Genomic DNA, 56,689 nt, shown 5'->3' with positions numbered 1-56,689 from the left:
TGAAGGCAATACGGAAGATTACGAATATATCCGCTCCGTCGTCGACGAAGGAGCCGCACTGCTCGGCGTGCCCGTGTATGTCGTGCTCGGCAACCATGACCACCGCGCCCCGTTCCGCGAAGGCTTCCTACATGAAGAGCCATCCGAGCAAGCTTACTATTACAGCCATAACATTCAAGGACTGCGCCTGATCGGCCTGAACTCCCAGGTTGCCGGCCAGCATCACGGCATGATCGACGAGGAGCAGCTGCAATGGTTGCGCGATGAGCTGAGCGTTCCTGCCGAGAAAGGCACGATCGTGGCGCTCCACCATCCGCTGCTTGAGATCAACGGCATGCCGAGCGAGCATGTGCTCTCCAACCGCGAGGCGCTGGGCGACGTACTTCAAGGCACGGATGTCGTCGGCATCGTCGCCGGCCATGTCCACATGCACAATGTCGGTACCTATAAAGGCATCTGCAGCGTAGCGGCAACGGGAACGGCATTCGGTGGCGCATTGGCTGATGAAGAGCATTACAGCATGGTGGATGTGTGCAGCTACAACGTTGTTTCCGTGCTATCCGAAGGCGTAACCGTACAGACCGTCGTTATGCCAGGCTTGCAAGAAGAGTATGTACGCTTCCCTGTTGCGCTTCTCGCCGCACAGCATTAAGCCAATCCAAACCATTAGGAGCTGCTATCATGACCAACGAATTAATGCCTAGCTGCCTGCTGCCGCTTGCAGGCGCGCATAACTTCCGGGATATGGGTGGCCTCAGAACGACTGACGGCCGTACGGTGAAGCAAGGGCTGCTGTTCCGCGCCGCCGAACTGACCGGCTTGACGCCTGAGGACCATGCCCTCCTGGCCGCTATCGACTTCAAGCATGTGTTCGACTACCGGAACCGCGCCGAGGCCGAGCAGAAGCCCGACCCGCAGATCGGACAAGCGACGAACACGCGGATTCCCGCCAATGAAGCCGCGGAGAATCAACCGAGCTTGGATCTGGAACAACTGTTCAAGCAAGGCCTGCACAAACATTTGTCTTCCAATATGCTGCATGAGCTATACGCGAATCTGCCGGTGGGCAACGCCTCCTATCGGAAGCTGATGGAACTCTTGGCTGTGCCGGAGTCGAATCTACCGCTCGTGCAACACTGCGCAGGCGGACGCGACAGGACCGGCGTCGGCAGCATGCTGATCCTGCTGACCTTGGGCGTTCCATACGAGACGGTGATGGAAGATTATCTCCTCTCCAACGTGACGCTCGAGCGCTATCACCGGCAAATGTTCGATATGGCCGCGAAGTATGTGAGCGCGGAGGATCTGAAGGCGATGGAAGACGCGATGCGGCTGCAAGAGTTGTATCTGGACGCTTCGCACAACAGCATTCTGAGCCGTTACGGCACCTTCGAGCAGTACCTGTTAGAAGAATTCGGCATCGATGAAGCGACAAGAAGGCGAATCCAAGACTACTGTCTGGAATAATCGATAATCCATAATATGGTGGGGGTATTTGTCCATGAAACGGTTCGTAAAAGGCACAGTCACGCTGCTATCTCTGAGTACTGTCGTATGGCTCAGCGGTTGCGGCGCGGCGGCCAATTCTTCCTCGGCTTCTGCTGAGCTCGGCACGCTGGATCCGGCGAATCCGACCAAGATCACCTTCTATACGTACAGCCTTGCCTATCCGACGATGAAGCCGGGCATGGAGCAGCTGATCAAGGAATTCAACGACACGGTCGGCAAGGAAAAAGGCGTTATCGTAGAAGGCATAGCGGATACGACGATGCAGCAATACAAAGCGGATATCTCGGCAGGCAAGGAGGTCGATGTCGTCCAGCACACGTTCAGTACGCTCGACAGCTCGCGCCTTAGCCTTGGCTTCCAAGCCTACGAGGATGTTTTCCCGCAGGAGGAGCTGGATGAGCATCTGAAAGGCATCTCGCCGAATGCGCTCGAGCTTGGCAAGATCGACGGCAAGATGTACGGACTCGCTTTCACCTTCAGCACCCCGATCGTCTTCATCAATGGCAAGCTGTTCGAGGAGGCCGGACTCGATCCGGAGAATCCGCCGAAGACATGGGATGAGATTAAGGAAGCATCGCTTGCGATCAAAGAGAAGACCGGCAAAGACGGTTTCGGCCTGGCGCCGAACAACGGCTGGATTACCGAGGGCCTCATCCTAAGCAACGGCGGCGAGGTGCTCGCGAAGGACCGTTCCAAGGTCAACTTTGCCAATGAGGCGGGTATCGAAGCGATCAGCATGTGGAAGGACCTTTACCACAATGGCGCCTCCGCAGCCGGCACCGATACGGAACTGAGCGAACAATTCATGGCGGGTAATCTCGGCATGTACGTCTCCTCGACCTCCCTGCACAGCGGGGTCAAGCAAGCTTCCGAAGCCGGCGGATGGAAGCTGTACGGCGCAGGGTTGCCGCAATTCGGCGACAAGCCGTCCGTTCCGGTCAACTCGGGCAGCGTATTGGCCGTCCGTCCGGACAGTCCGGAGAAGAATGCCGCGGTATGGGAATTCATCAAGTTCGTGACCGGGGACCGCGGGTATACGATCATTACGTCGCAGATCGGGTATCTCCCGCTTCGCACGGCGCTTGCCGATGATCCGAACGGCCTGAAGGATTTCGTCGAACAGAATCCGCTGTACAAAATCAACCTCGAGCAGCTGTCGCGCATTCAGCCGGTTGCGATCTGGCCCGGCGACAATGCTACGGAGATCTTCACCGTCTTCTATGATGCGATCGTCAAAGCGGTCAGCTCGGACGAGGACGCAGCCACCGTGCTGAAACAGGCCGAAGACGAAATCAACGGCATGATCCAGTAACGACCGGGCGCCTAAGCCCGTCTTCGATCAGGAAGGAATGGCTATGAGTAAAACAATCGAGAACCTGTATGCTCCCCCCTTAGCGGGGAAGAGCGAACCCCTTCGGCAGCCTTGGCATCAATCCAAGCTGTGGCGGCGCCTCAAGCCTTACCTATATTTGCTGCCGGCAGTCGCCTTGCTGGGAATCTGGATGTACAGACCGCTGCTCTATACGTTCTATCTGGCGTTCCACAAGTGGAGCATGGTGCCCGGGACGGCCAAAGTGTTCGTCGGCTTCGATAACTTCTCGCGGCTCTTGCAGAACAAGAGCTTCGTGGAGGCGATCGGCAATACGGTATTTTATACGGTGGGACTGCTGCCCTTCTCTATCGTGATCCCGCTCATTCTCGCCGTCGTAACCGACAAGATGAACGACCGCATGAAGAACTTCTACCGCGCGCTATTCTTCATACCGATGATTCTGGCGCCGGTATCAGTCAGCGCGATCTGGCGTTGGCTGTTCCATCCGTCCAACGGCGTCGTCAACCACCTGCTGCTGAAGCTCGGCCTCATCGAGGAGCAGATCGCCTTCTTCTCCGATGCAAGTTGGGCGAGATGGATCATCCTGTTCATCACCGGGTGGAAAATGATCGGCTTCAGCACCATCATGTTCGCCGCCGCGCTGACGAGCATCAACCGGGAATATTACGAGGCCGCGTCCATCGACGGCGCAAGCAGCTTCCGGCAATTCCTGAACGTGACGGTGCCGCTCATGTCGCCGATGATTCTGTTCATGCTGACGATGAGCATCCTGTTCTCCAGCCAATGGACGTTCGCGTATATCGATATTCTCACCACCGGCGGTCCTTACGGGTCCTCCACCAATATCTACTACGAGATGTACCGGTTCGCCTTCTCGAACCTGAACGTTGGCGTCAGCTCAGCCGCTGCCATGCTGTTCTTCCTGGCGTTCGGCGTCATCGCGCTCGCGCTGAATGCGGTATCGCGCAAATTTGCCTTCTATGACAACTAAGCTTCGAAGGAGATTCCTAAGCCATGACGAAACGCTTCTCGATCGCAAGCGTCTTCCGGCACGGGGCGCTCGTACTGATGTGCGTCCTTGCGATCGTCCCGCTGTACTGGATGGCGATTTCCTCGCTCAAGAACGAATCGGAAATTTTCACGTCCAGCATCATTCCGCTCAAGCCGACGCTTGGCAACTATACATATGCGTTCACGCAAATGCCGATCGTCCGCATGATCGTCAATTCCTTCGGCATCTCGATCATGATGACGATGCTGCAGCTGACGACCAGCCTGCTCGCCGCCTATGCGCTTGTCCGCTGGCGCTTCCGCGGGAAGGCGCTCATCTTCTCGCTGCTCAGCGTCACCTGGCTTATTCCGTTCCAGGCGATCATGATCCCGAACTATGTGCTCATTAACGACATGGGGCTGAACGAAACGTGGCTCGGCATCGTGCTGCCCTTCTGCGTCTCGACGTTCGCGATTCTGTCGCTGTACCAGTCGTTCCAATCGTTCCCCGGCGTGCTGATCGAAGCGGCCTGCATCGACGGGCTCAGCGACTGGGGCATCCTGACGCGCCTCATCCTGCCGAACACGCGCTCGACGGTCGCTTCGCTCGGCATCATCCAGTTCATCAACGCCTGGAATGAATACCTGTGGCCGATGCTCGTCACGAAGAAGATGGAGAATGCGCCGATTCAGATCGGGCTCAAGCTGTTCGTGAACTCCGACTCCAACATGTGGGGCTCGCTGATGGCGGCCACGACCGTCTCTTGCCTGCCGATCCTGCTCATCTATCTGGTGCTGCGCCGGCAGATCGTGGACTCGTTCATCCGATTCGGGATTAAGTAACGCCGCGTTGTCCGAACAAAGAGCCAAAGCCGTTTAGAAGAGACGAAGAGGTCTGTTCTAAGCGGCTTTGGCTATTAAAACAACAGAATCGGCGTATGGCGATGCCGATCGGGTACTCGCCCGTCGATAGCGTGTAGCCAAAAGACTCCTGCCCATTCCGGACAGGAGTCTTTTGCGATTGTTTTATTATTGCGCCGAACCGAGCTGTATCCACGCTTGCTGGATCTCTTCGACGGCTTGGTCCTTCGTCTTCGTCTGACCGATGTAGGCTTGCATAATCTCGCCGAACTTCTGGTGGAACGTATCGAGCGAGTAGTTGACGGAGAGATCGCCGGATTGCTCCGTCTTCAGGATCTCATCCATTTGCTTCGGCATATCGAGTTCCGGCAGCGGCGCATCCTTGATCGGCGGGATAACCTTCGCCACCGTGGAGAACCAGTTCTTGCCGTAGTCGGACGTGTACAGCCAATTGAAGAATTCGATCGTTTCCTTCGCGACAGCCGAATCCTTGTTAATGCGCAGCGCTTGGTCGGCGCCGGTAATAATCTGCGCTTGTTCGGCCTTGTCGCTCACCGGATAGCCCATGATGCCAAGCTCGAAGTCCGGCGCGATTTTCTTGATCGCTTCCTCGTCCCATGCGCCTTTGCCCGTCAAGATTGCGGCTTTGCCGGCGGCAAAATCGCTCACTTGAGCATTGCTGTCGCGCTCGAGCGGCTTAGTCGTGCCATGCGCCACGGTCGTGTCGATGAAGCTGAAGAAGTTATCGTATAACGCCGGATGATCCTTGAACGTCGTCTCGCCGGCGATGAACGCCTTCACGAGATCTTGCGCGCTCTGTCCCGCATCTTGCGCTGCCGCGTCTACGAAATGTTGGAAGATATGCTTCCATACCCACCATTCCTTGTACGCGTTCGCAAACGGCGTAACGCCTTTCGCTTCAAGCTTCGCGATCGCATCCTCCAGCTCGGCGGTCGTCTTCGGCGCTGCCGTAATGCCTGCGTCGGCGAACAACTTCTTGTTATAGATCAAGGTGAACAGATTGCCCTTCACCGGCAACCCAAGCACTTTGCCGTCGCTCGAAGACATATTCGAACGCACGGCATCCGTCATCGCGGCTGCGAGCGGTTCGTTCGTCAGATCCGCGCTGTATTCGGCGAACGTATCGATATCGCCGCCTGCCGTCGTCTGGAACACGTCCGGCGTGCTGCCGGCCGCGATTTTGGACTTGAGCACCGTGTTATAGTCGGATTGCATAATCTCGAGGTTAATCGTCACGTTCGGCTTAACCTTCTTGTACTCTTCGATATAAGCGTTGAACGCTTGCGTATATTCCGGCGAAGCGGTAAACATATTGATCGTAACCGGCTTGGACGCGTCTGCCTCGCCGTTTGCCGTTCCGGCATTGGCGTTCGCGTTCGCTCCTCCTGCGTTGTTATTGCCGCCGCAAGCGGACAACAGTGCTGCCGTCATGACCATGCTCATGGACAGCGCCATCATTTTTTTCTTCATGTCTTGAGCCCCCTGCTTTCGTAGTCGGTTGAGCTTACGATGCTTATTGTAATGAAAGCGGCGGGCAAAACGAATGCACATAAGTGAAGTGTTAAGGGTAAAAAAGTGTCCTCCGCAAATGAGCCTTCTGTTAGACCGAGGCCGGATTGGTTCTGAACTCGGAAGGCGACAGACCGTAATAATTGCGGAACGCCTTGCTGAAATAGTTCTTGTCCTTATAGCCCAGCATCTCCGATATCTCCTGGATCTTGAGGTTCGGATCCAGGAGCAGCTCCTTCGCCTTGTCCATGCGCACCTTCTGCATATATTCATGAATGCCGACGCCATACTGCTGCTTGAATAGCTTCATAAGGTACTCGCGGCTCAAGTAATATTTCTCGGTGAACATCGTAATCTTGATGTCTTCGAAGTAATAGCGGTCGATATAATCCCGAATGTCCGAGATATGAAAAGGCCGGTTGCCGGCTGCGCCCTGACGGATCAGCTCGCTGTACTGCTCCAGAATGCGGTGCATCGCGGCTTCGAATTGCGGGAAATCCGCGAAGTCCGGTCCTTGTCCGCTCTCGCCGCCGCTTGCGCCCGCCGCAGGCAGTTGATCGGCCGCAGTGCCGCGTTCCACGGCAAGGTCGCTCAGCAGCATCTGCAGCTCGCGCAGACGCAAGTCCGCTTCCGCCAGACTGACATAATCCGATTGCTTCATGTGGCTTAGATAATCCGCAAGGACGCCCTTCGCCTGTTGGACATTGCCCGCTTCGAGCGCCCCGCCGATCATCGCAATCCGGCTGCCGAGCGCCGTGCTGCGCATTTCCTTCCCGGCGGCGGCTGCTGCCGTACCAGACTCCAGCAAGTTGTGTCGGTTAAGTGCAGCCATCGCTTCCTCATACGAATCCGCAAGCTCCATCAGTTCCGATCTTGGCGCTCCGATACCGCTCACCGTCTGCATGCCGAACAGATCGGCTAACGTAGATACGGCTTTCTTCACCAGTATTGCCGCGCTGAACGCCAAGTCCTCCGCATACCCATCCGTCGTCGAATAGACGACGAGCATCTCCCGGGCCCGCTTCGGATCGGCGAAGCTGAACGCTTGCAGCCGCTCGCCGGATACGTCGCTCAGCACATTGGCGACGGCGAATTGCAGCAATGTACTTTCCTTACTGAACCGCCTTGCACATACCGCATTAAAATTCATCACCCGCAGCACCGCGGTCAAATAATGGCCCGTACTCTTGTCTCCGTTAACGAGCGGCAGGAACGCCTCATTCGACTGTTTCTTGAAGCTCCGGTCGAAGATCGTCAGGTAGATCTTCTCCTTCAGCTTCGGCAGCGACATGTTAAGCGCAATATTGCGGTTAATCAGCTCGCTCTTGCTCTTGCGCTTGGCTTCGAGCACATCGACCGCCTTACGAAGCGCCTGATTGAGCTCCTTACGGTTAACCGGTTTGAGCAAATAATCGACAACCTTCGAGCGGATCGCCTGATGCGTGAATTCAAAATCGTTGTAGCCGCTGATTACGATCGTCATCAAGTCCGGGTATTCTTCTTCCACGACGCGCAGGAACTCGACGCCGTTCATCTCCGGCATCTTCATGTCGACCATAACGAGATCCGGCTTATATTGCTCCAGCATCCGGAGCGCCTGCTTGCCATCGGCCGCCTCCAGAATATTAGTCACGCCCAGCTCTTGCCAGTTCCCCAGTATGCGGATCGCCTCCCGGACCGGCTCCTCATCATCAATAATCAATACCGTCACCATGCTGTCATCCTCCTCGCGGCAAAGTCATCGTCAATCGCGCTCCGCGTTCCTTGGCTTCAATCGTCAAATTGGCCGTGTCCCCATATAGCAGCTTCAGACGCGTGTGCAAATTATGCAGTCCGATGCTGTCGGTCTCCCGTTCGTCCCATCCGGCTGCCAATTGGCGCTGCACTTCCGCTAGCCTTGCCGGGGTAAGGCCAGGACCGTCATCCTCCACGACGATGACCGCCTGCTCATCTTCCGCCCGCGCTTGAATCAGCACGGTTACGGGGCTAGACACCCGCTCGACGCCATGCTTAATCGCGTTCTCCACCAGCGTCTGCAGCGACAGCTTCGGAATCCGCAGGTCATGCAGCATGCCGTCCCACTCGGTAACCACATGCAGCCGGCTGCCGAACCGCGCCTTTTGCAGCGCCAGATATCGCTCGATATGCTGCAGCTCCTCGTGGGCTTGGACGATATCTTTGCCGCTGATGCAATAGCGCAGCGTCAAGGCCAGCGCATCCACCATGTCCGCGACGTCGTCCGTTCCCGCCTTCAACGCTTTGGTCGAGATCGCCTGCAGCGCATTGTACAGAAAATGCGGGTTAATCTCCGCCTCCAGCGCTTTGAGCATCGCATTCTTCTCGACCAGCTTCATCTTGTACCGCTCGTTGATGAGCTCGTTCGTCCGTACCACCATGTGATTGAACCTTCTCGTCAAATAAGCGATCTCGTCGCGCCCTTTGACCGGGGCGGCGGCATCGAAAGTTCCTTCGCTGAACCTGCGCATCTGGACCGATAGCCGGCCCAGCGGCATCGTGATCGCATTGGCGGTAAGCGCGACTAGGATTACGGCAATGACGAGGAACAGCACGCCGATCAGGTAACTCACGTTCCGCGTCTTCGTCGCCGCTTCATAGATTTCGCGGTACGGGATCGGCTTCACGAGCGACCAGCCTTCCACCTGACCGGCATTATGGACGACCATATACCGCTCATCCTCCATGTCCCAGTTGAATTGCGCCTCCACGTTGCTCGTCAGCTGCGTCGTTAACTCTGCATCGGCCGCATCGGCGTAGAACGGTAGATCATCCGCGTAAAACAACTTATGTGACGGATCCAGCAGCAGCACATGCTCGCCTTCGGTTAGCGGCACGTCCTTCATCATCGCCTCCATCGACTTCGGGTTGAAATAAAAGGACAGCACGGCTTGCGGCTCCCGGGTCGCAATGGAACGCAGCACCTTATGGAATGCCATGGATACATGCTCGGTGTTCACCGCATACCCGGTTTCCTCGCCGGCTGTCAGGAACGACTGGTACGCTCGGTTCTGCTTGCTCTGCATCATCTGCTTGTACCAGTTCAGCCCCGTAATCTCCGCGTCCGTTCCCGTTCGGCTTGAGATCGTGTACGCTTCGCGATAGATCGTATAATACCTGTCCTCATTCACGAGATAGAAGTAGATGGCTTCCAGATCGCTGCGCGAGAAGAACAGATCGCGGAGATAATTCTCGAGATACTGGCGAGAAGCGTAGTCCTCGGCTTCATTCTTGATCGCATGCATGATTTCGTCATAGCGCAGCTGCGGCTGGGACAGCACTTCGATCCCGGCCAGGTAGCCTTCGATATTTTTGTTCACGAGATACAGATTGTTCGTCGTGCTCTTGATGCTGCTCTCGACGGATTCCCGCTGCGTCATCTGATACGAGATAATCGTCAGCGATCCGACGACGAGCACGATGATCGTCGTGAACAGCAGAATCAGCTTATTGACCAACCTGCGCGTCGCCCGGTCGGCAATGGCCGCGAAGCCTTTTCGGATGCGTGCCATGATCATATGCTAACGGCCTCCTTTTCTCCCTTGTGCACAGTTCACCTTTTTACCCTTAACTGTCCTCATTCGTCCATTCTGGGCAAGCGGCCCGACAATTTATAATCCATTATATCGAAAACCATCCCGTTGCAAAGTCATAATACAAAGAGGTGCTCAATGCGCAGATTAGGTAGAAAATGGGGCGATAAGTTCGAATTCGGCTTCTTCACCCTTCCGGTGCTCCTTTGTGTAGCCGTTGCTTTCTACATCCCGTTCGTCATGACGATCCGTTATTCGCTCACCAAGTGGAACGGAATATCCAAACATCCGACATTCGTGGGGCTCGACAACTTCAAGCAAATTTTCCTCCATGACGCGAACTTCGCCGCCTCGGCCTGGTTCACGCTCAAGTACGCGGTGCTGTATATCATTCTCGTGAATGTGCTCGCGATTCTGCTTGCGCTCGTGCTTGATATGAAGCTGAAGTCGACCGCCTGGCTGAGGGCCGCCTTCTTCACGCCTTACATCTTGAGCTTGGTCATCGTCGGTTTCATCTGGAAATTCATCTTCATGCAAGGCTTCGAATCGCTCGGCGCCAGCACCGGCTGGAGCGTCTTCGGCCTTAGCTGGCTCGGCGAGCCCGGGCTTGCCTTCGTCTCGGTGCTTGGGGTCTCGATCTGGCAATCGGTCGGCTTCTACATGGTCATCTACATTGCCGGCTTGCAGTCGGTGCCGGAGGATCTGAAGGAAGCCGCCGTCATGGACGGAGCCGGTCCGTTCCGCCGGTTCTTCAGCATCACGCTGCCGCTGCTCGCGCCGTCGATTACGATCTCGGTGTTCATGGCGCTCACGAACTCCATCAAGGTGTTCGACGTCATCCTGTCGCTCACCGGCGGAGGTCCGGGCGGCACAACGTACAGCGTCGCCTATGACATCTACCGCGACACGTTCCAGAATAACCTATACGGCTACGGTACGGCCAAAGCGCTCATCCTGTTCGTAGCGGTGCTGCTGATCACCATCGTACAGCTTACGATTTTCAAACGCAGGGAGGTTGAGGCATAATGAAGCCGAATAAAGCTGGTCGTCTAGTACTCGAAGTCTTCATGGTCCTCCTGTCGGTCGTCTTTGTCTACCCGCTCTTGCTGACCATCTTCAACTCGTTCAAAAGCTTCCAGGAGGTCATGACCGACGTTATCGCGCTGCCGTCGAAGCTGTCGTTCACCAACTATTCGTACGTGTGGGATTTCATCGATTATCCCCGTCTGTTCTTGAATAACGCGATCATTACGGTGCTCGGCCTGGCCGGAATCGTCCTGGTCTCGTCCATCGCCGCGTACAAGCTCGGTCGGACGAAGACGCGAGCGAGCTCCTTCATCTACATGCTGCTCATCATGCCGATGCTCATCCCGTTCCAATCCATCATGCTCACCGTGCTGCAACTGGCGAAGGATCTGCATCTGTCCGAGAGCACCTGGGGGCTCGGCATCTTGTACTGGGGCTTCGGCGCCCCGCTGGCCGTCTTCATCTATCATGGGTTCGTCAAAGGCATTCCGCTGGAAATCGACGAGAGCGCCAAGATCGACGGCGCCTCCGGCTTCCGCCTGTTCTTCACTGTCATCTTCCCGCTGCTGAAGTCCGTGACGACGACGATTATTATCATCGACGTCATGTGGATCTGGAACGACTTCCTGCTGCCGCTCCTGATGGTGAACGGTTCGCCTTCGACGAAGACGCTGACGCTGGCTGCGTATACGTTCGTCGGCCAATATACGTCGGATTGGCAATATGCGATGACCGCGATGGTCATGGCCGTCCTGCCTTCGATCATCGTCTTCATCCTGCTGCAGAAGTATATCGTGAAAGGCGTCGTTGCCGGAGCGGTGAAAGGCTGATCTTTGATCGGTACCTTAAATAACGTGACCACATGGAAAGAGGCGTCCCAAATGTCATCATAGATGACGGTCGGGACGCCTCTTTTTCTTTGAAAAGGTGTGGTGACAGTTACCAATCCACTACGCATTCGAATATTCTTCCAACCGCTGTTGTTCGGGGAACTATCTCTATCTTACAATTCCGGCCGCTTCGAAGAGTTCGTGCTCCGGCTTCATCAGCTTGGTGCCATTGTTCGATACCAGGTAGATTTCTTGATCGCCCTCATACAGTATCTTAACCTCTAGCTTGCCAAGCTCGATGATGCTTGTATGTGCACGAGGCTCTTTAGCCTCTTCCCAATCAATGGCGCTATTAATGAGAGAGACAAGAACAGCTATGCGGCTTTGTTCCGTAATCGGGTTACAGTCCTCTAAATCCGTAGCGTAGGAAACGCAGACTTGGGAAGGAGCCTCCTGAATCCAAGTGGAAGCCGTATTGATCGGGTGTTTGTCGTAAGTGACCTCCGTTCGATCCTCTAGTGTGTTATAGGAAGCCCAGATCCATAACTCCCGGTCGAATCCATCTTTGCGCCAACGAGACATGAAACCTCCCGGTTCATTGATTGATCCCGCCTCATGATCGCCGAACGCTTGCTCATAGTCTGCTGTCCACCCCTGTTTGGGTAGCTCTTCCAGGTAGAAGTCATAGATTTCCCGCCAACGATCGCCATCTACTCGATAGTCATTACGGAATGGCTTTAATCCATCGAAAACCGGAATATCTGGATGACGTTCCGGAATGATGGACCCCATGACGTTTTATAAATCCCCCAACCGATTCACCAGTTTCACCGATAGGTAGACGCTGATTACGCCGAGTAAGCTGAAGATGGCATAGAGCAAATCCGGATTCAGCGTAATACGCAGCAATCCGAGGAAATTAGGGAGCTGCATGAGGAAGATCGCGCAAATGACCGTTCGAATCACTGCCCGCTTCCAGATCGCGAACCAGAATAGCGGGACCAAGGAGGCGAGCGCGACCACGACTGCGTGCAGAACCATTCGTACCGCATACGTCATCAGGTCGGCAGCCGTCGGCGTCCCTTCAATGACATCGATCGCCAGGTCGAAGAGATAGGTCGTTATCCCGGCGAGCACGAACGATACGAGCGTACAGGCGAAGACGGCCAATGCGATGAACAGCGTTTTCGCCATCACGAGTCTTTGCCGGCTGAGCGGATAGCCGAACGACAGCGCCATCGTTTTATTTTTATACTCCTCGATGAAGACATGATTGATCAGCGAAGCGCCGAACAGAATGAATCCCAATTGAATCGGCAGCATCAGCCCCATCGCTTCGGCATAGCTGTTGCCGAACGGAACCTCCGGCATATCGGCAAATGCCACTTTCAGGAGGAATACCGGCAAGAACATGAGGATCGCCAGATAGATAACGACCTCCCCCATGACCTTCTTGCGCTCCAGCTTCCTCCATTCCAGCTCGATCAGCTTGATCATGCCAGATCCCCTCCTTGGATTTGATGATAAAAGTAATCCTCCAGTGTGCTGGTATGCTTCTGGATCTCCTCGATATCGATATCCTGCGAGACGAGCAACTTGCTGATCTGGCCGACCGATACGCCTTCGTCATAGATTCGGATCTTGTTCTCCTGGACGATTTTGATATTCGCCATATGAAGCTCATGCTCGAGCAAAAACGCGGTTCGCTGCACGTTCGAGGTGACGAGCTCGATATAGTCGGTCCGCTGCTGCCGGATGTCCGACAAGGTGACCTCATCGACCAGTTGACCGTTCCGAATGACGCCGATGCGATCCGCTACCTGCTCGATCTCCCCTAATATATGGCTCGACAGCAGGAACGTAATGCCGTACTCCTTGTTGAGCGTTCGAATCAGGTCCCGCATGTCCTTGATTCCGATCGGATCAAGGCCGTTGGTCGGTTCATCCAGCACTATTAGCTCCGGCTTCGTGATCGCGGCTCGCGCAATCCCCAGGCGCTGCTTCATGCCGAGCGAGAAATGCTTCACCTTCTTGTCTTCGATGTCCTTCAGCTGAACCAAATCCAGCGCTTGACGGATCGCCCTCTTGTCATAGAAGCCCAAATATTCGCAATGAAGCTGCAGGTTCTCCATAGCCGTCAGATGTTCGAAGAAGATCGGGTATTCGATAATGCTCCCCACGCGCTTCAGCCCTTCTTTGGCGCTTTCGTTCAGCTTCTTGCCGAACAACATGATCTCGCCGGAGGTCGGAATGATGAGTCCGGTGAGCATCTTCATTACCGTTGTTTTGCCGGCTCCGTTCGGTCCAAGCAAGCCGTAGATCTCGCCTTGTTTGACGGTTAGATCGACATCCGATACAATCGTTCTTCCCTTGACGGCTTTCGCCAGCTTGTGTGTCTGAATGACCGCATGCATGTGGTGCTTCAGCCTCCTTCGCGACTTTCAAGTTTCGCTTGTTTCTTGATACTTCTATCATAGATCGGAGAATCGAGTTTTTTCTTTCCCTTTCCTTACATGTTTCTTAAGAAATGGCCAGCCAGCCGCGCAGTCGCTTCATGCCTCGCAACAAAAAAGATGTTCGGCAGCAGCTGAACATCTCCGGAAGCAACTTAGTAAGTTAAAGGCCTGAACAGGCAGGTAAAAACCGTGCGCTGGAACGGTACGCTGCTCAAGCGGATCGTTCCTTTCATCTCCTCCGTCAACCGTTTGGAGATGCTTAAGCCAAGGCCGCTGCCCTGAAATTGCGGATTGCGGGCGTCATCTAACGTATAGAGCCGCTCGAATACGCGTTCCTGATGCAGCTCGGCAATCCCGCGTCCGCGATCCCATACGTCGACGGCGACATACTCGCCTTCCTCCCGCACGGTGACTCCCACAACGCCTCCGTCACGGCCATAGCGAATGGCATTGGAGATCAGATTGCTTAAGACGCGGTGCATGGCTTGCTCGTTACCGAGGATATAGAAGGGACGCTCCGGAATCTCCAGCTCTACTCGGAGATTGTGCGCGAGCAGCAGATCGTAATACTCCAGCACGCTTTGCCGGCAGACCTCGCTTAGCGAAATTTTATGCAGCGGGATTTCATAATCGTCCGACTCGAGCTTGACGAGGTCAAAGAATTGATTGAGCAAGGCGATCAGCTTGTTTACTTTATCGTTCAGCCGCTCGGTGATCTGCTTCTCCTCTTGCTCGGTCAACCCTCGCCCCTGATTCAATTTCTCCGTATAGCCTAGAATGACGGTAAGCGGCGTCTTCAGGTCATGGGACATGTTGGAGATCATTTTCCGCTGGCTGCTCTTGGCCCGGGCATAATCCGCGATAACCTTCTGGTTATAATCCAGCAGCCGATTCACTTGAATGAGGAGCTGACGGATTGTCTCCTGGCCGGTTGGAACCAGCACCTTCTCCGCCGTTTCATGTGCGATGATGTCCGCGATCTTGTTCGAGATCTCATGAAGATCGCGATTCATTCTACTGCGGGCATAGAACTGCCAGCTAATGATTGCGGCCATAATGACAATAACGATCGTTAGCAGAATGACCATGCGCTACTCACCCATCTTGTAACCGATGCCCCATATCGTCCGAATGTATTGCGGGGCGGACGGATCCTCTTCGATTTTCTCGCGGAGCCGCCGGATATGCACGTTAATAACGTTCTCGTTCCCATAATAATCGTCTTCCCAGATGAGCTGATAGATCTGTTCCTTGGTGAACACCCGGTTGCGATGGGTAAGGAATAGCTTCAATATGTGAAATTCCTTGGCGGTGAGCTGTACGCTCTTCCCTTGGACGGTCGCGGAGAACGTATGCAGATCGAGCAGGAGATCCCTGAACGATAGCGTAGGCGGGGCGACTGGCGCGCTTTCTTGCTGCGTATACTGCGTGGCCCTTCGAATCGCCGCTTGCACGCGGGCCGTCAATTCGATCATTGAGAACGGCTTGCTTATGTAATCGTCCGCACCGAAGCCCAGGCCAAGCGCTTTATCGAGATCGCTGCCTTTGGCCGAGATAATCAGGACGGGCACCGTGCTCGTTGCCCGAATGCGCTTCAGCACCTCCATGCCGCTTACCTTCGGGAGCATCAAATCGAGCAAGACCAGATCGAACGGCTCCTGTTGAAACTTTGCCGCGGCCTCCTCGCCGTCATAGGCCGTGCGAACGGCGTAATTCTCCGAGGTGAGATGGCTTGTAATCAACTGGCTGATTTCCACGTCATCCTCAACGAGCAGGATTCGCTTAGTCATGTCACCGCCTCCTGCGTATCCATCTTTTTCCCAACATATCATATCCCTCCCCGTCAGTATAGAATAATTTACCATTCGCACCCTTGCCTGCACCGATGAACAATCAAAAAGCAGAACCGCCGCGGCAGCTCTGCTCCTGATCACCTTCACGTAAGTTCTCCGTTCACTTAGTCACTATGTTTAAACCCTCTCCTTCAATACCGCATTCAGCAGTTCCGCTTTACGCATGGCTTCCCGATCCTCGAGTATCGCTCCTGGGCGATTGCCCTCGCCTAATACATAACCGCCATATTGAGTGCCGAAGAATTCGAAGATATGTTGGAATTGAAGCACGAGCGGGAGTCCTTTCAGCAATGGCTGATCGCCGCCGACGGCAATCACATACCCCGTTTTGCCCTTCATTTGCTCGCGGAAACGCGGACGATTCGAATCTCGCAACGTTTGAGACCATCGGTCAACGAAATTCTTCATGAATCCAGACATCCCGTACCAATAAATCGGTGTCGCGAATACGAGAACATCCGCCTCTAGCACGCGGTCAATGACCGAATTGTAATCATCATCGATATCATGGAACCCTTCTTCGGTATGACGCAGATCCTCAATCGGCTGAATGCGATACTCTTTAAGAAAAATACGGTCCACATGCAAGTCTTTGACCGCTTGTTCGGTCAACATCTCCGTATTTCCGTGCGCTCTTGTTCCTCCATATACGATGGCAATCTTCATCTAGATCTAGCCTCCTTGATCTTTGGATTCTATGTAATCCACTATTACAATGACTGACTGTATTCATTCGACGGATACCATTTTTTACCTTTATTCTGAAACAGACAAAACACAATGAAAAAGACTCCCTCACAATAAGGGAGTCTTCGGTCAGTTAAGTCCAAGTTATATTAGAAAAACCAGGAACGGGTAACGATGACCAACAGGATGAACAGAACAAGGATCAGACCAGCAGAAGTGAACCCACCGTATCCTTTTACGCCACAAGCTCCGTCGTATCCACCTACATAACCGCTCATTGGAGTCCCTCCCCTCAGGCTTTAGATAATGTAATATATGTGGGAGACACATGAAGGGTATGGACAGATATACGGCACTGAGCGCCTATTTCGAACAAGCGGCCTGACATAAAAAAAAGAGCATCCCTCAACAACAGGATGCTCAAATACAAGACAACTAACGATTAAGGAGAACATTCATCATGAACAGATGGTCGGTGGCGGTTATATATTAGATGAAGCAAACGAACGAAATGCGTGTACGTTTGTGCATAGCCGGCATTCGTCCCTATGTTGCGAATCGCTTCTCCTTTGCTCCGCTTAGCTGACTTTCAGCAGCTTGCTGAGCACAACGGCCGCTTGCGTGCGGTTAGCCGGCGCCTTCGGAGCGAAGTTATGGTTGCCGTCGCCTTGCATGACGCCTTCATCGGCCAGCAATGAGGCAGCCTCTTTCGCATACCCGCTAATGGAACCTGCATCCTTGAATTGCGCCAGCGTCTGCACATCCGCAATGCTCACGACATGTAGCACGACATGTAGCACGAAGAAGACCGGCATCTTGCCGGTCTTCTTCGCTTTTCTATCATTAACATAATAGTAAATACCATTGCAAATATATTAATATATTTGTAGTATGAATAGATCAGAACGATAATTCACCATTACTCACATTCAGATTTCCAAGGGGGATAACGATGGCAGACTTGAAGCAAGCCGAGATCACCTATCCGAGCCCGCCGCCCGCGCAGATCGCCAAACCGGTGTTCCTGCCAGGCGAGAAACCGAGCGAGCCGGACAAATTCAGCTTATGGGGATCGCACGATCCAGCCCTCTTCCGCGACCCTGTATCGGGTCTTTATTACACGTACTGCACAGGAGCGACCGCTCGGCGATCGGCCGATTTGATCACCTGGGAGAATATCGGCAAAGTCGTGGAGAAGCCGCCGCAGGAATCGTTGGATTGGGTCGGCGACGAAGGCATATGGGCACCCGACATTATCAAGGTCGGGGACGAATACCGGCTCTACTGCTCGAACTCGACATGGGGCGTGCGGCAATCGAATATATTCCTCGCTGTTGCCGATGGACCCGAAGGACCTTTTATACCGCGAGGCGTCGTGCTGAAGACCAGCCACGATTCGACGGTCAACGCGATCGACGCCAACTTGATCGCAGACGAGACGACAGGCGAACATTACATGGCGTACGGTTCGTTCTGGGGCGGCATGCACATTCTGAAGCTGAACCCGGAGACCGGACTTGCCGCCGAAGAAGGCATCGGCACCTGTATCGCACGCCGGCCGCAATGGGCCGATGGCGCCATCGAAGGACCTTACATCCGCTTTAATCCGGATACGGGGTTTTATTATTTGTTCGTTTCTTACGGATCGCTTAAGAGCGACTACAACATACGCGTCGGACGCAGCACATCGCTGACCGGCCCTTATTACGATCCGAACGGCCGGGATCTGACCGATCCGGAAGACGATCGCAACGAGATCGGCTTCATGATTGCCTGCGGCTACCGCTTCGGCGACGGCCAAGGCTATATGGGCCCTGGGCACAACTCGGTGCTGCGCGACGCCGATAATGAGTGGTATTTGGCCTGCCATATCCGCGAGCATGACTTCCGGACGCCTCAGATCTCCACCATGCATATTTACAAAATGTTCTGGACGCCTGACGGCTGGCCGGTGCTCAATCCGGAGCGCTATGCCGGCGAGAAGACGCAGCCGATTGCCAAGGATTCACTCTCCGGCGACTATGAGCGTATCAAATTGGCCCCTTCCGTTCCGCAAGGAGTGCTCAATTCGGTACCGATGACGTTAGCGGCGGACGGCAAGTTCGAATGCTGCTCCATCATCGGTCAGTGGGAAGCCATTGACGAGACGCGCATTGTCATCCGTTACGGCAATGTTATCGAGACGTTGCAACTCACGCCGGCATGGGATTGGCAGCGCGGCGAACCGACACTTGCTATGACGGGCAAGGACCAGTTCGGCGTCGCCGTCTGGGCGAAGAAGCTTAATAGCTAGGAGCCGATAGCACCATGGACTGTCTGACGTAAAGCGGACAGCCCAGCGATCCGGTAACGCAAACGAAGCTGCCCATAATACGGCAGCTTCGATTTTTTGGAACCAACCTAGATCCAGGTCTTAATTGTTTTGTTCACCATCTTCACCTGGTTCCGTTGCGCCCATTCCTTTAAATCCGCGATCCCATTGTCTTCATCCTCGGAGAAACGGAACACCATGTCGACCGGTGTGAGTTTTCGCCCCTGCGGCAGAATGCCGATGACAGGCTTGAAATACCCTTCTGTCAAGATGACCTTGATGTCTTCCGCTCTCATGGTACGCGAGTTAATGCAAAGCGAATCAGGATAGAGCTGCAAACCCGTAGCCCTCTTGGAAGCCTGGTACAGGTAAGCAAGGATCATGACCATACATAGAAGCACGCCAATGACTAACGTCGCAAAAACAAACATACCCCAGAAATCAGACATGTCGTCCATCATGATCGACATATTGAACAGTAAGATCGCAATCGTAAACAACCTCAGGACTATCATTGGAACGTGAGAACGACGCTTAATCGCATGGTTGATGACCTCCAAAGCCTCCCCTCCTTATTCTATTCCAGAATTATCCTTTTCCTGTATAACGAAGCATACGGGAAGAAGGTTCCAGCTTGAACGATAGAATAAGGGAAGACCTCACGGCCACCTCCTTCCTATTCTGGTGAATCAGTCGTGGCTGCTTTGAACCTTGTACTTAGCCGATTTTGCCCAAAAACCGTGATCATACCGCCTAATAACTGAAACGAAGTAATCGTTTCACCCAATACGAGATACGCAAGAACGATCGCAAGCACAGGTTCTCCGATAATGCCGACCGAGACGGTCGTCGCCCCTAATGATTTTAATAACAGGTTGAAAATATATTGGCCGAATATCGTCGGGATAATGCCAACATCAGCTGGGGGTGGCAGTATGAGATTGCCATTAAGACGGTGCAGTTGTGGTTAATTCTTATCTCTAATCTATCCTTATCTTCAGAAGAGTCGGCCAAACACAACAGACGCCAACAAGAGCGACTGCAAGTGATGCTCAGCTTCATCCGTCAGCATTATTCGGACACGATCACGTTGAAAGAAATTGCAGACGCCGCGCATTTGAGCGTTTCGGAGTGCACGCGCAGTTTCAAGAAAAGCATCCATATGACCCCCTACCTCTACCTGGTTAAATACCGCATGACGAGGAGTTGCGAGTTGTTGGAAGCTACAGAATATACGATAACGGAAATTACCCAGCGTGTCGGGTTCAATCTTGTGAATCATTATATCCAATCATTCATAAAACATGGCGGCATGACGCCTAAGGAATACCGTCATCTAAGAAATGCGCGGACTACATCCTGAGAGGGATGCCAGCCCGCTCCTTCTATTGCGGTACAACGGAATTGGTTCTCACGCTTTCTCTCATTCAATGCTAGACAGTACAATCATTATACAAGTTGCTTTTCAGCTGCCAGCATCAGTCCAACTATTTTTCGTGTCGTATTTACGTTCCTGATGGTCATTTGCCGATACAATTTCGTACCGACCAACTTTGACAGGCTGCCTTTGTTCACGTTAACCTTGTCAATCGCCCATAGTATTGCGCCTGGCGCGTACTTCACCGTTTCGATCTCCGGTTTGAAGGTCAACTTCTCGAGAATGGTTTCGTCGTCGATCTCTTCCCATAAAAAAAGGACGTCGCTTTTCATTTTGTCATCGTTGGTCCAGGAATCCGGGAGTGCAGACAGCACCTTTTTCATATCTTCTAAACTCAGCACCAGCACCTTGATCTGCAGTCCGAAGGTGCCCAGAATAGCTTCTTCGAGAATACGCGCTATTTCCTTCTTGGTTTGGTCGGCGGTTGTAAATACGATATTGCCCGAATTGATATAAGTAATGACGTTGTTCATACCCGCTTGTTCGAATGCTGTTTTAAGCAGTTTCATATCCACTTTGTTATTACCGCCGACATTGATCCCGCGCAGCAGAGCAGTATAGACCATAATTACCTCCTGGATTGTGTGCCTTTATTGTACCGTTCACTCGTGGAACGCCTCTTAACGGGGAGAACAGATCACTCAACTTTCTTCGGTCAGCTCCGGCGCCTCGAATACTTGACGTAATTCAATCTGGCCTTCCCCGTTTCCTTGCGGATCCGGCATCCGCCTGGCCCACTCGATGGCTTCTTCCCTCGACTGCACGTCAATCAGAATGAATCCGGCAATCAATTCTTGCGAATCCGCAAACGGACCCTCCGTCACTACCGGCTTTCCCCCGGGTTCCGGATATGAAAAACGAATCCCGTTCGCGCTTGGATGAAGCCCTTTGGCCGCAACCCGCACGCCTGCCTTTACCAGTTCCTCATTGTAATTCGACATGGCTTCCCTGAGCTCAGAGCTCGGGAGCTTTCCGGCTTCGGAATTTTGAGAGGCTTTGACAATTATCATAAATAGCATAACGCTTCCTCCTTCTTATGGTTTAATCTCCGCTTAGCTCCAATGCTTTTCCATCGCTTCATCACATCGGGAGAAACCATTAATGGAATAAAAATTCACGCTCTCGCTGCTTGGCCAAAGCAAGAGAAACTCGACCTCGTTTTCTCTCGACCAATTCTCCATTGCATGATGAATGCGGGATCCGATCCCCTGATTCCTAAAAGCAGGACGCGTATACACATTGGTGACATAACCGTAGTAAGGATCCGGGGATTTACCTGGCCGGGGGACTTTATGGATGAGTTGCAGATACATGTGCGCGACAATTTCATTATCGACTTCCGCAACCCAAATATACCAATCCCTGCCTTCAAGCGACTTAACCAGAAACTCGCTGCAAATTCGGTGAAACTCCTCAAAGCTAGCCTCGCTTTCTCCATTATCCTCCATAGAAAAGTCCCAGCGCATCTGCACAAGTTGATTGACATCGTCTAAGGTAGCCAAGCGTATACTTGTCATTCTCGTCCCCCCCCTCTGCGATTTCCTGTCCGTCCAGTTCCATCATCAATTTGTGTATTTGGTATATAATACCACGAACTGAAACTCGTTTGCCTTTCGTACAACAGAAATAACCGATCTACTTGATCGGCTGTCTCCATTCCGAAATGAATAATATCGGTTGAATAATTCTATTTGGCATAGCTATACAGATGAATTTTGTTCTCTTGCAAATAAATAAACAGTAGATCAAATATATTGTCACTATCTCGGTAAAGGTACAAGTTCTCGGCATAAGCGTCGATTTCAACTAATACTTCCGATAGATCATCACCATGGGTGACCGCAACGTTCGTTACTTGATATAAGGACAGTTGATTTACATTTTCTTTTAGATGCATAGGAGTAACTCCTTTTGAATCCAATAGCCTTTTTATACCAGTCATTATTTCGAAGTCCTTGGTTGCGCGAATACGATTCAGAGCTTGAATCGTTTCTTCAAGATAAAATCCAGTTGAGTTTTCTAAGAAGCCAACAATTCCATTCATTTGAAGTTCAATATCAAAATCCAGTAACAGTAAGATGTCTTGTAGTACAACGGGAAGTTGGACAAAAGTCTCTCTATCGCGTAGCTTAACTAGCTCATTCTTATGCATGTTCATCGCAATATGTTCTACTATAGCTTCTGATGATAAAGTACTCAGATCATCCTTTGGTAATAAACCTCGAACTAGTTCCCCGATATTTTCCATTATACGCCTCACCTATGCAAGTTAGCCTAACCCAAATCTTCCAAAAACATGGTATTCCACTAACCTATCGTCCTCTAAATGTAAATAAATCCATTATACCGCAGAAGAAGCAGAATCGCGGAGGTCCGTTTCTTTCTTATCACATTTTTTCACCAATCCCGCCAACATTTTTTATAGAATTCTGTAGGAAATGCATTATGATAGAACGAACAGCTGGCGAGATGAGTTGAGGGGAGTGGTACCATGTTCGGCATTATGAACTTTGAAGTCTTTGTATTCACAGCGTTATTGCTCAATTTAACGCCCGGCACGGATACCATGTATATCGTGAGCAGAAGCATCTCTCAAGGCCGTAAGGCCGGGATGTATTCCGCCCTCGGTATTTCGGCCGGCGTCGTGGTCCATACGTTACTGGCGGCGTTCGGATTATCCGTCGTATTGATGCAATCCGCGCTATTGTTCAATGTGATCAAAATTGCCGGCGCCATCTACTTAGCCTATTTAGGCATCAGGATGTTGCTAACGAAGAGCACCGTTCAAGAACAGCGAACGTTGGCAAAGCAAAGCAACCGGAAGATCTTCCTGCAAGGGATGATCACCAACGTCACGAACCCGAAAGTCGCGTTGTTCTTCCTGGCTTTCCTTCCGCAATTCATTCATACGGAGGCAGGCGCAGGGAACCCGCTGCCATTCATCATCCTAGGACTAACCTTCACCTTGACGGGCGGCATCTGGTGTCTAATCACGGCCTACTTCTCTTCCATGGCAACGACAAAATTACGAGGCAACGCTAAATTGTCCACGATGCTCAACCGATTAACCGGCATCGTCTTCATCGCGATGAGCATCAAATTGCTAAGAACGAAAGCCGCATAACGCATGCACTTCTCAGGAGGCCTTCTATCGCAGAGGGCTTCTTCTTCATTGACAACGAACGATAGCGTTCATGAACAGGCTTTGCACATAAAAAAAAAAGGAATTCCGCCCAACAGACGGAATTCCTTTCTTCTTGCAACAACATTGCGCCTCGCTTATGCCTGGTTGAAGGCGCGAATCCCGAGCGCGACCGCGCCGCTTAGGCCCGCTTGCGTGCCCAGGCCCGGCTCGACGATATAGCTGTCGATGTTCTTCACGATCTCCGCCGCATTCACGTAGCCATTGAGGTTCTTCTGTACGCCCGCACGGATGAGCGGGAACAACTGCGGCTGTTGCATCACGCCGCCGCCCAGGATGATCTTCTGCGGCGACAGCATCAGGATTGCGCTGGACAAAGCCTGCGCAATATAGAACGCTTCGATCTCCCACGCTTGGTGATCGACCGGCAGCTCGTGGCCTTTGACCTTCCAGCGCGCTTCGAGCGCCGGACCTGCGGCCATGCCTTCGAGGCAATCGCCGTGGTACGGGCAGACGCCGGCAAAATCATCCTCCGGATGACGTCTCGTCAGCACATGGCCGCCTTCCGGATGCATCAAGCCATGCACGAGTTTGCCTTCGGCATAGACGCCGACGCCAACGCCGGTGCCGATCGTGTAGTAGAGGCAGCTGTCGAGTCCTTTGGCCGCGCCCCAAGTCGCTTCGCCCACCGCCGCTGCGTTCACGTCGGTATCCCAGCCGTATGGCACGTCAAAATGCCGCTTCAGCGCGCCGAGAAAATCGAACCCGCTCCAACCCGGCTTCGGCGTGGTCGTTACGAACCCATAGGTCGGGCTGTTCGGGTTAATATCGATCGGACCGAAGGAACCGACCCCGATCGCGCCGAAGGACTTGTCCTTGAAATAGTCGATCACCTGCGCCAGCGTACGCTCAGGGGCTTCGGTCGGGAAGCTCGTCCGATCCTCAATCTCGCCAAGTTCATTGCCAATCCCGCAGACAAACTTCGTGCCGCCCGCTTCAATCGCGCCAATACGCATCGTTCGTTTCCTCCTCGATTCACTTTCACTTTTGCCTGAGCGAAAACGAATCAGACTGCCAGCGGCAGCCTGATCCCATTCTTGCCCTTAAACCGACAAGTCTATTTTACTTCTTCCCGCCAATCTCATAAATAGCGAATGACGACACAATTGCATTCGGCTCCGCGCCGAATACCGTTAGCCCCTTCGATTCAGGGTCTGGGAAGATCAGTTCGGTCATGACTGCAAGCCCATCCTCCGCGAACACCTCGACCGAGGAACGGTCGACATAGATGCGCAGCCGCAGACGTCCGTCCGTATTGGCGAGCTTCACCCCGTGCTTGCCGGCAAAATCCTTGTGGAAATCGCTTCGGCCCGAACGCGAACGGTCAACGTACAGCTCCTCCGCGCCGGCATGGTAGCCGATGATCGTCTCCTCGTCTGCTGAGGTCCTGACTTTAAGGCCCACGGCCTCCAAGTTCGCGCCAATCGGCAGCTCCACTTCAATCTCATAGCTGTCCAGCTCAAGTCCGGCCAGCTTGGCCTGCAGTTCGCCGAAAGCCACGTTCTTAAGCGCCACAAGCGGCGTTCTCGCATTCTCCAGCTCGCGGGCAGGTAGCGAAATGAGCGTCGCCGCGCCATCGCGCTCCGTAAGCGTCAGCTCTCTGGCAATCGTCATTGCGCTGCGCCAGCCCTCGGTAGGCGTCTGGTTCGCGTACCGCCAGTTGCTCATCCAGCCGACGTAGATTCGGCGTCCATCTTCGGCAGGAACATCCGACCAGCTGACGCCGGCATAGTTGTCGCGACCATAGTCGATCCAGCGGATCTCGCGAGACGCCTCATCGGGAACGAATGTCTTGCCGTCGAACGCGCCGGTAAAATATTGCGTTCTGGACCCTTCCGCGAATGCCGGGTCATCGCCGATGCTGACGAACATGACCCACTTGACGTTCGCCGGGTCGCCGTCCACCGCGAGCGGGAACAGATCCGGACACTCCCATACGCCGTCATGCGAGCCGATCCCCTCACCGAATTCGCTGGCGAAGGCCCAATCCTTCAGATTCGGCGACGTATAGAAACTGACCGTCTGGCCGGTCGCCAGGATCATGACCCACTGCGCCGTCTGCGGATGCCAGAATACTTTGGGATCGCGGAAGTCGACGTAACTGTCATGGCCGAGCACCGGATTGCCCTCGTATTTGATCCACGTACGGCCCTCATCCTTGCTGTAGGCGAGACTTTGACGCTGCCTTTGTCTAGCCGGATCCGCGCCCGGTTGCTGGTCATGATGCGTGAAGATCGCGACCAGGCCTGATTTACCGCCGAAGAATCCGGTCGTATCGTGCCAATCCACCACCGCGCTGCCGGAGAAGATCATCCCGTGTTCGTCAGGAGCGAGCGCGATCGGCAGATGCTCCCAGCTTGCCAGATCCGTCGTGACCGCATGGCCCCAATGCATCGGCCCCCACGTCGTGCCTTGCGGGTGATGCTGATAGAACAGATGATACTCCCCTTTATAATAGACTAGCCCGTTCGGGTCGTTCATCCAATTCGTCTCCGGCGTGAAATGATATTCCGGGCGGTATTGCTCATTCGTGATAACCGTCATGAAAACTCTCTCCTTTAGCGCTGCCTCTGTGCAAGAAGCTTCATCATAGCGTCGTGTTTGTCATTATTGACTCGCGTTGCGGTCATAGCCAGCTTGCTTGATGGACAGCCAATCCTGCAGGCCCAAGCGATCCAGCTCCTTCAGGTAGCCGTCCCATTCTTCCTCGACCTTCCCGTTCTGCATCCACTCGGTGCGCATGCGCAGCACGTATGGCATCAGGTCCGTCTCGATCGCGGAGAGCCGATCCAGTTCCTCCAGCGAGAAGAATACCTTCGGATAGATATTCTCGGCTTTCATGTCCGGTACGTACGTTTTCTTCAGAATATCCATGCGCCATGCCGCATCGTCCGGTTTCGTCGTCACTTTGCCATAATAGGAATCGAGGATGGCGAGCGGTCCGCCGACACTCGTCTTGCCGCGCAGCTCGCCCGGAGCAGCTCCATCCAACGGGAGGTGCTTCAGCATTTGGGCTGCCTCGTCGAATTCGAAAATATTTTGCTGCGATTCATCGCCATACGTCCCCCAATTGTTCTGCACCGACTGGAGCGGCTCGTACATGTGGTCCAGCCACTTCGCGGTCTCCTCCAGATGCTCGTTCGCATTCGTCACGACAAGGCGTCCGCGATCGAAGCCCATCCCGTTCGATCGGGTTACGTTCTTCGTGCCGTCAGGCCCGGCCAGCGCCGGCATCGGCTCGAAGTTGCTGTCCATACCCGTCACATTCGCTTTATCCCACGTGAAATATAGCCCATAAACATCTTCTTTGCCCTTCGCAATAAATGTATTCCAGTCCTGCGTAACATACTCGTTATCGATCAAATTTTCCTGATACAGCTCATGCAAATACTTGACGCCTTCCTTGTAGCCCGCTTCGCTTGCCGCGAAGCTCACCTTGCCGTCATCGCTTACGAGCGTCAGATCCCAGTTGATCCCTGCGCCGAACGAACCGAACAGGAAGCCGAGGTCCTCGTTGCCGCCGTTCGTATTAATGAAGGAGAGCGGAATTTCGTCCGCCACGCCGTTGCCGTTCGGATCCTTCGTCTTGAAGGCGATGAGCACCTGCTTCAGTTCTTCCGTCGACGTCGGCATCGCAAGTCCGAGTTTATCCAGCCACCCCTTGTTGATCCACGGAATGTTGTTCACCGCATGAATGCTCTCCTTGCCTGCGCCAAGCTCCTCGATCCATGGGAGCGAGTAGATGTGGCCGTCCGGTGCCGTCATCATGGCTCGATACTGCGGCGCCTGCTCGAGCACCTTCTGCAAGTTCGGCATCTTCGTAATCAGATCGTCGAGCGAGATGATCGTGCCGTCTTTGGCCAGCTTCAAGATGTCGTAATCGCCAAGGCCCGCATCGAAGATCGCGTCAGGCAGATCGCCGGTCGCAAGCGCCAAGTTGCGTTTCTCCACGAAGACGTCATTCGTATAATTCGTCCACTCGATGTGAATGCCCGTCTTCTCTTCGAGCCGCTTGAAGATCAGCTTCTCGTTCGGGTCGGCCGGCGCGAGCACATTGCTCTGCGTCATAATACGGAGCGTCGTCTTGCCGGAATCGGAAGTATCGGATGATGAGTTTGAGCCTGAATTGTTGCTGCTGCAGCCTGTCACTGCCAGCAATGCGGATAGTGCGATCCATGCGGTTGTCTTTGTGTGTGTCAACCTAAACCCTCCTCATTGTCTGTAGCTTATCTATGTCAGCCGCCCCTACTTGAGGGAACCGACCAGGACACCTTTCTCGAAATACTTCTGGAAGAACGGATACATGACGAGCAGCGGCAAGCTCGAGATGACGATCGAAGCGTACTTGATAATCTCGGACAACCGCTTAAGCTCGGCAGCCTGCGCACGATCCGCGATCATCTCCGGGCTGATCTGGTTCTGGATGAGAATCGAGCGCAGCACCAGCTGAAGCGGATACAGCTTCTGATTCTCCAGGTAGATCATCGCATCGAAGAACGAATTCCATTGGCCGACGAAGGCGTACAGCGCCAGGACGAACATGATCGGTTTGGATAGCGGGATAATAATATCGAAGAAAATGCGGGCCTCGGACGCGCCATCGACCTTCGCCGCTTCGCTCAGCTCCTTGGGGACACCTTTGAAGAAGGTCCGCGCCAGGATGACGTTCCATACGCTGACCGCCCCCGGGAGGATGACCGCCCAGACGGTATCCAGCATACCAAGCTGCTTGACGACGAGGAACGTAGGGATGAGGCCACCGCCGAAGAACATCGTAATGATGAGGACCGTCATGAAAAACTTGCTCCCGACGAACCCTTCCACCGATAACGGAAAACCGGCGAATACGGATAGGGCTACGGTCAGAATGGCGAATGCCGCCGAGTAAAAAAGCGCATTCAGAAAGCCGCGCAGCATCGCGTCATTCGATAGGATAAGCTTGTAGCCTTCAATGCTGTAATCGGACAGGCTCAGCGAGAACCCTTTGTTCAGCAGCGCCGTCGGCTCCATGAATGAAGCGACCGCCACATACAGCAGCGGAACGACTACGATGAACACCGCAAGCGCCAGCAGCACGTAGTTGATGAACAGAATAAACCGGTCGAGACGAGTATGCTTGAAACTCATCGTACCTCTCCTTTCTTCTAATAAAGGCCTTCCCCTTCGTTTAATTTCTTCACGACGAAATTGACCACGACCAGCATAATCACGTTGATGACCGAGTTGAACAGGCCAATCGCCGCGGAATACGAGTAATCGCCGGACTTAAGCCCCACCTTGTACACGTACGTCGGCAAGATCTCGGAGGTCGGCAAGTTGAGCGCCGTCTGCATCAGGAACGCTTTCTCGAAGCCGATCGACATGATGCCGCCTGCCGCCAGGATGAACACGATCGCCATGACCGGCTTGATCGTCGGCAGATCGATGTGGCGAATCCGCTGCAGCAAGTTGGCGCCATCGATCGTGGCCGCATTATGCAGCTCGGGATCGACGCCGGCCAGCGCCGCGACGTAGATAATGGACGACCACCCCGCCGCCTGCCAAATACCCGATAAGATGTAGACCGAGCGGAAGTACGCCGGATCCGACATGAAGTTGATCGGGTGCCCGGTGAAATACTCGATCAGCTTGTTGATCGGACCGACCGGAGAGAGGAAGATGAAGATCATGCCGACAACCACCACGACCGAGATAAAATTCGGCGCATAGAGCGCTAGCTGTATATTCTTCTTCGCGCCTGCCCTGCGCAGCTGGTTCAGCATGAGCGCCAGGATGATCGGCACCGGGAAGCCGAGAATAAGTCCGTACAGGCTCAGCTTCAGCGTGTTCATGAAGATCAGCTCGAAGTTCGGGGCCGTGAGGAACTTCTCGAAGTATTTGAAACCGACCCACTCGCTGCCCATGATCCCCTTGTTGTAGCTGAAATCCTTGAAGGCGATGATCACCCCGTACATCGGCACGTATTTGAAGATCACCGTCAGGATAAAGGCCGGAGCGATCAGCCAGTACAGAAATTGGTTCTTCCTTATGTAGTCCAGATTGCGCCGCATTCTAGTCTGCCGCTTCGGCATAGCGTACGATTGTTCCAACTTATGACCCCCCATCTGTTTGGATAGAAACCAAGTAAACATATGCACATGTTGCAAGGGCTTACATTTGGTTGTTTCCGCCTCTTGCTTTTACAATTTAACAGACACACGCAAATCGCGTCAACAACTTTTGTAAAATTTTTATCATCCATTTGAACATTTCGTATAGTCATTTATAACTCTATTTAGTTGTCATTTGCACAATTCATTTATTGATCTCGACTCTTTTTCGTGAATAAAGCCAATATTAGGACATCAAGAGACGTTATCCATTCACCTAGTAGCCATGAAAATGTAAATAACTACAGGGTTTTTGTAAAAATAAGTCCCCCCCATCTGTCCCCTAAGACAATTTGTACATTTGTAAAAATGAGTTTGACATATTCACAATGCTAGTATACATTTACCGTAACAATGCAAATTGGTAGATCAGGGAGAAACTTAGCCATGACAAGAGATAAAGTGACGATCCAGGACATTGCCGACGCGCTCGGGATCTCCAGGAATACCGCTTCGAAGGCGCTTAACGGCAACGAAAGCATTCCCGCCGAGACGCGGAATAAAGTAATCAAGAAGGCCGCCGAACTGAAATATAAGCAGTTCGCCTTCGTCGATACGGAGGGCATGATCGCCCGAACGACGGGGAACATCGCGCTGTTCACGTCGAATATGCCGAACAGCTCGCATTTTGGCTCCTTGCTGCTCAGCGGGCTCGAGAAGAAGATCAGCTCCGACGGCTTCAATCTATCGATCCACTTCGTCCGCGAACCGGAGATCTCGCAGCTGCTGCTGCCGAATAACTTCGAGCCGAGCAAGGTGGACGGCATTATCTGCATCGAGATGTTCAATAAGGCGTACAGCGATCTGATCGGCAGCCTCGGCATTCCCGCCATCTTCATCGACGCCTCGGCTCGAATCGACTTCTCCGAGCTGCAAGCGGACGTCATCCTGATGGAGAATGACCATAGCACGCATTCGGTCGTGAAGCGTCTGATCCGTAACGGGCATAAGCGAATAGGGTTTGCGGGCGATTATAATCATTGCTTAAGCTTCTACGAGCGTTGGGCCGGTTATAACCGAGCCCTGCTCGAGGCGGGACTGCCGGCAGATCCGGCAAGCTGCATCGTCGGCGAGGATCGATTCTTCAATGACGGTTCCACTTGGATCGACGACCAACTCGAAGCGATGGAGCAGTTGCCTTCCGCATTCGTGTGCGCGAACGACTTTATCGCGGTTGCCGTCATGCGCACGCTGAAGGGACGCAATATCCGCGTGCCGGACGAGGTGGCTGTCGTCGGCTTCGATAACTCGCCGGAGTCGCGAATCATCGAACCTCCGCTTACGACCGTCCATATTCCGAATAGCGACATGGGTATTATTACGGCAGAACTGCTGCTATCGCGCATCAAGAATCCGTCCAAGCCCTACCAAGTCGCGCATGTGCAGACGGAGCCGATCTACCGCGAGTCGACCGGAACGCTGGGCGAATAACGAAAACAAAAAGGGGTTGTACCTGCCATCATCTCATCTTGCGGATGACGGCGGGTACAACCCCTTCGCTTATTAATTACGCCTTGCCATGGTCCATGAAGATCGAAATCACGACGACGACAGCACTGATCCCGTTGGCGATATCATTGACCGTATCGTCCGGAATTGTAATTCCCGCGCTATCGAGCAGCAGCTTGGCCGCGCCGAGCACGCCGAGGATAAAGCCGGGTTGCTTCAATTTAGCAAGCACGAGCATCACCTCTTTTCCGCTGGAGATACTTCTAGTCTATGAAGCTCTGCAAGCGGAAGATTGGATGAATGCTAGAATACGAGCGCCCAATTGCGATTCCTACCTATTATGCCTTCGCGGTCGCGCCGCCTGAAGCATTGGCCGAAGCCGGAGCTTGCGAACGCGTCATCCATCGACGGCTCCGCCAGCGGAAGAACGACAGTAATCCGCGCAGATACTCGTCGGCGATCATACAGCCGTAGATGCCGATCAGTCCCCAGCCGAGCGAGATGCCGGCCACATACGAGGCGCCGGCCGCGATCAGCCACATCGATCCAATCGAGATATACTTGGTGAACCGGGTTTCGCCGACGGCGTTGAGCGCATTGCCGAGCGCCATATTGATCATTTTGCCCGGTTGGAGCAGCAGATTCATCCCGAGCAGGGAGACGCCGATCGTAATGATTTCCTTATCCTCGGTGAACAGGCCGAGCAGCCAGCCGCCCACGAGGAAGATGACGAGCGCGTTAACCGTCACCACGACAAGACCGATGTACATCGCGCGGTACGTCGCTTGGTAGGCCTCCCTCGTCCGGGAAGCGCCGAAGAGATGCGCGACCTGAATTTGCAGCGCGAGCGCGAACGAATAGCCGAGCATGAAGCAGAACGATTCAAGCGTGTTCATATAGGTACGGGCCGCAAGTTCGGCCGCGCCGAGCATCGCGATGAACATATAGATTAGCAGCTGCGTGAACACCCAGCAGGACATATTAACGCCGAGCGGCCAGCCGATCTTAAGCACTTCCTGGAACAATTTCCGATCGAATCTTAAAAATTCCGGCAGCGTGATGCGGCGGCTGAATGCCGGCAGGAACATCATGATCAGCACAACGGTCGCGATGACTCGGCTCGCGAGCGTCGAGACAGCCACGCCCTTCAGCTCCCATACCGGGAATCCGAACGCGCCGTAGATGAAGCCGTAGTTCATGATGACATGAATAATATTAACGCCGATGATGACGTACATCGGGCCTCTTGTATTGCCGGTATTGCGGATTGCCGTGCTCAGCGCAGCCATTACCGCCGTCAGCACCATCCCCGCGCCCGCAATCGAAATATACGTATCGGCCAGCGGCATCAGATCCTCCGGCATATTAAGCAGCTTCGCGATCGTCTGCGGCCAGAAGAACAGCACCGCGCTGATCACAAGTCCGATGGCGCCGCTGACCGAGACGGACATAATCCCGATCGTACGCGCATCCTCCTCCTTCTTGGCGCCGATGCGCTGGGCGATTAGGATCCCGGCCCCGCTTGCTACCGTAATGAATAATGTCATAAGCGCGTTGAACAGCTGATTCGAATACCCGACGACCGCCACGGCATCATCCGAAATCTCGCTGACCATGAGCGTGTCGACCGTGCCGAGCAGCGTCTGCAAGAACACCTCGATAAAAATCGGCCACGCCAGCGCCCACAATGTAAATTTACGATCTAACCCCTTCACCATTCCAACCTCCAGCCTATCCATGCTGCCATTACGCATGCACACATGAACGATCTACTCTGTACACATTATAAGTGTTATACTGAAGGCCGTGTATCAGGATTAGAACGGAAACTATTACGATTCCAACTTCATCGTGAAGGGATTGACAATGATAGCGTGACCAATATCATATCATTCACCGCCCCGCCGCTGCCGCATTATATCCATGGCGGACTTAGCGCGTTCGCGCCAGGCGACCGCCATCTTAGCCGCCATAACATCGGCGTGTTCGACCTCCTTGTCGTCCGGCAAGGAACGATGTATGTCGGCGAGGATGACCGTCAATACGAGGTAACCGCAGGCAGCGCGCTCCTCTTGCGACCTGACGCCTACCATTACGGCATAGAGGACTGCCGTGAGCGGACCGAGCACTTCTGGATTCATTTTCAGACGACCGGTGACTGGCACTATGGCGATGACAGTCTTCAAGCGAGCAAGAGCATGCTACCGGAAGAGGGGGTGCCAAGACAAATTCAAGCGTTCTCGGCACGGAAGTACGAGCTGCATCTGCCCCAATTCACCATGCTCTCACAGCCGGGCAAAATGTACGAAACGATCGACCGCCTCATCGCGCTCGGCGAAACCGACTACTGGAGCAGCTCGCGTTGGCAGATCGACATCCACTTTCAACAAGTGCTGCAGCTGTTGGCCGCTTCGATCAAGAAGCAGGCAAGCTCGCCGCGAGCGGCTTGCGCGGAGCAGGCGGCCGCCTATCTGCGCCGCCATTACCGCGAAGACGTGAAGCTGCAGCAGCTCGGCGAGGAGCTGCGCTTCCATCCGATCTATATCGCCCGCTGCATGCAGGCGGAGTTCGGCTGCCCGCCGATCGAGTATTTGCTCCGGTATCGGGTCGAGCAGGCGAAGCTGCTGCTCTTGCGCACCGATTTCACCATCGCCCGGATTGCCGAAGAGGTCGGCTTCCATCAAGCCGCTTATTTCACCGCGCGGTTCACGCGTTACGAGGGCATCTCGCCGCGGCAGTACCGGCAGCGCTTCCTAGGCGGATAATCGATTCGGCCGCATGTTGGCCGCCAGATCGTTGCCCGGCGACACATCGAAGAGGGCTGTCCGCTCGGCCCCGCCTAAGCTTAAGACAACCCTCACTATTCCTCGCAACGTCAGTGTGGCCGACCCTCGTGCTTGAGCTGCCTTCTCAAGAAATGCAGCATGCCGATATTGACCCAATAGGCAGCAATATAGACCGGGAACGAGTAGACAAGCCGCCACCCTTTATAATGATAAACGCCTACCCAGTCCGATATCCACTCCAGTCCTGTTGTTATGAGGGCGCAGACCACCAAGTAAGTCAGCAGCTTCATACCCCGCAAGCTCCATCGGTCATAGAGATAGATCACCACGTAAGCCGCTGGGGGATAACAGAACAGATACAGAATGACGTCGAACCATTCATAGTTGGGCCAATCATTCGCATCGTACAGATCAAGCGGCGGCGTGGCGATCGTGAAATCGACCAATACCCCGAGAAAATAATTGAACAGGAACACGTACCAGATGACGATAGCCGGAAACCGCCTCTTCAGCGTGAACATGACCGCTATCGACAAGATCGATACCGCGATAATGAACACTTCATTGCGGTCGAATGCGTGAGGGGGATATAGAATCACTTCGCACCACCCGATCTGCCCAGCGCGTATGTCCGGAAGAACGTAAGAAACAGGTCGTTCAGCGGAATGAATAGAATGAACTGAACGAAGTTATAGATCCCCTTCCACCCTGTATAGTGGACGAACCCCATACTCTTGAAGAAGAACATAACGAGCGATATAGACGCCGCACCTGCAAGGTAAATCAGCACGCGGTTCGTCCAGTTCACCCCGACTGCGGTGAAGGTTGAACACCAGGTCATCATGATAGGAAACAGCAGAGCCTGGTTCATACGCAGTGCCACCATCTCCCAAGGCTCAGCGGAGAGATCCTTCAGGTTCAAGTTGTAATCGAGCATATAAGAGAGCTGCTGCAGCATAAGCGAACCGAACATGATGCTCGCCGCCAGCTCCACCGGTCCAAGGCGCTTAATCATAGCGCGCCAGGAGAGAATAACAAGTACCAGCACGATGAGCAACAAGACAAGACAGATCACCAGCATAAACATCGCTGTCACCTTTTTCCTAAGCGTAAGCCGTTTTCCATTTAGTATGGGTGCCTGAAGCAGACTTCATTCATTTCTATCCCCAATAACGAAGAGGCCTCCCATAATGGGGGCCTCTGTTTTGATTGTCTATGAAGCCGAGCAGCTGCCCGGCAGCTTATCCGGCTTGTCTTTAGTAGAACGAGCGTCCTTCGCGAATGCGTGAAGAGAAAGCGAATAACACGTTCTTGAGCGCTTCGCAATCGTTATTCTCCAGCGCCTTCAGAATGCTTCCATTGTGCGGCGTCGCGCTGAAGTGCGGGGCATGCGGCGTCATGCGGTAATTCATAATGCCGAACAGCATCGTCTTGCTCTGATGTTTGTCGAGCGCTTCCAGCATGCTTCTGTTGCGGAGGACGGAGACGAAACAAGTCGTGAATTCCATGCTGTGCTGAATATAAGCGACGTAATCTTCTTGCTCAGTCGCTGCCAACTGACGCGCATAGATCGCGCGAAGCTGATCCAGCTCCTTGAAACCTTCCCGTTCAATGATGGCCGTTGCGTAGAATTGCATCGCTAATATAACTTCGGCCAGCTCGGAAGACTCCTGCCAGGAGATCGACTTGACCAGTACGCCTCGTTTCTTGAGCGATTGGACCACGCCTTCGGACTCGAGGCGCGAGATCGCAAGCCGGACAGGGGTTCTGCTCATGCCAAGCTGCAGCGCCAGCTCATTCTCCGAGAGCATGGTGCCGGGCAGTACTTCGCCAATAATTAGCTGGTTGCGCAAATAATCGTAAGCGGTGTCGATAAGGGTACCGGCTACTTCCATATGTCAATCGCTGTCCTTTCCTTCTCGATATGTCGCTAGTATAGACCGAACGACAAGGGACTGAAAAGTTAAGATCGTGTAAACGAATCTGAAAAAACGTTGAAAAACGGTTTGCAAAAGCTACATAACCCGATGATATCCGTTTAACAAAGTGCAACTAGAATTCTAGACGTATTCCAAGCGGTACACAACATTCATTGGAGGAATTGAATCATGAAAAGAATGGTCAGCCTGCTCTTGCTCGTCATCATGTCCCTCTCGATCCTGTCGGCGTGCAGCTCTGAGGAGTCAGGTGAAATGAAAAAATTCGTCATCGCCTACTTGCCGAGCGAGTCGAGTGACGAATCAGCCAAACTGAACAAAACTTTCGAGGACAAGCTGTCCGAGACGATCGGGCTGCCGGTTGAATCGTATAAAGCGACGAGCTATAATGCCGCGATTGAAGCGATGAAGAACGGCAAAGCCGATATGGCGACATTCGGTCCTTTCTCTTATATTGTGGCGGCTGAACGCGCAGGCGTCGAACCGATCGTAGGAATCAGCCTGCCTTCGCTTGCCAATTCGCCCGCATCGGTCATTATCGTTCCGAAGGATTCTGACATTCAGACGATCGCCGACTTGAAAGGCAAAACGATCGGCTTCGTCGATCCGGTGTCGACGACAGGCCATATGTTCCCGAAATCGATGATCGTCGATGAGCTGGGCATCGACCCGGAAGAACTGGAGACGAACTTCTTCAGCAATATTCAGTTCGCCGGCAAGCATGACACCGCCGTGCTCGGCGTCGTGAAAGGACAGTATGACGCGGCTGGCGTATCGGGCATGTACCCGGCGATGTTGGAAGCCAAAGGTCTGATCGAGAAGGATTCTTACCGCATCATCGCAAGCTCCGGGCCATTGAATGCAACGCCGGTCGGCATTCGCCACACCGTTCCGGACGACATCAAGTCGAAGGTCAAACAGTTCCTCCTCGGTTACGACGATCCGGAATACTTCGAGAATCTGTTCGGTATGGCCGACGCCAAATTCATTGAAGTGCAAGACAGCGATTTCGATAACATCCGCGAAGTAGCCAAGAAGCTGAACCTGACTTCGGAAGAACTGCTTAAATAAACAGTCGCGCAAGAAGGAGGCCAAGACAGATGTACAACCAAACGGCAGTGCCGGTGCATCATAGGCAAAAGAAAGCTAAACGACTGATGTCGCTGGCGCTGCTGGCAGCAGCGCTGGCCTTCTCCATCATCTATGTGAAATTTGATCTCATGGAATTCCTCAGCGGAATTCCGCTGTTCATCCGCTTCATCTTCGCTGATTTCCTGCCGCCAAATATGACGAACATGAACAGCTACGTCCGACCCGTGCTGGATACGCTCATCTTCGCGGTCGTCGGCACGTTCATCTCCTCGGCGATCGGCCTCGTGATTGCGTTCCTGATGGCGCGCAATACGTCGCCCCATCCGGTCGTCCGCCTCGTCTTGCGCGGCATCGTTTCCTTCGTGCGCAATGTGCCCTTCCTCGTATGGGCCTCGCTCTTGGTCGTCATCTTCGGCGTGGGCGCCATGCCGGGACTGTTCGCGCTGCTCGTGTTCGGCATCTGCTTCCTGGCCCGGGTCTATGCGGAATCGATCGAGGAACTGGACAAGGAAGCGACCGAAGCGCTCACGGCGAGCGGAGCAAGCTACGGCCAGCTCATCCGGCATGCCATTATTCCGCAGTTCATGCCTGGTTATTACTCTTGGACGCTGTTTATGTTCGAGATTAATATCCGCGCTTCGGCTATTCTGGGCCTTGTAGGCGCAGGTGGTATCGGCAGCAACCTGAAGCAGGCGATGGACCTGTTCCAATACGGAAGAGCGTCCATGATTATCGTCATCCTGATCGTGCTCATTCTGGCCGTTGAATTCCTAACTCAGAAGATAAGGGAGCGTATTCTATAATGCAGCAGGGAACGCCGTTACAGCAGTACGCGCCGTCGCAATCCGGGAGACGCGCCGGCCGCTCGGGCAAGAAAATCAAGATCGCGCACCGCAAGACGCAGCTGCAGACAAGGCTGTTCTTCACGGCCGCAGCCGTGCTCTTCCTGGTCTGCATCAGCTTTCTCGATCTAAGCTGGAAGCAATTCCATCAGGGTATCAGCAGCATGCCGGACATCGCGAGCAAACTCATGACCATTTCGTTCGAACCGTTCGTTCAGCTGGTCGATGGCATGCTGACTTCCCTCATTATCGCCTTTCTCACCGTCGTCTTGAGCGTCGTCATCTCGATTCTGCTGTCCTTCCTGATCGCCGAGAATATTACGCCGGTCAAATGGCTCGGCAGGCTGCTGCGTTATGTGCTGCTGATCATCCGCACGATTCCGACGACGATCTGGGTACTGCTCGCCGTCGCCAGCATGGGATTCGGTTCCATGGCCGGCGTGCTCGGCCTGCTGTTCCCGACTTCCTCGTACTTGATCAAGGCGTTCGCCGCCCAGATCGAGGAATCCTCGGACGATACGATCGAAGCCATGCGGTCGGTCGGCGCCTCCTGGCTGCAGATTGTCTTCAAGGGACTGCTGCCGGGGCTGATCCTCCCCTTCTTAGCGATCATCTCCTTCCGCTTCGAGATGGAAGTGGCCGAGACGGTTATGCTCGGGATGGTCGGAGCAGGCGGTATAGGCGTCCTGCTGCAAGACTACATTTCGTATTATGAGTTCGCCGATCTGGCCATGGGGATTGTCATCGTGTTCATTACGATCTTCGCCGTTGAATTAATATCGAATCGCGTCCGCAGCAAGCTGGCCAGACGATGATGGAGGGACAACCATGACAACGATATTGAACATACAAGGCTTGACCAAAGCTTATAGCGGCGGCACGCTCGCGCTCACCGGGATCGATCTGACCGTCGAATCCGGGGAATTCATCGCCGTCATCGGTCCGAGCGGCGCCGGCAAATCGACGCTGCTGCGCAGCATCAATCGATTGGTAGAGCCGACGGACGGCACGATTACCTTCCTCGGCGAAGTGATGAGCAGCAAAAACAAAGGCAGCCTTCGCCGACTGCGCAGCCAGATCGGGATGATTTTCCAACATTATAATCTGGTGAACCGCTCGAGCGTGCTGGAGAACGTATTGCACGGCCGCCTTGGTTACATGAGCCCGCTTGCCGGCGTCTTCAGCAGATACAGCGAAGCGGACAAGCAAGCCGCCATCGACCTTCTCGTTAAGGTCGGTCTAGCGAATGAAGTGTACAAACGTGCGGATGAACTGTCCGGCGGACAGAAGCAGCGCGTCGGCATCAGCCGCGCACTGATGCAGCAGCCGAAGCTGATTCTCGCGGATGAGCCGATCGCTTCGCTCGACCCGAAGTCGTCCGCGGTCGTCATGGACACGATCTACGAGAACTGCCGCCTGCAGGGTATCGCCTGCCTGGTCAACCTCCATCAGGTCGAAGTTGCCAAGAAATACGCGACCCGCATCATCGGCATTAAAGCCGGAACGAAAGTATTCGACGGCACGGCCGACCAGCTGACCGACGAGATGATCTTCAACATCTATGAAGGCAAGGAACATGAGATGCACGCCAATCAGGCCGGTGCATAACAAACCTAATTAGGAGCTGATTATAATGACAGAATTGCAACTGCATCCACGTTACGCCACTTATCCATCCGAGCGGGTGATCCCGCTGCAAGGCAGCCGCAATTTCCGCGATATGGGCGGTTATCCCGCCGCTGATGGTCGCAAGGTGAAGTATGGCATTTTCTTCCGAGCTGACGAGTTGACCGGGCTGACGGAGGAGGATATCGCTTTCCTCGAAACGCTCGGCATCCGCACGATCTTCGATTACCGCAGCGACGACGAAGCCGCCCATAAGCCCGACCCCGTTCTCCGCGGCGCCTTGAATGAGCGCGTAAGTGCCATTCCCGGACTTGCTGCCTACCGTTCGCACGAGGACGCGCTGGACGCAAGCTTCATCGAGCAATTCACGGAAGATATGTTGGCCAACATGTACGGCACGCTCCCGATCCGCAACGCTTCCTATAAGCGTCTGATGGAATTGGTGGCCGATACTTCCAAGCTTGGGCTCGTCCATCACTGCGCAGCAGGCAAGGACCGCACCGGCGTCGGCGCCGCGCTCATCTTGAGCCTTCTCGGCGTGCCGCGGGCGGTCATCGTGGAGGACTATCTGATCACGAATCGGACGATGGCTCATATGACAGAGGGCATGATGGCGCAGCTGGCGGGTAAGCTGACCGAGGCGCAGCTGGCCATCGTCACGCAAATGATGGGGGCCAGCGAGGCATTCATTCAGTCCGCATTCACGGCGATCGAGGGCGAGTATGGCAGCATGGAAGCTTACTTCGAAGCGGAATTCGGTCTAACGGCAGAAAAGATTGAGCAGATTCGCAGCTATTGCTTGGAGTAGAAGTTAGCCCACCCACCTTTCATTCCCAATTTCATACAAATAAAACAAGAGCGCTACCGATTAGATAGCGCTCTTCTTCATGTTCGGATCCAGCTGTTTGGCATAGCAATGCCGCAGCTTGTCGCCATACATCGGGCGAGTGAATTGCAGTGTAAGACCCTCAGCCTCCAGATTGCGGACGCTTGCAACGTTGTCCGGATGGACCGTCGCATATAGATAGTGGCAGCCCCGCTCTCTGGCACGCTGCTCCCGCAGCTCATGGAAGCGCCGTTGAAGTCCAAGCCCGCGGGCGGATTCATGGACGATCGTAGCGTCTAGTACTGCCACGTCATCTAATTCGTGCTCGAGTACACCGAATTCCGGACCCAGATTGCCGGCGCACTTGCCGGGATACGCCAATACCGAGTAGGCCACTAACGCGCCATCCCGGTAGGCGCCGAAGATCTCGCCTCTCTCCTCGACATGCGCAAGGAGGTAGGCTTCATCATCCATCGCGAACAGCGCCTGCGACGGCAGCCGCGCAATAACCTCCTCCATAAGGGCCAGCACGAAAGGAACATCAACCGCACCCAGTCGGCGTATGTGCAGCTCCTCCACCCTTTTCACCCGATCCCGCCGTTGCTTCTCGATCATCACGAACACCTACTCTAGCACAAGATACCCTGATTCTATCATGTTGCCGGCGTCAGATCATGTCTTGATTAATGCGCGGGAATCCACCCGACGATCTCGAGCAGGGTCAGCACCACTTCGATGACGATGAGGATGACGACGATCCATTCGACGAACAAGCCCCGGATGGAATAGCTGATATTCGAGAATCCTTCCAGAATATGATACAGAATATCGGTCTTGCTCTTCAGAATCGTATACCGGTCATTCAACTCGAAGAACTTCAGCATCTCGTCATAGAAGTGGCTGGCCGAGTTGTGCGTCCACGTTAATTCGGGCTTGTCCAGGATCATGATGTACGCCAGCGTGTTGTATTCATGGCGCACGATCTTCGCCGTCGTACTGGCCAGCTCCTTGTTGCCCACGCGCAGCTTGCCCCGCTCCAACCGGTCGATCATCAGCTCCAAGTTGTCCTGGATCTCGCCCAGCTGGTCTTCGATCTTCTCGAGCGCTACCGATTTGGCCAGCACGGTCGCGATCAATTCAGGGAAGAAAAACTCGAATGCCGGTACCACGACATGCTCATCGGTCAGCTCCATGCTCTCGATCTCTTCAATATGAAGCTTATAGTCGTCCGTGTATTGGAATGCCTGCTTCGTATGGATGCCCGGCTCGAAGGACTGAATGAATCGCAGGAAGGCATGAATCTCGTCCATATTCGAATGGTTGACGAAGACGACGCTGCCGAAGGAAAAGATGAGCACCTGCTGGAGGCTGTCGACTGGGCGGTGATAAATCTTTTTGAGCTGGTTGCTCTTCATCATTAACGGCTGCTCCCACGTGTACTTCTTGCGAATGCCCGCGTGGATGGCAATCTTGTTCAGATCGATCTCATTGGCGACCGCCAGCGCCTTGAAGGTAATATCGTCCATGGTTCACCACTTATCTGTCGTAGTCTTTAAGGTATACTACCAATGGTTAACAGAAAGGGAGGGCTTTAACCTCCCCGGCTGGACAGGAACGCGCTAAGGGATCGAGATGTTGCAAGAAATTCGCGGATAGGGTTGTGATTTGCGCCTAAGGCGACACTGTATATCCCTGTCAGCTAAGCGCAGCCTGTGAAGCTTGGGACGAATACCAACCGATAAAGGAGCTGTTCATTTATGAAAAAAGTGCTGTATATCCCGCTCGATGACCGTCCTGTTAATCTCGACGATGTCATTTTGCAAGGCAAAGCCGCAGGCATAGCGGTCATCACGCCGCCAGCGGCCGATATCCGCAATCGAATGGATACGGAGAAAACCGATTCGGGTACGACGCTCTTAACGACCTCTTCCCCGGTGCTAGGCAGTCCGGCGAAGATTCGGCAGTTCATTCGCGATAACGCGGACGCTGCAGACGGGATCATCATCGCCGCAGACATGCTCGTCTATGGCGGTCTCATCGGCAGCCGACGGCTGCGAGCCGAGGAAGTCGCCGCCTATCCGGATTACGACGAGACGGCAGCCGATCTGTTGGACGTCATTCGCGAGATCAAGCAGACACATCCTAATAAGCCGCTCTACGTGCTTGATACGATTATGCGTATGGCGACGAACACGTTCGTCGAAGGCACGTCGCTTGACGTATACAACGAAGCGCGCACGTTCGCGCAGCAACCGCGCCAAGCAGCAGCCGATCTTGCCGGCGTGCTGGCCGGCTACGATGTGAAGCCGGACGGCACTCTTTTTCCCGAGACGGTTACGTTCGACAAAACGCATTACTATAACGCCCGGCGCCATAAGCTGCAGACGAACTACTATTTGCTCGACCAACTGGCTCGCCAAGGCTTCATCGACTTCTTGGCGATCGGGGTAGACGACTCTTATATTCAAGGCATCCAGGCGAATGAGATCGAGCTCGTCGAGCGCTGCATCAACGAGTGGCTGGGCGGCAGCGAGGGCCAGAATCCGGACCGCGCCGTTATTTTGCCGGAAGCGGACGGTCTGGGACATTCGCTCCTTGCGCGAATGGTGGATCACTTCTACCGCCGCGGCGGCCAAACGTCGTATGCGATCCGCTACTATGGTCCGGATGGGTCCACCATCATTAACGCCTACGAATATATGAATCTGCATCAGAACATACTGCGCCACATCGACATTATTGGCGGTGAAGTTACAGCTGAGCAGCCCGATGTGGAGATCGTCGTCATCACAGCGGCCGATCAGGCAGCCGAAGCGGTAAGCCGTGTGGAATCGAACCGCGCGAGCCGACTGCCGACCGTCGTGGTGGAATGTACCGGCTATGTGGCCAACGCTTCCGCGACCGAAGCGCTGCTCGGCACTTCGGCTGCCGGCTCGCTGCTGGGCTACAGCTCCTGGAATACGTATGGCAATCGCACCGGCCTTGCGCTCGGGATGGCCCACGCCAGATATGCGTATCTCGTGTCCGAGAAACATCCGTCCAGCCTCGCCGCGGCGACGAATGCGCACGGTTCCCTGCTGTTCAAACGGTTCCTGAAGGACTACTACTACAAGACGCTGGCGATCACGGAGATTCGGAGTTACTCCAATGCTCACTCGCTCTATGCGAATGTCACGGCGAACCAGCATATGCTGTTGCTCAATTCGCCGGAAGATTACGCGTATCTGACCGAATTGCTCCGCAAACGGATGCAGACGCATACCGCCACGCTCGCCGCAACAGCAGCCTTCGGCATCGGCACAGCGCATCCTTCGCAAGCGGTACGGGACATCAGCCGCGGCAGATGGAAGCTGGCTTCGTATGATGAGGCCACGCTTGAGCCGAGCAACCCCGACTTTATATGGGGGCGCGCGTTCGAGATTACGCTTCAGCCAGCGGTAACGCTTGACTAAGGTCCGTCTGGAGTCTTGGTTGATGTCATTCCTTAGACGGTTCATGCTGAAACAATGCTTCGTTACAATGGAATTAAATTCCATGTGAATGAAACGAAATTTATCCATGTAACGGAGTGATCCCGATGCGTTTATTCGAATTACTGCTGCTCTTCTCAAATGCGGTCACATTCATCTTGTTATTGCTTCAAGCACCGCGTTACCGGCTAGCGGCTGCTCTGGGGAGCGGAACAGGCCTGCTCGCATTCGCTATTCACGGTATGGTCGAAGGACTCCGCTGGCAGATGGCCTTATCCTATGCGCTTACCCTGCTGTTTTGTTGTCTGGCTTTATATCGTTTCAAGCAACAGTTCCGCGTTAGCAAGAAGACCCGTTTTGTCTGGATTGCCGTGAGCGTGATGGGCGTATTAGCGCTCTCGCTCACGGCCCTGTTATCGTATGCGCTGCCTGTTCCTAAGCTCCCTGCCCCGACTGGGATCTACCCTGTGGGCACACAAACGTTCCAATGGACCGACATGGGCAGGAAAGATCCTTACGCCGCCGACCCCGGAGAGAACCGCGAGCTTCTCGTTCAAGTATGGTATCCCGCCGATGTGAAGGAGAAGAATACGACAACCCCTCTCCTGACAGCAGACGAACGACATATGTTCGCGCAGCGGATCGGCATTCCGGCATTACTCCTCGATTATCTGAAATTCATCCCTAGTCATGCCGCCGAGAATGCCGAGGTCTCCGCTGCCCGCCAGCAGTATCCGCTCATCATCTTTAATCATGGTTATACCGCTTCGCGTTTGTATCATACTTCCCAGGCTGCGGAAATGGCGAGTCATGGGTTTATCGTTGCCTCCATTGATCATACGTACGGCGCATACGCAACCCTATTCCCAGACGGCACCGTCAAGCCCTTCCAATTGGATGACGATCAGTTCGTTCATACAGAGACGTATCGCAATCAAGCCGGCGAAGTGTGGTCAGAGGATATCTCTTTCGTTATCGATCAATTCGAGCGATTGGACCGCATTCCGACGGCAAGCCGCTTGGACGGCAAAGTAGATATGAGCAGCATCGGCGTCATCGGCCATTCGTTCGGCGGCGCTGCTTCCTATGACGCGATGCTTGACCCTCGCGTCCGAGCGGGCATTAATATGGATGGCACGCTGTTCGGGTTCAAGGATCACGCAGCCACTGCGAAGCCATTCTTGTTCATGTACTCGGAAGACGCCCAAGAGGCCTTCGACCTCTTCCGCAGGGCTTATTCATTCACGGATGAGGAGTTCAAGGAAATCGGGACTACGAGAGCGGAATTCGAAACCGAGGCGGAAACGAATTTACTTGAGATGAAGCATATCCAGGACGTGATGAACGACAAAGGCGAGGCCGTCTACATTGCGGGAACCGGACATTTGAATTATTCGGATCTGCATTTTGCGTCCCCTGTTCTTAAGTACTTCGGCCTTATGGGCAAGCTGAATCCCGACCGCACGGCCGAGATCGTGAATCAAACGACTGTTCAGTTCTTCCGGCAACATCTTGCGAAGGGGCAATCTGGCGATGAAGGGCCAATAGTCGCCATGCCCGAACTGCGCGACATGACCGATTTTTTCACAAGCGCCCCGCACATGATTCGTTAGAGACGCATATCGGCTTCGGCCGTAACATCAGCACAACTCCTGATAAACCAACTAAAAAGACCACTGCTCCCGCAGTGGTCTTGGTCCATTCATAAGAGGATACGGTGAGTCCGCAATCATGCTATGAAGCAATCGATTCCAGCTTCCTCTGGATTTAGTTGCCTAAGAATGCGTTCTTGAAAAATTCCAGCTGCATGTCCAAAGTTACGGGATCGATGTAGGAAGCGCCTCTCCCGTCAAGCTCAAATACTTGACCGTTCTTCACTGCGGGAATGTTCTTGTACGTCTCGGTTTCTTGGAAGGAATTATCAGCTGTCGAGTATTTACTTATCACGATAAAATCCCCGGCATACTCCGGAAGCACTTCCGCCGATATGGTACTGTAGCCCGTTTCCGTGATTAATTCTTTCAGTTTCTCAGGCATCTTCAATCCCATCTCATGGTACAAAATTTCGGTCCCGCGGCCAAAGTGATCTCCGAATGCATAGATGTCCTTGTCATAGGTTTCAATGACAGAGACGGTAGCGTTATCGCCATACTTAGCGAGAACATCCTTACCAATGGCTTGTGCGCGTTGTTTGAAATCATCGATCCACGCTTGCGCCTCTTTTTCTTTATTCAAGAGCTTGCCGATCTCCAGATGTTGCGTCAAATAGTCCGTTTTGCCCCATGCAAAGGTTACGGTAGGAGCAATTTCGCTTAATTTATCGATATTTGCAATCGAGTCCAAACCAATGATCAGATCCGGTTCCAACTCGATTATTTTTTCCAGATTCTCAGCGGATACTTCTTGGACATCTTTTAATTGTTCTTCGAATGTCGGGTTAGCCTTCGACCATGAGTCTACGCCCACGACATTCACCCCTAGTTTAAGGACATCGCCAGGAAAACCGGAAAGCGCGACGACTCGCTGCGGATTAGCGGGAACTTCAATTGGCCCGGATTCGGATTGGTAGGTAATGGTCCCCGACTTGGCCTCTTCAGAGTTGGCCTCTTCAGGGGCTGAATTTGCGGCGTTGCCGCATGCCGAGAGGATAAGTAAGCATGCAAGAATAGAGAGTAAGCCTAAGTGTTTCTTCATGAATGATTTGCTCCTTAACTAATGTTGATAATGATTCTCGTTATCATTTTAAAAATATTACTGGAAAATTTTACACCTGTCAATGCATAACTTTTAAACCTGAGAGAGCCACAGATTATGGTGCTAGCTATGTCTTTCTGAGCAACAAAAAAATAAAGTAAGGCGCCCCGATTAGAGCGGACATGATTCCCGCCGCGATCCCATCAGGATCAGCCAGATTTCTCCCGATTGTATCCGCGAGCAATAACAGCCATCCGCCGATCAATATCGCAATGGGGAGAAATAATTGATTTCTAGGTCCGACAAGAGACTTCGCTATATGAGGGGCCATAAGGCCGATAAAAGCAATCCCGCCGGTTACCGAAACCGCAGCTGCTGCTAAAGCAACGGCTGCCAACAAGAGCGTCATTCTCTCTCGATTGACGGACACGCCTAACCCAACGGCAACAGGTTCGCCTAACGTTAAGAGATTTAAGCGGTTGGCTTTATAAAGTGCATAAGGAATAAGGATGATTAACCAAGGAAGAAGAGCTACTATAAACGGCCAGTCCGTCCCCCATATGTTCCCTGCTAACCATTTTGCGATAAAATCGACTTTGGCCGGTTCAGAAGAAGAGATTAGGACGAACATCGCCCCGGATAACGCCATTGAAAAACCTGCTCCCACCAGAATTAATTTTACAGGCTGAAGCCCTACCGTCTTATCGTAGGCAAATAAATAGATCAGACAAGCGGTCAAGAGCGAGCCTGCAAACGCGACTAGAGGCAGCATGTAAACGAACGAACCCGGATCAATAGGGAAAAACAAGAAAAATATGGCGATGGCAACGCCTGCCCCTGAGTTGATGCCGATAAGACCAGGATCAGCTAAATCATTCCTGGTTACTCCTTGCAGAATAGCCCCTGACAACGCAAGCGCCATACCCGCTAAACAAGTGATCACGATTCTAGGTAATCGGACCGAAAATAGGACAAACTCTTCTTTGAAGGTGCCTTGACCCAGAAACGTAGGAAGCAATCGATTATAAGATAGAGAGGAATAGCCCATTCCCATGGCTAGGATGCCAGTCAAACCGATCAATCCCAGCAAAGTAAATAGAATAACCCGCTGCTTCCGAATTAAGGTTGGTTGAATCATGAGAGTGAGCTGCCTCCTTTTAGCACGATAAACAGAAAGAAAGGGAGACCAACGACAGATACAATAGCAACAACAGGCATTTCAGTCGGTGCATGAATCGTCCGCCCCAACGTATCGGCTGCAAGCAAAAATGCAGCCCCAATGATCGCGGACATCGGTAAAACAGATCGATAATCCGTCCCAACGATAGCTCTAACCATGTGCGGAATCATTAACCCGATAAATGCCATGCTGCCCACCAATGCAACGGAAGCGCCCGTGAGCAGAATAATTAAGATAAACAGAACGTATTTGATTTGAACGATCTTCTGTCCAAGTCCAATCGCTAACTCCTCATTGATGCTCAGAATCGTCAGTTGTCTGGAAAGCAAGAACGAGATAAAGATACTGATCACGATGACAGGAGCAATTACCTGAACTTGCCCCCATGTGGTTCCAACGAGTCCCCCGGCGGTCCACATTGAAACTTGTTTGGAGATTTTAAAATAGAGGCCGACTCCTTCGGTTACAGCATACAGGAAAGCCGAAACAGCAGTGCCTGCCAACACAAGCCGAAGCGGCGAGAAGCCTCCCTTCTTCATTGCGCCTATCCCTAGCACCATGATGGCTCCTATCGCAGCGCCAATAAAACATGCCATCATCAAACCAAAGTAATTCGTTGCGGGGAAGAGCGCAATCGTTAAGGCCAGCGCGGTATTGGCACCCGCCGTTAAACCTAGTAAGCCAGGATCCGCAAGCGGATTACGGGTTAAACCTTGCATGATCGCCCCTGCGACTCCAAGCCCGGCTCCAACGAATATAGCGGCTAATCCGCGAGGAAAGCGAATTTCCCGGAGCATTGTCATGCTATCCGTTTTTATGCTGGAGAAAACGGAGAGCCACACTTCTTGTACCGTTGTTTCTGCCGCTCCTAATACCATGGACACAAAAAAAGTGCAAAGAAATAAAAGGCAGCTGATGCAAAACTTAGCTGTTAAGGGTATTGAATTTCTGGTCATCTTCTTGCCTCTTTTCACAGCTTAATTGCTCGGATGGAGCGCCTTCTATCGATTCGGATTATCGCTCAGATGCTCTCCATGATCCATGACCGTGCCGGATGAAAATAAACTCCAATTACCTCCTCCCCCATATGAGTTCCGCGGGCAGATCACAGCTTCTTCATTCGTAATCCTTAGATTACCACTGTTTTCCCAGAACTGTATACGGTTCTTTGCTTCCTTGGAAAAGGGCCGCGCCAAGTTGGTCTGCCTATTTCGTCAGGATTAGGCCTTTTTGTCCGCTACCCAATCCGTTCGACATCTTTTATAATGAATAGGAACAAATGTTCTTATCAAGGTTGTGTTTCGGGGGCGTTGCAACACTGTATCAAGTAGAGAGAGAACCACACAACGAAGAGAGGATGTGACTTACTCTATGCAGCCCAACCATCACAGCTTCGTGAAACCGGAGTTTGCCGCTTGCCAGCATCACCCGATCCTGCAGAGCTTCTGCGCTTACCCGGAGCATGCCGCGCTTGTCTTGAAGGCTATGGAGGATGCGAGCCCCAGCCATCTGGAGCAGCTGAACCGCGCCTTCCGAATCTATCTGTTCGCGCTCCGATTCACCAAGTATATGCGATCGCTCATTATGAACGGCCGGATCGACTATGTCCGCCGCATGAAGAAGAACGAGGAACGGGAGTTGGTCATTTATGATAAGCCCGTCTCCGAGGAGGAGGAAGCAGCCATCGGCGAGATGCTCACCGCGATCTACCATGGCGATAATTTGCCGCAGGTCACGGTCAATCCCGACGTTTTCTTGCAGCAGCTGGATAATGAATATCTGTACGACGGCTTCTCCCGGCTGACGAGCCGCCAGCAATATGTCATCACGCTCGCCTACTCCGCCCTGTCGCGGGACAGCGAGATTGCGCATCTCCTTCACGTGACCCAGCAAGCGGTCTCGAAGACGCGCACGAAGGCGCTGCAGAAAATCCGCGAGAGCTTCCCGCCCTATGCGACCAAGCCCCGATTCAAGATTGGAGGTTAACGACCATGGACCAGCATATCTTGACCTTGATCACTAGCGCGGTCGGCGATTTCGGCTTCCCGATCGTCATTACCGCCTATCTGCTGCTGCGTTACGAGAAACGAATCGAGCTGCTGACGACCACCGTGCAGGAACTGAAGCAGACCATGACTGACGAAGGTGATCATCGCCTTGACTAACGCGCAGTTGTATGACGATGTCCGGCAAGCGCAGCTCGGCGACCGCGGCGCCATGCAGCGCATTATCGAAGCCTATTACCCGCTCATCCGCAAGGCCTCCCGCTCCGTCCCGCCGGCAGCCGCGAAGGATTTCGAGCAGACGATTATCGAGAAAATCGTACGAGCCGTGCACAATTATGACCTGGAGGCGATTCCGGACTTTGTGACGTTTTGCGAGATGGAAGAGTGAGGGTGGGGCTTCGCCCCATTAGGCCCCCTTTTTTCAAGGGAATATGGGGCTCCGCCCCTTTGAAACCCCTTTGTTCACCTCGCCCCTTCCCCCTCCATTGGAGGGGAACAAGAGGGTCATCACCCTCTTGACTCCGATAACTATCGTGACTCGCAACGCGGCCGTCTTCGATGTGTCCTTTCGTGGAGCGCCCGCGTTTGTCCGTAGCGAATGCAGGTTCTGCATGCTACTGAGCTGGACAAAGCTTTTGTTCGAGCTTCGTTCGTGACTTTTGCCTTGGGGAGGTGACCTGGATGGTTGAGGATGAACGTGACGTGGTGCAGATCCTCGCTTGACGTCCGCTTGTGCGGACACGCTTACGTTTAACCAAAGAAGGTAGTCATCGGCTACCTTCTTTGGTTGCAAAGCTTACCCAGCCATCTGAACCATCGGCCATGCCCTTCGGTTTCGGCGAGTGTCTCCCTATGTTCGGTGCCATTATTGTAATAATCGAGATGGAGGTCCGCGTCCCACATATTGTTGTAGAGGTGGAACAGATCTCGTCCTTGGCCGAGCTTCTCGATCTCATCGCTGAGCTTCTGCTTCTTATCCGCAGAAAGTTGATTCGCTACATGCGTATGAAAAATACAAACGGCTGTGTCAACAGGCTGACTTGCGACAATCCCCTGGAGAAGCGATACTCCGTCTCCTTCGATAACTGCAGGTCGATTCCGATTCTAACCGTTACAGGAGGGCTTTGCTCTAGGAGGAAGGGACGTTGGTCGCCTTTTATCGTGGAGGTAAGTACAAGGGAGGCTTGCTGATTGCCATAGAGATGTCCCGTCGGATATGAATAGCCGTACTGATCCCATAGAAGCTGAAGACCGGCGCTTGTACCGATCTCGATCAACGCCAGCGGCTTCCGTGCAAGTCGATAGATATGGCAAAAGCTCGGGTACAGATACGCGCACCGCTGGACTTCGTTCGTCTGAACCCGCTTGGTTGCCAGGATTGCCATGAGTTCGGCGCGATATTGCTGACAAAAAGTCCGGAACCACTTCATAGCCCCCGATGGTGACTCCGGTTCCGTTACGATGCTCGCATAATACCGGGCTAGCGCATGGTCGGTTCCCTTGAGCAGCAAATAATGAACGGCACCTAACAATAGATTAGGCGCCGGCTGTCCTGGCCTCGCATGAGCCGCAAGTTCAAGCAGGAAGGCGTCATTGGCAATGCCGCGAGCCAGCTGCTCATAGAGCAAGCTCGATCCTTTACATTCTCGGTCTGCGAATACTCGAGTGCTATCCAGACGGACAACCTGCGAATTTGACTTATTTAGAAAACACAAAAACCCACGCTATCGCGCAGGTTTTCGCCTACAAATCTAGTAATCGTACGTGACCGTCCGGTTCAAGGTCATCGAGTGAGTCGAGCCGTTATACTGCACGTTCACCGTATGCAGCAGATCGATAATCGCATACGTGTAATAGGACACCCATGCCGTGCCGGGAGAGAAAGTCACTTTGGAGGAAAACGCATTGATGTTCCAATAGGCCGTATCGTTGGGCTGATATTCGGAAGTAAAGGAGAGATCGCCGATATTCGAAGAGTTCCAGTACGCGCCCCATGGCATCTCAACGGGATAGTGACGCCATGCGCCGTCCACCGTGACGATGCTGCTATTCGATGGTCCTTTTCGCGCGATATCATCTTTCGAATAATAAGGTAACCGATGATAGATAGAGGCATTCGAGGCGGTCGCCCCGTTGTGAAGATCGATCTGGATATTGTCGCGGATGTAAAATAAATCGAAGTTCGCACCCGTGTCGTGCGAGTAATTGCGGTTCAAGCTCCAGTTGCTCGTAATGGAAGCCACGGCGATATAAGCGCTGCCGTTATAGACATACTTGGTCGTTCCGTCGGAACCGGTCAACACGGTCGCTTCGCTTGGCGCCGGTATCGGGTCCTCTTCCTCCGGATCCGGGTACGGATCGCACTCATAGCAACGCATGCCTTCGATCGGCGCTTGGTCTCCTCTTGCACGCGCGAGCTCCGTTTCCGCGACGGCCTGTTGCAGCAGGGAGACGGGTGGGCGAACGTCTTTCCCGTCTTTGGAAGCGTCAACCTTAACGCTAGTTACGTGGTAGGCTCCCGACGCCGTCGTCTGCAGGCCAACGATATGAACGGTTTCTTCCTTCTTGTCGTTGTTCTTGTTCGCAGCCTTCATGTCTTCCCCTTCAGCATCGGCCAATTCGTCGATGCCTAACTGGTCGGCTACCGAGGGTAACGTGAGCCCCGTTCCGTAAATATAAACTTGTTTGCCGTCAGACAGCCAACCTGCGAGCTGCTTCTTCATTCCCTCATCCTGCTCGAGCAACGTTGCGGACACCGCGGCCGCGGTCGCTTCATCCACAGATGCCGCAACATCCGCAGCGCCCCCTTCGGATAACGACAACGCCCCAGAAGCTGTCGCCGCCTTTTGGAGCGAAACTTGCGCAGCCGGATCGGCAAACCAGACCGAGGCCGACACCGCAGGATCTTGCCGCTCAGCCGATGCCAATACAGGCACGCACAGCACAGCCGCACAGACGGCAAGCACTACTTTTCGAAACATAATTTCTCCTCCTATCCATCTTCGCAAGCCGACCGGTCGACGCCGATCAGCCACCTCTATTGTTCCATTCTGCGGCGTCATATGACCAGTTACTTCCGTCAGTAACTGGAAACCGTTACCACACTACTACTAAAGTCACCTACATACGAACGATTGGTTTGTGTATCACGTCGGATGACGGGATACACAGCATTCGTCCACATCCGAACAGAGACGGGGATCCAGCATCCCTTCTTTTCCCACACGCAAACGACAGCCGATCCTGCGACCGGCTGCCATCCACCATCCTTCTTCCATCCTCTATAAAAACATCCCGCCCGAAGCTTCGATCCGCTGCGCATTCACCCAACCCATCTCCGATGCGCAAAGCGTCGCGATGATGCCGCCGATGTCATCGGCTTCGCCGGTTCGGCCTAGCGCCGTTTGGCTGCCGATGAAAGCTTGCATCTCTTCGCTTGCCCGCAGGCGGCCGCCGCCGAAATCGGTCGCGATCGCGCCTGGCGCAAGGGTGTTCACTCGAATGCCTCTTGCGCCCAGTTCCTTGGCCATGTAACGCGTCAGCACCTCGACTGCTCCTTTCATCGCCGCATAGGCCGCGCTGCCTGCGATCGTGAAACGCGTCAACCCGCTGGAGACATTAATAATCGCGCCATTGTCCGCGAGGTGCGGCATCAGCTTCTGCGTCAGGAAGAACACGCCTTTCACATGCACGTTCATCAGCTCATCGAACTGTGCTTCCGTCGTATCGGCAATAGAAGCGTAGAGTCCGAATCCCGCGTTGTTGATGAGGAAATCGATGTTCTCCCGCTGCCAGTTTGCCTTCAACACCCCCAGCAGCTCGTCTCCGAAATGATTGAAGGTAGACGTGTTGCCCGCATCGAGTTGAATGGCAGCCGCCTGCCGTCCCATCGCCATCATCTCTTGGACAAGAGATTCTGCCTGCGCTTGCTGGCTATGGTACGTAATAATCACGTCGATGCCTTTGTTCGCCAGCGCAAGGGCGGCATTCCTGCCCAGACCTCGGCTGCCTCCGGTAATTAGCGCGATCTTCGTTTGTTGTTCCATGTTCTCGCTCTCCTTTTCGTTGTACGTTTGGATGTTGCTGAACCAACAACTTAAGCGTACCGCCTCGAGATGACTCGAAGTCAAATCGGATTTCGGACAACAAAAAAACCAGGCCGTTCGAGCTCCCGCTCTCCCTGGCCTGGCTTACGTCAATGCTTGTGCTTGCTGTCGTAATGGCTGATCTTCAGATCGATCAAATTCAAGTTCTTCTTCAGTTCGTTCATCTGCCGGACGACTTCCTTCCGGTGGTCGACCATGACTTGCCTGCGCACCCCGGACGTGGAGTCGCCTTCCACGATAAGATCCACGTACTGCTTGATCTCTTTGATCGGCATCCCCGTATTCTTCAAGCAGCAGATCAGCCGGATCAGCTCCAGGCTCTGCTCCGAGAATTCCCGGTTCCCCGACTTATTGCGGGTTACGAACGGGAGCAAGCCTTCTTTATCATAGAAGCGGATCGTATGGACGGACAGATCGCACTTCTCCGCGACTTCATGGATCGTATACATCGCCATTCCCCCTTACTAAGCTCAGTTCGACTTCGAGTTAACTCTAACCTACGCCATCAGCATACAACGTGCGGGCACGAGTGTTCAAGCACGACTCTTGTCCTGCAGCATGCTAACAGACCTATATATCGTGAAAAAGCGGTCCCCCACCGGAGAACCGCTTCCCGAACTAACCTAACCTATCCTATCCTTCCAAAAAACCTTCCCGCTCCAGCGCCGCCATCGCCTCAAGCAGCATAATGCCGCTCAACTGGCCGCTCAGCTGCACGACCGGCTCCGGCTGGTCCATCCAGGACAGGCTGAACAGTCCCGCTTCCGAACGTCCCTTCTCCCACAGCACTTCCGCATTGTGGCGGAGTAATCCGATCCACGGCTCCGCAAGCTCTGGCTGGATCCGGATCAGATTCACGAGATAGCGGACGAGAATGCCTTTGAACAATCCGCAGTCGTCATTCCCTTCGCGAGGCAGCATGCCGGTCTCCGCATTCACTAGCTCCAGCACGGTTGCACGCGCCGTTCGCTGTGCGTCCGCCAGGTAAGCGGAATCTCCGGTGCAGCGGTACAATTCGATCCCCGCGCCGAGGAAGACGCCCTGGCAGTACGTATACTTCCAGTCGTAGTCGATCTCCCCGTCGCCGAGCCGGTTCATGCCGTCCCAGACGAAGCCGGTCTCCGGATCGACCAGACGATCCTGGTTGAAGCGATAGATGCGAATGGCCCATTCGAGATCCTCCGGACGGCCATCCAACCGGTACAGACGAGCAGCGAGGATGGAAGCCGGCGCGTTTGCCGGGGTGTTTTTGTAATCCAACTGATCCTTCTTCCACGCCATGCCGCCGCCCATATGATCGTTCCATGCGATCTTGATGTCATCCCACAGGTCAAGCGCCCCTTGCTTATAAAGAGCGTTGCCTGTCCTGTCATACGCCCGGAGCAACGCTAGCGCCATCCATTCCATGTCGTCATAGTAGTTATGCAGCAGCGTGCCGCCGTTCCACCGGATCGTATCGTGGAGTACCTGTTCCATGAAGGATTCCCGTCCCACGTCGCTGCCGGTACGCTCGAGCTCGTCGACCAGGACATCCATCACATGCGCATGCCACCAATAGATCCAATGGTCGTTGCACGTGCCCTCGCACGGCACGACCTGATCCATGACGCCGCGGTCTTCGTTCCAGAATAGCTGCCGAAAATCCGTCTGCGCATGCTCGGCGCGGCTTGCCCAAACTATGCCCGCGCTCATCCCGGATGCACCTCGCTTGGCGCTGCGGCCAGCAGTCCCCGCTTCTCGAGAAGCGCCAGCTGCTCCAGCAGCATGATGCCGCTAAGCTGCGTGCTCAGCGTGACGCGATCTGCAGGTTTGCTGCCCCAAGACGTGCTGAACACGTTCCGCTCGTCACGTCCCTCGGTCCACAGCGTATCGGCTTGCTGCTCCAGCAGCTGCGCAACCGTCTGCTCTTCAGGCGCAACAGCCGTCAATTCCCCAAGATACCGGACGAGAATACCCTTGAACAATCCGCCGTCGCCATCGCCCTCATCCGGCAGCACTCCGGTTACCGCGCCGACGAGTTCATCGCGCGCCGCCCCTGCCGTACGTACCGCATCCGCCAGATACGAGGCATTGCCCGTGCAGCGGAACAACTCCACGCCTGCCCCGATGAATACCCCTTGACAGTACGTGAACTTCCAGTCCTTGTCGATGCTGCCGTCCCCGGTACGGTTCATGCCGTCCCAGACGAAGCCGGTCTCCGGATCGACGAGATTGGATTTCTGCCAAGCATAGATTCGAAGCGCCCACGCGAGATCCTCATCGCGCCCGAATTCCCGGAACAGACGAGCTGCCAGAATGACGGCAGGCGCGTTCGCCGGCGTATTTTTATAATCCAACTGGGACTTCTGCCAAGCGATGCCGCCGCCCATATGGTCGTTCCAGCCGGTCTGGATATCTTCCCATAGCACAAGAGCCGCGTCCTTGTACCGCTCTTCGCCCGTCGCTTGATAAGCGCGCAGCCACGCGATCGCCATCCATTCCATATCGTCATACAGCTCATTCGGGAACGCGCCGCCATTACGCGCGAGGAGGCCGTCATGAATCGCCGCAAGCCGTTCCTTGTAAGCTGCATGGCCCGTACGCTCCAGGCCGTCGACCAGCGCATCGACCGCATGCGCCATCCACCAATAGTGGAAGATCGTGTTGCACGCGCCGTCCGGACAAGGGATCTCAATATCGTACAAGTTTATCGAAGGATTCCAATACAACTGCTCAAGCGCTTGTTGCGCTGCTTCTGCACGTGCTGTCCAAACCATATGCTTCACTCTCCTGATCCTTTTATCTAGCCCTAGCGAGAATACCCCCACTTCAAGCACTTGCTAAGCGGGGGATGAATCGCGTTCTTTTGTGTCCATAGTGCGAACATATGTGCTATAATATTCCTATCCATCCTTAGCAAGGAGGTTTAGGCATGTTGGTGAAAAAGGCGTACAAGTATCGCATCTACCCTAA

The 56,689-nt window shown here is 53.8% G+C and carries 58 protein-coding genes and 2 pseudogenes (1 of these 60 cut by a window edge); 22 read left to right on the top strand and 38 right to left on the bottom strand.

What is annotated here, in order from left to right; genetic code table 11:
• The 5 genes in view from FHS18_RS29795 to FHS18_RS29775 are tightly spaced (at most 43 nt apart) and all read left to right on the top strand, a layout consistent with a single transcriptional unit that may run on beyond the window.
• A protein-coding gene (locus FHS18_RS29795; RefSeq protein WP_183604049.1) for a metallophosphoesterase family protein crosses the window boundary here: on the top strand, nt 1–652 show its 3' portion. The gene continues 170 nt to the left of window position 1, outside the view; 652 of the gene's 822 nt are visible here — the last part of the coding sequence; its start codon lies off the left edge, out of view; the stop codon is at nt 650–652.
• A gap of 29 nt (nt 653–681) precedes the next feature.
• The gene (locus tag FHS18_RS29790; protein ID WP_221401518.1) at nt 682–1,467 is read left to right on the top strand and encodes a tyrosine-protein phosphatase; all 786 of its coding nucleotides are present in this window, start codon (nt 682–684) and stop codon (nt 1,465–1,467) included.
• A 34-nt stretch (nt 1,468–1,501) separates the two neighbouring features.
• On the top strand, nt 1,502–2,821 hold the full coding sequence (locus tag FHS18_RS29785) for an ABC transporter substrate-binding protein (protein ID WP_183604048.1): 1,320 nt from the start codon (nt 1,502–1,504) through the stop codon (nt 2,819–2,821).
• Between the two features lie 43 nt (nt 2,822–2,864).
• On the top strand, nt 2,865–3,833 hold the full coding sequence (locus FHS18_RS29780) for a carbohydrate ABC transporter permease (protein ID WP_183604047.1): 969 nt from the start codon (nt 2,865–2,867) through the stop codon (nt 3,831–3,833).
• 23 nt (nt 3,834–3,856) lie between these two features.
• Nucleotides 3,857–4,675, top strand: coding sequence for a carbohydrate ABC transporter permease (locus FHS18_RS29775; RefSeq protein WP_183604046.1), 819 nt, complete (start codon nt 3,857–3,859; stop codon nt 4,673–4,675).
• Nucleotides 4,676–4,861: 186 nt separating this feature from the next.
• Here the strand turns inward: FHS18_RS29775 and FHS18_RS29770 are convergent, their stop codons facing one another.
• From FHS18_RS29770 to FHS18_RS29760, 3 genes are all read right to left on the bottom strand, one after another.
• Nucleotides 4,862–6,184, bottom strand: coding sequence for a type 2 periplasmic-binding domain-containing protein (locus FHS18_RS29770; protein ID WP_183604045.1), 1,323 nt, complete (start codon nt 6,182–6,184; stop codon nt 4,862–4,864).
• 130 nt (nt 6,185–6,314) lie between these two features.
• Complete coding sequence (locus FHS18_RS29765; RefSeq protein ID WP_183604044.1) at nt 6,315–7,937, bottom strand: response regulator transcription factor; 1,623 nt, start codon at nt 7,935–7,937, stop codon at nt 6,315–6,317.
• A gap of 4 nt (nt 7,938–7,941) precedes the next feature.
• The gene (locus tag FHS18_RS29760) at nt 7,942–9,756 is read right to left on the bottom strand and encodes a sensor histidine kinase (protein WP_246427995.1); all 1,815 of its coding nucleotides are present in this window, start codon (nt 9,754–9,756) and stop codon (nt 7,942–7,944) included.
• Between the two features lie 153 nt (nt 9,757–9,909).
• On the opposite strand from FHS18_RS29760, the gene FHS18_RS29755 reads away from it, so the two are divergent.
• Entirely contained in the window at nt 9,910–10,797 is an 888-nt protein-coding gene (locus FHS18_RS29755; RefSeq protein WP_183604043.1) for a carbohydrate ABC transporter permease, read from the top strand.
• Entirely contained in the window at nt 10,797–11,627 is an 831-nt protein-coding gene (locus FHS18_RS29750; protein WP_183604042.1) for a carbohydrate ABC transporter permease, read from the top strand. Before FHS18_RS29755 ends, FHS18_RS29750 begins: the two co-directional genes overlap by 1 nt.
• A gap of 168 nt (nt 11,628–11,795) precedes the next feature.
• Here the strand turns inward: FHS18_RS29750 and FHS18_RS29745 are convergent, their stop codons facing one another.
• From FHS18_RS29745 to FHS18_RS29715, 8 genes are all read right to left on the bottom strand, one after another.
• Nucleotides 11,796–12,419, bottom strand: coding sequence for a hypothetical protein (locus FHS18_RS29745; protein WP_183604041.1), 624 nt, complete (start codon nt 12,417–12,419; stop codon nt 11,796–11,798).
• A 6-nt stretch (nt 12,420–12,425) separates the two neighbouring features.
• Nucleotides 12,426–13,124 carry an ABC transporter permease gene (locus FHS18_RS29740; RefSeq protein ID WP_183604040.1) on the bottom strand — a complete coding sequence of 233 codons (699 nt, stop codon included), beginning with the start codon at nt 13,122–13,124 and terminating at the stop codon, nt 12,426–12,428.
• On the bottom strand, nt 13,121–14,041 hold the full coding sequence (locus tag FHS18_RS29735; RefSeq protein WP_183604039.1) for an ABC transporter ATP-binding protein: 921 nt from the start codon (nt 14,039–14,041) through the stop codon (nt 13,121–13,123). Before FHS18_RS29735 ends, FHS18_RS29740 begins: the two co-directional genes overlap by 4 nt.
• Before the next feature lie 194 nt (nt 14,042–14,235).
• Nucleotides 14,236–15,171, bottom strand: coding sequence for a sensor histidine kinase (locus tag FHS18_RS29730; protein ID WP_183604038.1), 936 nt, complete (start codon nt 15,169–15,171; stop codon nt 14,236–14,238).
• 3 nt (nt 15,172–15,174) lie between these two features.
• A complete protein-coding gene (locus FHS18_RS29725; RefSeq protein WP_281378893.1) occupies nt 15,175–15,873 on the bottom strand; it encodes a response regulator transcription factor in 699 nt (232 codons plus the stop codon).
• 180 nt (nt 15,874–16,053) lie between these two features.
• Complete coding sequence (locus tag FHS18_RS29720; RefSeq protein ID WP_183604037.1) at nt 16,054–16,602, bottom strand: flavodoxin family protein; 549 nt, start codon at nt 16,600–16,602, stop codon at nt 16,054–16,056.
• Nucleotides 16,603–16,772: 170 nt separating this feature from the next.
• On the bottom strand, nt 16,773–16,901 hold the full coding sequence (locus FHS18_RS35050; protein ID WP_281378892.1) for a hypothetical protein: 129 nt from the start codon (nt 16,899–16,901) through the stop codon (nt 16,773–16,775).
• A 300-nt stretch (nt 16,902–17,201) separates the two neighbouring features.
• On the bottom strand, nt 17,202–17,438 hold the full coding sequence (locus FHS18_RS29715) for an S-layer homology domain-containing protein (RefSeq protein WP_183604036.1): 237 nt from the start codon (nt 17,436–17,438) through the stop codon (nt 17,202–17,204).
• 137 nt (nt 17,439–17,575) lie between these two features.
• On the opposite strand from FHS18_RS29715, the gene FHS18_RS29710 reads away from it, so the two are divergent.
• Complete coding sequence (locus FHS18_RS29710; protein ID WP_183604035.1) at nt 17,576–18,916, top strand: arabinan endo-1,5-alpha-L-arabinosidase; 1,341 nt, start codon at nt 17,576–17,578, stop codon at nt 18,914–18,916.
• A 107-nt stretch (nt 18,917–19,023) separates the two neighbouring features.
• Here FHS18_RS29710 and FHS18_RS29705 read toward each other — a convergent pair whose 3' ends face one another.
• Nucleotides 19,024–19,494 (bottom strand): hypothetical protein, encoded by a 471-nt coding sequence (locus tag FHS18_RS29705; protein WP_183604034.1) that lies wholly within the window; start codon nt 19,492–19,494, stop codon nt 19,024–19,026.
• Between the two features lie 116 nt (nt 19,495–19,610).
• A complete protein-coding gene (locus tag FHS18_RS29700) occupies nt 19,611–19,808 on the bottom strand; it encodes an EamA family transporter (protein WP_246427998.1) in 198 nt (65 codons plus the stop codon).
• A gap of 45 nt (nt 19,809–19,853) precedes the next feature.
• Here FHS18_RS29700 and FHS18_RS29695 point away from each other — a divergent pair.
• Nucleotides 19,854–20,297: pseudogene (locus FHS18_RS29695) on the top strand (helix-turn-helix transcriptional regulator); the annotation flags it as partial.
• 86 nt (nt 20,298–20,383) lie between these two features.
• Here the strand turns inward: FHS18_RS29695 and FHS18_RS29690 are convergent.
• The 4 genes from FHS18_RS29690 to FHS18_RS29675 form a co-directional block, all read right to left on the bottom strand.
• Nucleotides 20,384–20,938, bottom strand: a complete 555-nt coding sequence (locus tag FHS18_RS29690) for a DUF1697 domain-containing protein (RefSeq protein ID WP_183604033.1) — start codon at nt 20,936–20,938, stop codon at nt 20,384–20,386.
• A 75-nt stretch (nt 20,939–21,013) separates the two neighbouring features.
• The gene (locus FHS18_RS29685; protein WP_183604032.1) at nt 21,014–21,391 is read right to left on the bottom strand and encodes a YciI family protein; all 378 of its coding nucleotides are present in this window, start codon (nt 21,389–21,391) and stop codon (nt 21,014–21,016) included.
• A 33-nt stretch (nt 21,392–21,424) separates the two neighbouring features.
• Nucleotides 21,425–21,889 carry a GNAT family N-acetyltransferase gene (locus FHS18_RS29680; protein ID WP_183604031.1) on the bottom strand — a complete coding sequence of 155 codons (465 nt, stop codon included), beginning with the start codon at nt 21,887–21,889 and terminating at the stop codon, nt 21,425–21,427.
• A gap of 170 nt (nt 21,890–22,059) precedes the next feature.
• On the bottom strand, nt 22,060–22,620 hold the full coding sequence (locus FHS18_RS29675; protein ID WP_183604030.1) for a DMP19 family protein: 561 nt from the start codon (nt 22,618–22,620) through the stop codon (nt 22,060–22,062).
• Between the two features lie 243 nt (nt 22,621–22,863).
• On the opposite strand from FHS18_RS29675, the gene FHS18_RS29670 reads away from it, so the two are divergent.
• Entirely contained in the window at nt 22,864–23,496 is a 633-nt protein-coding gene (locus FHS18_RS29670) for a LysE family translocator (protein ID WP_183604029.1), read from the top strand.
• Nucleotides 23,497–23,651: 155 nt separating this feature from the next.
• Here the strand turns inward: FHS18_RS29670 and FHS18_RS29665 are convergent, their stop codons facing one another.
• From FHS18_RS29665 to FHS18_RS29645, 5 genes are all read right to left on the bottom strand, one after another.
• Complete coding sequence (locus FHS18_RS29665; protein ID WP_183604028.1) at nt 23,652–24,530, bottom strand: ROK family protein; 879 nt, start codon at nt 24,528–24,530, stop codon at nt 23,652–23,654.
• A 106-nt stretch (nt 24,531–24,636) separates the two neighbouring features.
• Nucleotides 24,637–26,118, bottom strand: a complete 1,482-nt coding sequence (locus tag FHS18_RS29660) for a glycoside hydrolase family 32 protein (RefSeq protein ID WP_183604027.1) — start codon at nt 26,116–26,118, stop codon at nt 24,637–24,639.
• Between the two features lie 63 nt (nt 26,119–26,181).
• Nucleotides 26,182–27,774, bottom strand: coding sequence for an ABC transporter substrate-binding protein (locus FHS18_RS29655; protein ID WP_183604026.1), 1,593 nt, complete (start codon nt 27,772–27,774; stop codon nt 26,182–26,184).
• A gap of 45 nt (nt 27,775–27,819) precedes the next feature.
• Complete coding sequence (locus FHS18_RS29650; protein ID WP_183604025.1) at nt 27,820–28,701, bottom strand: carbohydrate ABC transporter permease; 882 nt, start codon at nt 28,699–28,701, stop codon at nt 27,820–27,822.
• 17 nt (nt 28,702–28,718) lie between these two features.
• On the bottom strand, nt 28,719–29,624 hold the full coding sequence (locus FHS18_RS29645) for an ABC transporter permease (RefSeq protein WP_183604067.1): 906 nt from the start codon (nt 29,622–29,624) through the stop codon (nt 28,719–28,721).
• A gap of 486 nt (nt 29,625–30,110) precedes the next feature.
• On the opposite strand from FHS18_RS29645, the gene FHS18_RS29640 reads away from it, so the two are divergent.
• Complete coding sequence (locus FHS18_RS29640; RefSeq protein ID WP_183604024.1) at nt 30,111–31,154, top strand: LacI family DNA-binding transcriptional regulator; 1,044 nt, start codon at nt 30,111–30,113, stop codon at nt 31,152–31,154.
• Between the two features lie 76 nt (nt 31,155–31,230).
• Here FHS18_RS29640 and FHS18_RS29635 read toward each other — a convergent pair whose 3' ends face one another.
• Both FHS18_RS29635 and FHS18_RS29630 read right to left on the bottom strand, forming a co-directional pair.
• Nucleotides 31,231–31,404, bottom strand: coding sequence for a hypothetical protein (locus tag FHS18_RS29635; RefSeq protein WP_183604023.1), 174 nt, complete (start codon nt 31,402–31,404; stop codon nt 31,231–31,233).
• Nucleotides 31,405–31,510: 106 nt separating this feature from the next.
• Nucleotides 31,511–32,890: an MATE family efflux transporter gene (locus FHS18_RS29630; protein WP_183604022.1), complete on the bottom strand. Its 1,380-nt coding sequence runs from the start codon at nt 32,888–32,890 to the stop codon at nt 31,511–31,513.
• A gap of 156 nt (nt 32,891–33,046) precedes the next feature.
• Here FHS18_RS29630 and FHS18_RS29625 point away from each other — a divergent pair, with 156 nt between their 5' ends.
• Nucleotides 33,047–33,937 (top strand): helix-turn-helix domain-containing protein, encoded by an 891-nt coding sequence (locus tag FHS18_RS29625; protein ID WP_343060734.1) that lies wholly within the window; start codon nt 33,047–33,049, stop codon nt 33,935–33,937.
• Between the two features lie 110 nt (nt 33,938–34,047).
• Here FHS18_RS29625 and FHS18_RS29620 read toward each other — a convergent pair whose 3' ends face one another.
• From FHS18_RS29620 to FHS18_RS29610, 3 genes are all read right to left on the bottom strand, one after another.
• Complete coding sequence (locus FHS18_RS29620) at nt 34,048–34,557, bottom strand: hypothetical protein (protein WP_183604020.1); 510 nt, start codon at nt 34,555–34,557, stop codon at nt 34,048–34,050.
• The gene (locus tag FHS18_RS29615; protein WP_183604019.1) at nt 34,554–35,045 is read right to left on the bottom strand and encodes a hypothetical protein; all 492 of its coding nucleotides are present in this window, start codon (nt 35,043–35,045) and stop codon (nt 34,554–34,556) included. The genes FHS18_RS29620 and FHS18_RS29615 overlap by 4 nt, the downstream gene beginning before the upstream one ends.
• Before the next feature lie 169 nt (nt 35,046–35,214).
• Complete coding sequence (locus FHS18_RS29610; protein ID WP_183604018.1) at nt 35,215–35,853, bottom strand: GntR family transcriptional regulator; 639 nt, start codon at nt 35,851–35,853, stop codon at nt 35,215–35,217.
• Nucleotides 35,854–36,066: 213 nt separating this feature from the next.
• On the opposite strand from FHS18_RS29610, the gene FHS18_RS29605 reads away from it, so the two are divergent.
• From FHS18_RS29605 to FHS18_RS29585, 5 genes are read left to right on the top strand one after another with little or no spacing between them, the layout of a single operon-like run.
• Entirely contained in the window at nt 36,067–36,966 is a 900-nt protein-coding gene (locus tag FHS18_RS29605; RefSeq protein WP_183604017.1) for a phosphate/phosphite/phosphonate ABC transporter substrate-binding protein, read from the top strand.
• A gap of 29 nt (nt 36,967–36,995) precedes the next feature.
• The gene (phnE, locus tag FHS18_RS29600) at nt 36,996–37,790 is read left to right on the top strand and encodes a phosphonate ABC transporter, permease protein PhnE (protein WP_183604016.1); all 795 of its coding nucleotides are present in this window, start codon (nt 36,996–36,998) and stop codon (nt 37,788–37,790) included.
• Nucleotides 37,790–38,644, top strand: a complete 855-nt coding sequence (locus FHS18_RS29595; protein ID WP_183604015.1) for a PhnE/PtxC family ABC transporter permease — start codon at nt 37,790–37,792, stop codon at nt 38,642–38,644. The genes phnE and FHS18_RS29595 overlap by 1 nt, the downstream gene beginning before the upstream one ends.
• 13 nt (nt 38,645–38,657) lie before the next feature.
• Entirely contained in the window at nt 38,658–39,437 is a 780-nt protein-coding gene (gene phnC, locus FHS18_RS29590) for a phosphonate ABC transporter ATP-binding protein (RefSeq protein ID WP_183604014.1), read from the top strand.
• Nucleotides 39,438–39,462: 25 nt separating this feature from the next.
• On the top strand, nt 39,463–40,263 hold the full coding sequence (locus tag FHS18_RS29585; protein ID WP_183604013.1) for a tyrosine-protein phosphatase: 801 nt from the start codon (nt 39,463–39,465) through the stop codon (nt 40,261–40,263).
• Between the two features lie 60 nt (nt 40,264–40,323).
• Here the strand turns inward: FHS18_RS29585 and FHS18_RS29580 are convergent, their stop codons facing one another.
• Together FHS18_RS29580 and FHS18_RS29575 are read right to left on the bottom strand one after the other, a co-directional pair.
• The gene (locus FHS18_RS29580; RefSeq protein WP_183604012.1) at nt 40,324–40,896 is read right to left on the bottom strand and encodes a GNAT family N-acetyltransferase; all 573 of its coding nucleotides are present in this window, start codon (nt 40,894–40,896) and stop codon (nt 40,324–40,326) included.
• Between the two features lie 68 nt (nt 40,897–40,964).
• Nucleotides 40,965–41,807 (bottom strand): RMD1 family protein, encoded by an 843-nt coding sequence (locus tag FHS18_RS29575; protein ID WP_183604011.1) that lies wholly within the window; start codon nt 41,805–41,807, stop codon nt 40,965–40,967.
• Between the two features lie 231 nt (nt 41,808–42,038).
• Here FHS18_RS29575 and FHS18_RS29570 point away from each other — a divergent pair, with 231 nt between their 5' ends.
• Both FHS18_RS29570 and FHS18_RS29565 read left to right on the top strand, forming a co-directional pair.
• Nucleotides 42,039–43,733 (top strand): DUF4127 family protein, encoded by a 1,695-nt coding sequence (locus FHS18_RS29570; RefSeq protein ID WP_183604010.1) that lies wholly within the window; start codon nt 42,039–42,041, stop codon nt 43,731–43,733.
• 125 nt (nt 43,734–43,858) lie between these two features.
• Nucleotides 43,859–45,364: an alpha/beta hydrolase family protein gene (locus tag FHS18_RS29565; protein WP_183604009.1), complete on the top strand. Its 1,506-nt coding sequence runs from the start codon at nt 43,859–43,861 to the stop codon at nt 45,362–45,364.
• Nucleotides 45,365–45,518: 154 nt separating this feature from the next.
• On the opposite strand, the gene FHS18_RS29560 is transcribed toward FHS18_RS29565, so the two are convergent.
• From FHS18_RS29560 to FHS18_RS29550, 3 genes are all read right to left on the bottom strand, one after another.
• Nucleotides 45,519–46,445, bottom strand: coding sequence for an iron-hydroxamate ABC transporter substrate-binding protein (locus FHS18_RS29560; RefSeq protein WP_183604008.1), 927 nt, complete (start codon nt 46,443–46,445; stop codon nt 45,519–45,521).
• Nucleotides 46,446–46,572: 127 nt separating this feature from the next.
• Nucleotides 46,573–47,583 (bottom strand): FecCD family ABC transporter permease, encoded by a 1,011-nt coding sequence (locus tag FHS18_RS29555; RefSeq protein ID WP_183604007.1) that lies wholly within the window; start codon nt 47,581–47,583, stop codon nt 46,573–46,575.
• On the bottom strand, nt 47,580–48,581 hold the full coding sequence (locus tag FHS18_RS29550; protein ID WP_183604006.1) for a FecCD family ABC transporter permease: 1,002 nt from the start codon (nt 48,579–48,581) through the stop codon (nt 47,580–47,582). Before FHS18_RS29550 ends, FHS18_RS29555 begins: the two co-directional genes overlap by 4 nt.
• Nucleotides 48,582–48,996: 415 nt before the next feature.
• Between FHS18_RS29550 and FHS18_RS29545 the strand changes: the two genes are divergently transcribed.
• From FHS18_RS29545 to FHS18_RS29535, 3 genes are read left to right on the top strand one after another with little or no spacing between them, the layout of a single operon-like run.
• On the top strand, nt 48,997–49,611 hold the full coding sequence (locus FHS18_RS29545; RefSeq protein WP_183604005.1) for a sigma-70 family RNA polymerase sigma factor: 615 nt from the start codon (nt 48,997–48,999) through the stop codon (nt 49,609–49,611).
• A 5-nt stretch (nt 49,612–49,616) separates the two neighbouring features.
• Nucleotides 49,617–49,790 carry a YvrJ family protein gene (locus FHS18_RS29540; RefSeq protein ID WP_183604004.1) on the top strand — a complete coding sequence of 58 codons (174 nt, stop codon included), beginning with the start codon at nt 49,617–49,619 and terminating at the stop codon, nt 49,788–49,790.
• Nucleotides 49,783–50,019 (top strand): helix-turn-helix domain-containing protein, encoded by a 237-nt coding sequence (locus FHS18_RS29535; protein ID WP_183604003.1) that lies wholly within the window; start codon nt 49,783–49,785, stop codon nt 50,017–50,019. The genes FHS18_RS29540 and FHS18_RS29535 overlap by 8 nt, the downstream gene beginning before the upstream one ends.
• A gap of 386 nt (nt 50,020–50,405) precedes the next feature.
• On the opposite strand, the pseudogene FHS18_RS29530 reads toward FHS18_RS29535, so the two are convergent.
• The 6 genes and pseudogenes from FHS18_RS29530 to FHS18_RS29505 form a co-directional block, all read right to left on the bottom strand.
• Nucleotides 50,406–51,346 (bottom strand): annotated as a pseudogene (locus FHS18_RS29530) (DUF2332 domain-containing protein).
• Between the two features lie 36 nt (nt 51,347–51,382).
• Entirely contained in the window at nt 51,383–52,612 is a 1,230-nt protein-coding gene (locus tag FHS18_RS29525; RefSeq protein ID WP_183604002.1) for a hypothetical protein, read from the bottom strand.
• A 300-nt stretch (nt 52,613–52,912) separates the two neighbouring features.
• Nucleotides 52,913–53,677 carry an SDR family oxidoreductase gene (locus FHS18_RS29520; RefSeq protein WP_183604001.1) on the bottom strand — a complete coding sequence of 255 codons (765 nt, stop codon included), beginning with the start codon at nt 53,675–53,677 and terminating at the stop codon, nt 52,913–52,915.
• Between the two features lie 149 nt (nt 53,678–53,826).
• Nucleotides 53,827–54,186, bottom strand: a complete 360-nt coding sequence (locus tag FHS18_RS29515) for a MerR family transcriptional regulator (protein ID WP_183604000.1) — start codon at nt 54,184–54,186, stop codon at nt 53,827–53,829.
• Between the two features lie 184 nt (nt 54,187–54,370).
• Nucleotides 54,371–55,429: a glycoside hydrolase family 76 protein gene (locus tag FHS18_RS29510; RefSeq protein WP_183603999.1), complete on the bottom strand. Its 1,059-nt coding sequence runs from the start codon at nt 55,427–55,429 to the stop codon at nt 54,371–54,373.
• Nucleotides 55,426–56,493, bottom strand: a complete 1,068-nt coding sequence (locus tag FHS18_RS29505) for a glycoside hydrolase family 76 protein (protein ID WP_183603998.1) — start codon at nt 56,491–56,493, stop codon at nt 55,426–55,428. The genes FHS18_RS29510 and FHS18_RS29505 overlap by 4 nt, the downstream gene beginning before the upstream one ends.
• Nucleotides 56,494–56,689: the final 196 nt, after the last annotated feature.

Source organism: Paenibacillus phyllosphaerae, from assembly GCF_014192105.1.
In the GTDB taxonomy this organism is placed as follows: Bacteria; Bacillota; Bacilli; order Paenibacillales; family Paenibacillaceae; genus Paenibacillus_Z; species Paenibacillus_Z phyllosphaerae.
Note: the sequence above shows the minus strand (reverse complement) of the source record. Positions and strands in the feature narration are given on the sequence as shown.

Bases quoted from the DNA above. Each gene is read 5' to 3' on its own strand.
- FHS18_RS29790 (WP_221401518.1), top strand. From the start codon at position 682: ATGACCAACGAATTAATGCCTAGCTGCCTGCTGCCGCTTGCAGGCGCG.
- FHS18_RS29785 (WP_183604048.1), top strand. From the start codon at position 1,502: ATGAAACGGTTCGTAAAAGGCACAGTCACGCTGCTATCTCTGAGTACT.
- FHS18_RS29780 (WP_183604047.1), top strand. From the start codon at position 2,865: ATGAGTAAAACAATCGAGAACCTGTATGCTCCCCCCTTAGCGGGGAAG.
- FHS18_RS29775 (WP_183604046.1), top strand. From the start codon at position 3,857: ATGACGAAACGCTTCTCGATCGCAAGCGTCTTCCGGCACGGGGCGCTC.
- FHS18_RS29770 (WP_183604045.1), bottom strand. From the start codon at position 6,184: ATGAAGAAAAAAATGATGGCGCTGTCCATGAGCATGGTCATGACGGCA.
- FHS18_RS29765 (WP_183604044.1), bottom strand. From the start codon at position 7,937: ATGGTGACGGTATTGATTATTGATGATGAGGAGCCGGTCCGGGAGGCG.
- FHS18_RS29760 (WP_246427995.1), bottom strand. From the start codon at position 9,756: ATGATCATGGCACGCATCCGAAAAGGCTTCGCGGCCATTGCCGACCGG.
- FHS18_RS29755 (WP_183604043.1), top strand. From the start codon at position 9,910: ATGCGCAGATTAGGTAGAAAATGGGGCGATAAGTTCGAATTCGGCTTC.
- FHS18_RS29750 (WP_183604042.1), top strand. From the start codon at position 10,797: ATGAAGCCGAATAAAGCTGGTCGTCTAGTACTCGAAGTCTTCATGGTC.
- FHS18_RS29745 (WP_183604041.1), bottom strand. From the start codon at position 12,419: ATGGGGTCCATCATTCCGGAACGTCATCCAGATATTCCGGTTTTCGAT.
- FHS18_RS29740 (WP_183604040.1), bottom strand. From the start codon at position 13,124: ATGATCAAGCTGATCGAGCTGGAATGGAGGAAGCTGGAGCGCAAGAAG.
- FHS18_RS29735 (WP_183604039.1), bottom strand. From the start codon at position 14,041: ATGCATGCGGTCATTCAGACACACAAGCTGGCGAAAGCCGTCAAGGGA.
- FHS18_RS29730 (WP_183604038.1), bottom strand. From the start codon at position 15,171: ATGGTCATTCTGCTAACGATCGTTATTGTCATTATGGCCGCAATCATT.
- FHS18_RS29725 (WP_281378893.1), bottom strand. From the start codon at position 15,873: ATGACTAAGCGAATCCTGCTCGTTGAGGATGACGTGGAAATCAGCCAG.
- FHS18_RS29720 (WP_183604037.1), bottom strand. From the start codon at position 16,602: ATGAAGATTGCCATCGTATATGGAGGAACAAGAGCGCACGGAAATACG.
- FHS18_RS35050 (WP_281378892.1), bottom strand. From the start codon at position 16,901: ATGAGCGGTTATGTAGGTGGATACGACGGAGCTTGTGGCGTAAAAGGA.
- FHS18_RS29715 (WP_183604036.1), bottom strand. From the start codon at position 17,438: ATGCCGGTCTTCTTCGTGCTACATGTCGTGCTACATGTCGTGAGCATT.
- FHS18_RS29710 (WP_183604035.1), top strand. From the start codon at position 17,576: ATGGCAGACTTGAAGCAAGCCGAGATCACCTATCCGAGCCCGCCGCCC.
- FHS18_RS29690 (WP_183604033.1), bottom strand. From the start codon at position 20,938: ATGGTCTATACTGCTCTGCTGCGCGGGATCAATGTCGGCGGTAATAAC.
- FHS18_RS29685 (WP_183604032.1), bottom strand. From the start codon at position 21,391: ATGCTATTTATGATAATTGTCAAAGCCTCTCAAAATTCCGAAGCCGGA.
- FHS18_RS29680 (WP_183604031.1), bottom strand. From the start codon at position 21,889: ATGACAAGTATACGCTTGGCTACCTTAGACGATGTCAATCAACTTGTG.
- FHS18_RS29675 (WP_183604030.1), bottom strand. From the start codon at position 22,620: ATGGAAAATATCGGGGAACTAGTTCGAGGTTTATTACCAAAGGATGAT.
- FHS18_RS29670 (WP_183604029.1), top strand. From the start codon at position 22,864: ATGTTCGGCATTATGAACTTTGAAGTCTTTGTATTCACAGCGTTATTG.
- FHS18_RS29665 (WP_183604028.1), bottom strand. From the start codon at position 24,530: ATGCGTATTGGCGCGATTGAAGCGGGCGGCACGAAGTTTGTCTGCGGG.
- FHS18_RS29660 (WP_183604027.1), bottom strand. From the start codon at position 26,118: ATGACGGTTATCACGAATGAGCAATACCGCCCGGAATATCATTTCACG.
- FHS18_RS29650 (WP_183604025.1), bottom strand. From the start codon at position 28,701: ATGAGTTTCAAGCATACTCGTCTCGACCGGTTTATTCTGTTCATCAAC.
- FHS18_RS29645 (WP_183604067.1), bottom strand. From the start codon at position 29,624: ATGCGGCGCAATCTGGACTACATAAGGAAGAACCAATTTCTGTACTGG.
- FHS18_RS29640 (WP_183604024.1), top strand. From the start codon at position 30,111: ATGACAAGAGATAAAGTGACGATCCAGGACATTGCCGACGCGCTCGGG.
- FHS18_RS29630 (WP_183604022.1), bottom strand. From the start codon at position 32,890: ATGGTGAAGGGGTTAGATCGTAAATTTACATTGTGGGCGCTGGCGTGG.
- FHS18_RS29615 (WP_183604019.1), bottom strand. From the start codon at position 35,045: ATGTTTATGCTGGTGATCTGTCTTGTCTTGTTGCTCATCGTGCTGGTA.
- FHS18_RS29610 (WP_183604018.1), bottom strand. From the start codon at position 35,853: ATGGAAGTAGCCGGTACCCTTATCGACACCGCTTACGATTATTTGCGC.
- FHS18_RS29605 (WP_183604017.1), top strand. From the start codon at position 36,067: ATGAAAAGAATGGTCAGCCTGCTCTTGCTCGTCATCATGTCCCTCTCG.
- phnE (WP_183604016.1), top strand. From the start codon at position 36,996: ATGTACAACCAAACGGCAGTGCCGGTGCATCATAGGCAAAAGAAAGCT.
- FHS18_RS29595 (WP_183604015.1), top strand. From the start codon at position 37,790: ATGCAGCAGGGAACGCCGTTACAGCAGTACGCGCCGTCGCAATCCGGG.
- phnC (WP_183604014.1), top strand. From the start codon at position 38,658: ATGACAACGATATTGAACATACAAGGCTTGACCAAAGCTTATAGCGGC.
- FHS18_RS29585 (WP_183604013.1), top strand. From the start codon at position 39,463: ATGACAGAATTGCAACTGCATCCACGTTACGCCACTTATCCATCCGAG.
- FHS18_RS29580 (WP_183604012.1), bottom strand. From the start codon at position 40,896: ATGATCGAGAAGCAACGGCGGGATCGGGTGAAAAGGGTGGAGGAGCTG.
- FHS18_RS29575 (WP_183604011.1), bottom strand. From the start codon at position 41,807: ATGGACGATATTACCTTCAAGGCGCTGGCGGTCGCCAATGAGATCGAT.
- FHS18_RS29570 (WP_183604010.1), top strand. From the start codon at position 42,039: ATGAAAAAAGTGCTGTATATCCCGCTCGATGACCGTCCTGTTAATCTC.
- FHS18_RS29565 (WP_183604009.1), top strand. From the start codon at position 43,859: ATGCGTTTATTCGAATTACTGCTGCTCTTCTCAAATGCGGTCACATTC.
- FHS18_RS29560 (WP_183604008.1), bottom strand. From the start codon at position 46,445: ATGAAGAAACACTTAGGCTTACTCTCTATTCTTGCATGCTTACTTATC.
- FHS18_RS29555 (WP_183604007.1), bottom strand. From the start codon at position 47,583: ATGATTCAACCAACCTTAATTCGGAAGCAGCGGGTTATTCTATTTACT.
- FHS18_RS29550 (WP_183604006.1), bottom strand. From the start codon at position 48,581: ATGACCAGAAATTCAATACCCTTAACAGCTAAGTTTTGCATCAGCTGC.
- FHS18_RS29545 (WP_183604005.1), top strand. From the start codon at position 48,997: ATGCAGCCCAACCATCACAGCTTCGTGAAACCGGAGTTTGCCGCTTGC.
- FHS18_RS29540 (WP_183604004.1), top strand. From the start codon at position 49,617: ATGGACCAGCATATCTTGACCTTGATCACTAGCGCGGTCGGCGATTTC.
- FHS18_RS29525 (WP_183604002.1), bottom strand. From the start codon at position 52,612: ATGTTTCGAAAAGTAGTGCTTGCCGTCTGTGCGGCTGTGCTGTGCGTG.
- FHS18_RS29520 (WP_183604001.1), bottom strand. From the start codon at position 53,677: ATGGAACAACAAACGAAGATCGCGCTAATTACCGGAGGCAGCCGAGGT.
- FHS18_RS29515 (WP_183604000.1), bottom strand. From the start codon at position 54,186: ATGTATACGATCCATGAAGTCGCGGAGAAGTGCGATCTGTCCGTCCAT.
- FHS18_RS29510 (WP_183603999.1), bottom strand. From the start codon at position 55,429: ATGAGCGCGGGCATAGTTTGGGCAAGCCGCGCCGAGCATGCGCAGACG.
- FHS18_RS29505 (WP_183603998.1), bottom strand. From the start codon at position 56,493: ATGGTTTGGACAGCACGTGCAGAAGCAGCGCAACAAGCGCTTGAGCAG.